This window comes from Pelagerythrobacter sp. Soil_C_18, from assembly GCF_057657235.1.
Genome location: NZ_JBDGIU010000005.1, coordinates 1 through 54,018 on the forward strand (window position 1 = coordinate 1; position 54,018 = coordinate 54,018).

A 54,018-nucleotide genomic window follows, 5' to 3' on the forward strand; every position below is an offset into this window, starting at 1 on the left:
CGCGGTGCTCTGGGCAGGGCTCAAGTCGATCGGCGACGCACGCCGCCTGCTGCTCCATTGCGAGGGGCGCGCGGGAGCCCTGAACCGTGTCGCAGGTGTCAACAGCATGCCGTCGGCGGCGGCGGAGGCGGAAGAGGTGCGGCTCGTCCCGCGCCGGGGTGCGCCCGCCGCTGCCGTCGCAGGCCGCGCACGGCTTGCCGATTGGGGCGGGACCCGGTGGGGCAGGGGGGGATTGCAGCCGGGAGAGGCGGCGCGCGGCCTTCCCTCTCCCCCTCCCCCGGGCTCGCGCGCCGTCTCGCGTCCGTCAGGACAGCACGTCGACCGGAACGCCGGTACGTCGCGCGGCAGGGGCCTCGCCTCAGGCGGGGTCCCTGCTTGCAGCGGCGGCGATGGAGAGGGCGGCAGGCGCCGGGGCGATTATTCTTCGAACAGCTCGAGCTCGACCCGGCCGTGCCCGGCGCGAACCAGGCCGATCTCCTCCGCCGCGGCGCGGGAGAGGTCGATCGCGCGCTTGCCGGAGAACGGGCCGCGGTCGTTGATCCGCACCACGACCGACTTGCCGGTGCGCGGATTGGTCACGCGGACCTTGCTGCCGAAGGGCAGGGTGCGGTGCGCGGCGGTCAGGCCGTGCATGTCGAACCGTTCGCCGCTCGCCGTCGGCCGGCCGTGGAACCGGCGGCCGTAGTACGACGCGACGCCGCTGCCGAGCGCGCGCATCGCCGGTTCCTCCGGCGCGGCCGGCGGATCGAGCGCGATCGTCTCGACCGCGCTCACCGTCGGCGCGATGCGGATCATCGCCGCGGTCGGCACGGCGTACTGCGCGGTGAGGGGGGTGGTGTCCTTGCCGGTGCTGGCGCCGGTATCGGCGAGCGCCGGACCGCCGGCAGGGGCGGTCAGCATCAACGCCGCGCCAAGCCCGGCCAGTGCTCGCATCCGCTTGCGGCGGAGGTGGGCTTTGGTCCCGTCCATAGCGGTGGGGCTATACCCGCTGCGATCCGGTCCCGGCACCACCCCGCGGGCCGCTCGCCCCGAAAGTCATTCGATTCGTCCCGCTTCGGGGAACGCGGGGCCACCTTTTGGACCACGCGGCACGGTGCGGTCGCCCCGCCGCACTCGCCTCGCCGGACCCCTCCGGAGCCGATTCGGAGGCCTGTTTTCGATCGCGGAGCGGAAGGAGAAGGAGGAAAAGGGAGGGAAAATCAGGCCCGCAAATGCAAATGGGGCCGGCATCGCTGCCGACCCCACTCTCACCGATGCGTGGTCTTCCGTCCTGGCAGAGCCATTTGCGGAAGCGCTTGGCGCCGGTGTTTCAGCGGCTGTCCGGCGAACCGGACCTCTCGCTTCTGTCACCGGCGCTCGCGCCGGCATCCGGTTCCGTCGGGCGGCGAGTGCGGGTCCGAAGACCTTTCCTCAACCGCTCGGCAGTTCCGCGACTGGTCGAACCATGTTGGCCGGCAGTCTCGAACGGTTCTGCGCAGGCTCGCACCTTCGCAGCTCCTCGACCTCCGACCGGATCGTCCGGCCTCGCGACGGCGTTGCTTTCGCGTCCTTCTCAAGCGGTGCACTTGCATCCGGCCGAAACCTTCTGCAGGTGTCCCTCGAAGACCGCGCGGACAGTTTCCGTCACGTCGAATGGTCTGGAAAGTTTCACGTTTTCAGGTCGCTAGACCGTCAAACTCGAAGCTTTCCGCGCCCTTTCGATGTCTTGAGACTGCGCCTGGAAAACGAGTCGGGCAAGTTTGCAAGCCCGCAGTTATCCACTTTCCGCAGATTTCGCTGTGGACACGAGTGGATAAGTCAACCGCTTGTCGCAAAGTCAGCCGGGCAAAGTCAGCCGGCAGCCTTGTCCCGCTGCGCCAGCAGCCGCAGCCGCAGCGCGTTGAGCCGGATGAAACCCTGTGCATCCTTCTGGTCGTAGGCCCCGGCATCGTCCTCGAACGTAACGTGCGCCTCGGAGTAGAGCGAGTTGGGCGACTTGCGCCCGACCACGCTCGCCAGCCCCTTGTAGAGCTTCAGCCGCACGGTGCCGCTGACCTTCTCCTGGCTCAGATCGATCGCCGCCTGCAGCATCTCGCGCTCGGGGCTGAACCAGAAGCCGTTGTAGATGAGCTCGGCATACTTCGGCATCAGCTCGTCCTTGAGATGCGCTGCGCCGCGGTCGAGCGTGATCTGCTCGATGCCGCGGTGGGCCCGGGCGTAGATCTCGCCGCCGGGGGTCTCGTACATCCCGCGGCTCTTCATCCCGACGAAGCGGTTCTCGACCAGATCGAGCCGGCCGATGCCGTGCTTGCGGCCGAGATCGTTGAGCGCGGCGAGCAGCGTCGCCGGGCTCATCGCCTCGCCATTCAGCGCGACGCCGTCGCCCTTCTCGAAGTCGATCGTGATGTACTCGGGCGTATCGGGCGCCTGCTCCGGATGATCGGTGCGCGAGTAGACGTAGTCGGGCGTCTCCTCCCACGGATCTTCAAGTACCTTGCCTTCGGACGAGGTGTGGAGGAGGTTCGCGTCGGTCGAGAACGGGCTCTCGCCGCGCTTGTCCTTCGGCACCGCGATCTGGTGCGCTTCGGCCCAGGCGATCAGCGCGGTGCGCGAGTTGAGGTCCCACTCGCGCCACGGGGCGATGACCTTGATGTCGGGATCGAGCGCGTAGGCCGAGAGCTCGAAGCGGACCTGGTCGTTGCCCTTGCCGGTCGCGCCGTGGGCGATCGCATCGGCGTTGGTTTCGCGGGCGATCTCGATCAGCCGCTTGGAGATCAGCGGCCGCGCGATCGAGGTGCCGAGCAGGTAGTCTCCCTCGTAACGGGCATTGGCCCGCATCATTGGGAACACGAAGTCGCGCACGAATTCCTCGCGCACGTCCTCAATGAAGATGTGCTTGTCGGGAATGCCCATCGCCCGGGCCTTCGCGCGCGCCGGCTCGATCTCCTCGCCCTGGCCGAGATCGGCGGTGAAGGTAACGACCTCCAGCCCGCGCTCGACCTCCAGCCACTTGGCGATGACGCTGGTATCGAGACCGCCCGAATAGGCGAGAACGACACGCTTGATATCCGACATTCGATGCACTCCGTAATTCCGGCGGGCCGGTATCAGTCAGGGCCCGGCGCGGCAACGAGGAAGCAGTTGTGCCGTCCCAACCGCGGATTGTTCCGGGACGCTGCGAAACTGCCCCTTTTCTCGGCCCGCAAAGTGCGCTTCACTGCCGTGGGGACACAAAGGGGGGACATTTTCCATGCGGATTCATCTGCTGGCCATCGCCGCGCTCGCGTCTGCAGCGCCGGCGGGAGCCGAAGTGCTCGAGATCACTTGGGGCCGCGCGGCGCCCGCGGGCGAGGTGGCTGTGCTGCACGGCCTTGCGGTCGCCGAATTCGGCGGCACCGACGGCGCGCCGCTAGCCGCCGAGATCGAACGGCGGCTCGCCGAGGCGCACGACGCGAGCGGGCAGTCCTATTACGAACTCTTCGCGCTCGATGCCAGCGGCGCCGCTGGCAATGTCGAAGCCGTCGTCGATGGTAATGCCGGCGCGAACATCGAGGAGCGCCGCTCCCAGCAGCGGCGGCGCTACTGCAAGGAGTCGGACAAGCCGAGGACCGATTGCGACAACAAGGACAAGGAAGAACGCCAAGTCACCTGCCGCACGCGAGCCGTTTCGCTGGTCAGCGATCTGCGCATCGCGCGTGAGGCTGATGGGCGGGTGATCTACCGCCGTTCCGTGCCGAGGCGCGAGGAAGCCACCTGGTGCCCGGGCGATGCTGCTCCAGGGAGCAGCGAGGAGGCCGTTCGCCGCCTGATCGGTTCCGCCGCGGCCGAGTACATGAATGACCTGGAACCTCGCTGGCAGCGCGGTGATATTCGCGTGCTCGAAAGCCGCAAGGGGCTGAGCGGCGAACAGGGTGAGCGCCTCAAGGCCGCACTTCGCACCACCAAGTCGAGCGGCGAGGAGGCCTGTCGCATTTTCGACGAACTGGCGGCGGAAGCGCCGACGCAGCGCTCGCTCATGTTCAACACGGCGCTCTGTGCCGAAATGCGCGGCGATTACGATGCGGCGCTGGTGGGCTTCCGCAGGATGGGCAACGACGCGCAAGGCGCCGGAGCCGCGGAGCGCGTACGCGCCACCATCGACGCGATCGCCGTAGAGGAGGAGCGGGGCTAGCCTTCGGCCCGCAGGGCGCTCTCGGCTACGCCCATGTAGTCGCGCGTGAGAGGCACGGCGTAGCGGTTGCGGGTGAACTGAATCTGGTAGTTGCACATGCCGCCGCTCTCGAACGCGGCGGTCGCGCCCGCGAGATAGAAGGTCCACATCCGGTAGAACCGCGGGTCGAACATCGCCTCGATCTCGGCGCGGTTCGCTTCGCAGTTGGCGTACCAGGCGCGCAGGGTCCTGGCGTAGTGCAGGCGGAGCATCTCGATGTCGGCGGCGATCAGCCGGACTTTCTCGCTCGCCACGACCGTTTCGCTGAGCGCCGGGATGTAGCCGCCGGGGAAGATGTACTTGCGGGTGAAGGCGTCGGTCATGCCGGGGCCGCCCATCCGGCCGATGGTGTGGAGCAGCATGACCCCGTCGCCCGCCAGCAGCCCGGCGCAGGCGCGGAAGAACGTCTCGAACTGCGGTCGCCCGACGTGTTCGAACATGCCGACGGAGACGATCCGGTCGAACCGGTCGCCGCGTGCCGCGAGGTCGCGATAGTCAATCAGCTCGAACTCGACCCGGTTGGCCACGCCTACTTCCTCGGCGCGCTGGCGGGCGAGGGAGATCTGCTCCTCGCTCAGGGTGATCCCCTTGACCCGCAGGTCGAAATGGCGCGCGAGGTAGATCGCCATGCCGCCCCAGCCGCAGCCGATGTCGAGCACGCTCTGGCCGTCCTCGAGCAGGAGCTTGGCGGCGATGTGGGCGAGCTTGGCTTCCTGCGCTTCGGCCAGAGTCATGTCCTCGCGGGGCCAGTAGGCGCAGCTATATTGCATGTGCTCGGCGCCGAGCATCATCTGGTAGAGCTTGTTCCCGATGTCGTAGTGGTGCGCGACGTTGCGTTTCGCCGAGCGGGCCTGGTTGATCGACTCCGCGGTGAACCCGAGGCGGTTCCTCAGGCGGCGTATGGGACTCGGCGGCTGAAGGCGCGCACCCGCTTCCCAGGGGGCGTTCATGCGGATCAGCTCGATGAGCTGCATCACGTCGCCCGTCTCGATCACGAGCCGCCCGTCCATGAACGTCTCGGCCGCGCCCAGGCTGGGATCGAGCAGGATGTCGCGCGCGACCCGGTCGTCCGACAGGCGAACCGCGACGTTGGGATATCCCTGGGCGGGCTCGCCGAATTCGGCGCGCCGGCCGTCGGCGTGTACGACGGTCAGCCGGCCGGAGCCGATCGTGCGTCCCATGACCTTGTCGAAGAGCGAAGCTGCATTCATCGTCATGACCAATACCGTTGGACCGGATTACAAAGTGCGCGCTACTCCGCCGCCTCCCGCAGGGCCGGATCGAAGCGCCAGTTCGGCACCTCGCCCCGCTCGCGCAGACGTGCGCTTTCCTCATACATGTAGTCCCGCGTCATCGGGATAGCCGCGCGGTCCTTCACGTACTGGATCTGCCAATTGACCAGGGTGCCGTTGCGGAAGCTCTGCTCGGCGCCGGCAAGGTAGAACAGCCACATGCGGTAGAACTGCTCGTCGTACATCGCGGTGATTTCCTCGCGGTGCATCACGGTGCGGTTGTACCATTCCTCGAGCGTGTGGCTGTAGTGGAAGCGCATCGCCTCCACGTCCATCACCTGCCAGCCGGCCTTCTCGCTCTCGATCACGAGTTCGGAAAGGGCGGGGATGTAGCCGCCGGGGAAGATATATTTGCGCGTCCAGGCGTCGGTGTAGCCGGGCGGGCCTGCGCGGCCGCAGCAGTGGCTGAACATGACCCCGTCGGGCTTGAGCAACTCGTGCGTATGGCGGAAGAACTGCGGGTAGTGGATCGTGCCGACATGCTCGAGCAGGCCGACGCTGGTGATGCGGTCGAACTGGCCCTCGACGTCGCGGTAGTCCATCAGCGCGAACTTGACCTTGTCGGCAACGCCTTCGGCCTCGGCACGCTCCTGGCAGAAGGCGATCTGGTCGGGCGCGAGCGCCACGCCGAGCACTTCCACCCCGTACATCTTGTGCAGATAGAGCGCGAGACCGCCCCAGCCGCAGCCGATGTCGAGCACGCGCATGCCCTCGCACTTGCCCTGCTGCAGGTGGAGCTTGGCGGCGATGTGCGCCTTCTTGTCCATCTGCGCCTTCTCGAGGCTGTTCGAAGGGTCGCGGTAGTACGCCATGGTGTACTGCCGGTCCTCGTCGAGGAAGCGCTCGTAGAGTTCGCGCGTGAGGTTGTAGGTGTGCTCGGCGTTCCTGCGCGCCTTGCCCTTGCGGTTGATCCCGTCGAGCGTCGCCAGCGCCTTCTGCGCGGCGCGGCGGAGGGTGCCCTGCGACTGGATCGCCTTATCGCCGGCCGACTTGGTGTTCTCCGTAACGAACAGGACCATGTCGCGGATGTCGTGCGGCGGCTCGACCACCAGCCAGCCCCACATGAAGGCCTCGCCTGCGCCGAGCTGCGGGTAGCGGGCGATGTGCGCCGCGGCTTTTGGGTGGGTCAGGGTGATGCGGATAGCGCCCTTCGCATCGATGGCCGGGCCGGGGCCGTACTCGTAGATCTTGCCGTCGTGGTCGGTGACGATCAGCCTGCCGCGCTTGATCGCCGATTTCAGGAACTTGTCGAGCAGCCACATGCCTAGAGCATCTCCCATTGCGTCTGGATCGAGCTTCGCCCGAGCGCTTGCATGGTGTCAACCAATCCCATCGAGACAGCGGGAGGCGACCTCGGCCGACCAGACGCTTCTTCGCCTAGGGCCGCACGCCTTCGCGGGCGAGGTAGATCACGTCGCGCGGCTGGGCGAGGAGATGCTGGCCGCTGTCGACGTAGAGCGTTTCGCCGCTGGCGAGCCAGCCTTCGGCAAGCCAGAGGCAGGCATCGGCGATCTCGTCCGCGCCGGTCTTGCGCCGCAGCAGATTGAGCCGATGCGAGACTTCGGTCTCGGCCTCGCTCTGGTCGTGGCTTGCGAGGATTGCGCCAGGGGCGACGGCGTAGACGCGGTCCGCGGGCTGCGCCGCTCCCATGGCGAGCATCCGCACGGCGCCTGCCGCCGCGTGCTTGCTCATCGTGTAGCTGAAGAAGTCGGGGTTGGGATTGGCGAGCTTCTGGTCGGTGACCTGGATCACCCGCCGCCCGCCCCGCGCCGCGGCCTGGGCGAGGAAGGTCTGCGCCATGCGCGCGGGCGTCACCGCGTTGACCTGCAAGGCGGCGTCGCAGGTCGCAGGGTCGAGCGCGCGCACGTCGTCGAGCCGGAAGGTCGAGGCGGAGTTCACCAGCACGCGCCAGTCCGGCAGCCGCGCCGCGAGCTGCTCGACCATCGCCACCGCTGCATCGCCGTCGGCCAGATCGCACTGGATCGTTTCGGCGGAGGGAAGGATGGCGGCGAGCGCCTCCGCCTCGCCGGCCGAGCGGCCGTAATGGATCACGACGTGCCAGCCCGCTTCGCCGAAGCGGCGTGCGATCGCCGCACCGATGCGTCTGGCGCCCCCGGTGACGAGGATTGCGGGGCGGTCTTGCGTGCCTTCGTTCATTGCGGCCACTCAAGCACAGGCCCGCCGCTGCGCAAAGGAAAAGGCGCGCCGTCCGGTGGACGACGCGCCTTCCTGCTGGGCCCTGCTCGCGTTCAGGCCCGGCTGGATATCAGCGGCACTTGAGGCTGCCGCGGTCGATCTCGCGACCGACCACTGCACCGAGCGCGCCGCCCAGGATCGCACCGAGGGTGCGGTCGCCGTCACCGGCGATCTCGTGGCCGGCAAGCGCACCGACGCCGGCACCGATCACCAGACCGGTCGTGCCGTTGTCGCGCTTGCAGTAGTAGCGGCCGTCCCGCCCGCGCCACATGTTCGAGCCGCGCGTGATGCGGCGCGGCTCGCGATAGCGGCCGTCGCGGTCATAGCGTCCCCGTCTGTCGCGATCGCGCCAGCGGCGGTCGCGGTCGTAGGACGCCGAAACGTCGGCATGGGCGGCGACCGTCGCGTGCGTCGGCGCCGCAAGCTCGACCGCCATGGACGGGGCGGCGGTCGCCGAAAGGGCCGCTGCGGCAGCGGCGAAAAGCGTCTTCTTCATCATTGTTCTATCTCCTTTCGGATGCGGGATTGGGCGTGCGACGGCGGTCTTGTTCGTCGACCCACAACACCGGATGAACAAATGTCATCTTCTGCAATGTTGCGGCGAAACGTGCGGTGGGAGGGGACGAGCCGCCGTTCAGGCGCGCCCGTCCCGATCCCGATTTGCGCCTAGCGGCACTTCAGGCTGCCGCGGTCGATCTCGCGACCGATGATCGCGCCGACGGCGCCGCCGAGAACGGCGCCGAGCGTGCGATCGCCGCGGCCGGCGATCTCGTGGCCGGCGAGCGCACCGACGCCCGCGCCGATCACCAGACCGGTCGTGCCGTTGTCGCGGCGGCAGTAGTAACGGCCGTCGTCACCCCGCCACATGTACGAATTGCGGGTGATGCGGCGCGGCTCGTAGTAGCGTTCATCGTAGCCCCGCGAGTCCTTGTAGCGCTTGCCGTGCGCCGGAGCCCACGGCGGCGGATCGGCCATCGCGGGGGTGGCGGTCACCGCCATGGAGGCGGCAGCGATAGCGAACAGCGTCTTCTTCATCTTTCGACTCCCTAACTGGGCTTGCAGAGCCATTACGGCTCAACTTGTTCATCGATCCCCAACCCCAGATGAACGAGTTTGCGCCCGAGGGAGCCGTCCGACAGAACGGTGCAAGTCTGCGGCGGGCCGTTGCCGCGAGCCTCAGAGCTGCGCGATCCGCTCCCGGGCGTCGGCGATCGCCTGGTCGCGAACTTCGGGTCCGAAGCCCGTCTTTTCCGCGCGGATGAACTCCAGGTCGGGGAGGCCGATGAAGGCGAAGAAGTCGCGCAGCAGCGTTTCCTGATGCTCGGCTGCGCCGCCCATCTCGTACGCACCGCCGCGCGAGGATGCGACGATCACACGCCGCCCGCCGGCCAGCCCCTGCGGCGCGCCGTCCTTGTACGTGAATGTCACGCCGGGAACGCCGAGCCGGTCGAGCCACGCCTTGAGCTGGCTGGGAATGGTGAAGTTGTACATGGGCGCACCGACGATCACGATGTCGGACGCGAGAAACTCCTCGAGCACCGCGCGCTCTGCAGGGAAGGCGGCAGCCATCGCCTCGTCATGGCTGTCCTGCGGCAGGCGGATCGCGCCGGTCGCGGCCGAATCGATATGCGGCAGCGGATCGCTGACCAGGTCGCGCTCGATCAACGTGGCCTCCGGGTGTTTCGTTGTCAGATGATCGGTGATCGCTTGCGTGAGAACGCGGCTGACCGAGTTCGTCCCGGTGGTGGCACTGTCGATACGGAGAATCTGCATGGGCTTTGCTTTCCTTGGTTACGGATGATAACTAGGGGCCATATGGAAACTGTCACCACATCCGCGCAAGAAGGCACATTGCTGTCCGATAGGCACATCGATGTGACCGAGGCCGAACATTCGCCGATCCGCTGCCAGGCGGTGAACGACATTCTCGCGCGCGTCGGCGACAAGTGGTCGATGCAGGTGGTCATGAGCCTGTCGGCCGGCCCGATGCGCTTTAACCAGTTGCGGCGCGCGATCGACGGCATCTCGCAGCGGATGCTGACGCGCACGCTCCGCGCGCTCGAGCGCGACGGACTGGTGGACCGCGAGGTGACGCCCAGCGTGCCGCCCCGCGTCGACTACTCGCTCACCGCACTGGGCCGTTCGCTGCGCGAACCGGTGGCCACGCTCGGGGTCTGGGCGATGGAGAACCGGTCGCATATCGATTCGGCGCGGGCGCGGTTCGACGCGCTCGAGGGCGACTAGTCCGGAGCGCGAAAAACCGGCGTTAGCCGCTCACGCCAGTGCGGCAGCCTCGCGGTCGCGTTCTGCACGACTTTTCTTCTGCGCCGCGGTTCGGAGCTGGCCGCAGGCCGCGTCGATGTCCCGCCCGCGCGGGGTGCGGACCGGCGCGCTGATGCCGTGTTCGAACACGATCTCAGAGAAACGCCTAACCCGCTCGGGCGTCGAGCACTCGTAAGGCGCACCGGGCCAGGGGTTGAACGGGATCAGGTTGACCTTCGCCGGCAGTTTGTACTGCTTGAGCAGCCGGACGAGCTCGCGCGCATGCTCGTCGGTGTCGTTCTTGTCCTTGAGCATCACGTATTCGAACGTGATCCGCCGCGCGTTCGACGCGCCGGGATAGGCGGCGCAGGCCGCGAGCAGTTCCTCGATGCCGTACTTCTTGTTGAGCGGCACGATCTCGTCGCGGATCTCCTTGGTCACCGCGTGGAGCGAGACGGCGAGGTTGACCCCGATCTCCTCGCCGCAGCGCGCCATCATCGGCACGACGCCGCTGGTCGAGAGGGTGATCCGCCGCTTCGACAGCGCGAGCCCGTCGCCGTCCATCACGAGGCGAAGCGCATCGCGCACGTGGTCGAAGTTGTAGAGCGGCTCGCCCATGCCCATCATCACGATGTTCGTCAGCAGCCGGCCGTCCGCGGTGTATTCGGCCTCGTCCGCATCCTCGCCAACGTCCATCCGGCCGCGCGGCCACTCGCCCAGCGCGTCGCGTGCGAGCATGACCTGGCCGACGATCTCGCCCGGCGTCAGATTGCGCACGAGCTTCATCGTGCCGGTATGGCAGAAACGACAGTTGAGCGTGCAGCCGACCTGGCTCGAGACACACAGCGTGCCGCGATCCGCGTCGGGTATGAAGACCATCTCGAACTCGTGACCGTCGGCGGTCCGCAGCAGCCACTTGCGGGTGCCGTCGCTGGAGTGCTGTGCCTCGACCACCTCGGGCCGCCCGACGACGAAGCGCTCCGCGAGCCAGGGACGCATGGTCTTCGCGATGTCGGTCATCGCTTCGAAATCCGTCGCGCCGCGGTGATAGATCCAGTGATACACCTGCTTCGCGCGCAGCTTGGCCTGCTTGGGATCGAGCCCGGCGCCGGCGAACAGTTCCGCGATCTGCGTTCTGGGCACGCCGATCAGATCGGCGCGGCCGTCGGCGCGCGGCGTGATGTCACGCGCGACGGGTACCGGATCGACGGGTCCGGGAATGGGCATGAGTGCGGTATCGGCCATGGAGGGGCGCATATAGGGAGGCGCGCGTCTCAAGGCAAAGCCTGTCGCTGGTTAGGGGGGCACGGCCTGCCAAAAATGGCGGCACTCCGAGGGTGGCGGGGGCCTTTCGGCGCTTTATCGACGAAATTCCTCGGCTCGTCGCTGAATATGTGGCTGAGAAACCACACAAATGTTGTTGTGACAGGTTCATGAAACCGGTTCGTGGTGGCCGCCGTTGAGGTGGTCCAGGCGGGCGGCTGAAAAGCCAAGCGCCGGACAACCACGGAGTAGTTATGAAAAAGACGATAGCACTCATCGCCACCGGGTCCCTCGTGGCCCTAGCCACACCCGCGATGGCGCAATCGACAGAGGATTCGCCGTTCCATGGCCCGCGTGCCGGTGTGCTGGTCGGATATGACCAGACCGGTGCCGGGAGCAGCGTGGACGACGACGCCAACGAGGACAACAACGACCAGTCGATCGAAGGCGTCGGCTATGGTGTGGAAGTCGGCTACGACCTCGACACCGGCGGCGCAGTGGTCGGCATCGAGGGCGAGTACATGGACTCGACCGCCGATACCGAATTCGAAGACGGTGACTTCGAAGGCTTCGGCCTCGGCAGCCTCAAGGCGAACCGCGACCTCTATGTCGGCCTGCGTGCCGGCGTGAAGGCCACGCCCAACACGCTGGTCTATGCCAAGGGCGGCTATACGAACGCCAAGTTCGACGTTCTTTCGAACGACGGCACGACCGAGTTCTCGAACGATATCGACACCGACGGCTACCGCATCGGCGGGGGCGTGGAATACGCCATGAGCAACGGCGTGTATCTGAAGGGCGAGTATCGTTACTCGAACTATTCGGAAGCCGAGATCGACATGGAAGACACGCTGCCCGACAGCGAACGCTTCGACGTCGACCTCGACCGTCACCAGGTCATGGCGTCGGTCGGCTACCGCTTCTGAGCCTCGGTACAGCGCCAATGAAGAAGGGAAGGGCGGGGCTTCGGCTCCGCCCTTTTCATATCAGCCGCGGCGGATCCACCCGGTGACCGAATAGCGCGGCGCAGGCGCGAACGGCGCGACGATGGACACGCTGTGCGACTGGGGAACCCGAAAGAGGTTGAGGACATTGAAGCCCGGAACCATGGCTCCGGTTACCTCGCCCGTGGCATCGTGGAACTGCAACAGTCCTCCCCATTCAGGCTGCCATTCGGGGCTCAGGTTGAGAACGTAGGCGGCGACCCTGTTCTTGCCTTCGACATCGTCGTCGTGACGCGTCAGGAAATGCCCCGGCAGATAGCGCGTGGCCTGACCGTCGACCAACGCGACGTCGGGGTCGCCCGTCAGTTCTCGCCACATCTCGATCGCGGGGGCGCTGTTCATTGCCTCGAGCAAGCGATCGACGGGAAATCCGCGCTCCGAGCGTTCCGATGATTGCTCCGAGACGCGCACGGTCTCGTAGACGTACTGAAAGCCCTTCCGGGCACCTTGATGGATCGCCTGTTCGAGTTGCGCCGCCTGCTCGGGCGTGAGCACCTCGATCGATTCCGGGCCGAGATCCCAGGTTCGTTCGCCCTGATTGAAGGTCCTCCACCAAGGGGCGGCCTGCAGGAAAGCGTGCAGCGCCTCCGCCGCCTCGCGCGGGAGGAAGTCCGGTATTCGGATGCGGCCATCCCGCGTGAAGGCCTGCGCCGCGTCAGCGATCTGGTCGGGCGAGGAGGCGGGATGAAAATCGGTCATGAGGTCACTCGCGCACAGCCGACGGTGGCGGCGTCGATCGCGGTGGCGGCGCCGGTCAGGTCGTATCGATCGGAAAAGCGCCGACCGCGCGAATCGCGTGCGTTGACGGTCATCCGCCCGGCCGCGCGCATCGCGGCCACGATCGCCGCGTCCATCGCCTTGTCGCGGGCCCAGGCGTCGCCGCCGCCGCCGGTCAGCTCGAAACGCCTGTCGCCAACCGTGAGCGTGATCGCCGCGTCCTCCGCGAGCTTGCGCGAGAGGCGCAAATGGACTTGTCCGCGCACGTTCCTGCGCGGCCAGGTGCCGACGCTGGCGAAGGCGCGGTAGTCGCCCTCCCGGTCGCTCTCGAAGGGCTGGGCGATGGCATAGCAGCGCGGCACGCCCGGGTCGCGGAAGGCGCCCCAGTTCGAGAATACGCCAAGGCTGTCGCGCGCGGAGAGCGGTGCGGCGAGGGCGAGGGCGACAATGCCTGCGAAGTAGAATGGCCGCCCGTGCGAACGCACGGGTCCAGTTAACGCGCGAAGAAGGCGCGGCAAGAGTGTCACGAGGAATTCCGCCCATGCGGGGTATCGCGCTCCACGCGTTCCATTTACGCCCCCGCCCTGGCGACCGCGGCTGGGTAGGTGATCGAGACGACCTCCCATTCCTTCTCTCCGCCGGGCAGGCGCACCGTGCGCAGATCGCCCACTGCTGCCCCGCGAAGGGCGCGCGCGAGAGGACTGGACCAACCGATGCGGCCCGAACTCGCGTCCTGCTCGTCATCGCCGACGAAGGTGACGATCTTCCGCGCATCGTCCTCATCCGCGAGCGTCACCGTCGCGCCGAAGAAGGCGCGGCTGCGGTCTGGCTGATCCGCCGGATCGACTACCCGCGCGGCTTTCATGCGCCGGGCGAGGTGCGCCAGTTCACGGTCGATCTCGCGCATACGCTTGCGCCCGTAGAGATAGTCGCCGTTCTCGCTCCGGTCGCCGTTGCCGGCTGCCCAGCTCACGATCTCGACGATCTCCGGCCGTTCGGTGCCGAGCAGGTGATCGTACCGCGCCTTGAGCGCGGCGAGGCCTGCCGGCGTGATCGGGTTGGTCGGGGCGCTGCTCACCGGACGCCCTTAACAAGATTCCTCGCCCCGGCAAAAGCCGGGATCACGGAAGTGAGGCTTGGCGCGTTTTCAGCCGGGCGTGGACTTGCCGAGGAACTGGCTGATCCCCTTGGGCTGCCCGTAGCGGATCCGGTCGGGGTACATCGTCTCGTAGACGACCGCGTTCTCGAGCACGCGCTGAACGTAGTTCTTGGTCTCGAAGTACGGGATCTCCTCGATCCAGCGCAACCAGTCGACTGCTCCGGTGCGCGGATCGCCGTTCTGGCGCAGCCACTTGTTCACATTGCCGGGCCCCGCATTGTAGGCCGCGACGGCGAGCGGATAGCTGCCGCCGTAGTTGTCCATCATGCGTGCGAAGTAGGCGTTGCCCAGCCGCACGTTGTAGTGCGGATCGCTCGTGAGATTGCCGTAGTTGTAGCTCATGCCGAGCTTGCCGGCCTGCTCGCGCGCGGTCCCCGGCATCAGCTGCATCAGCCCGCGGGCACCGGCGTGGCTGACGCGGTCCTGGTCGAACTCGCTTTCCTGTCGCGCGATGGCGTGGACGATGGTGAAGTCGGTGCCTGTCGGCTGGGACACCGTGGGGAACCCGACCCTCTCGAACCCGGTGATATTCTTCTCCGGCGCAGCGCGGCCGATCACCACGGCGAGTTCGGGCAGGCGCAGTTCCTGCGCGAGTTCCGCCACGAGGTGCATCTCGGCGGCATCGTCCGCGGATTCGGCCAGCGCGGTGAAGAAATAGCGCTCGGTGCGCCAGTCGCTCGACCCCCGCGCGAGCTCGCGCACCGCGAGTGCCAAGGGATTCGAACGGAACGCAGCGCGCTGCTCGGCCGTCGGTTGCGGCGGTGTGGCTGCACCGAAAGTCGGCTTGGGGCGCCCGAGGCGTTCCAGTGCGAGCAGGCCATAGTAATACTCGGGGTATTGCGCGGCCATTTCCCAATAACGCCGCGCTTCCCCGGCATTCCCGGCGCGGTCCGACGCGAGCCCCGCCCAGTAGAAGCCCTTGGAGCGCGTCTGCGGCGTTCGTGCGGCCGCGCCATAGCGGTAGAACAATGGTGCGGCGGTGTTGCCCTCGCCGAGGCTCCACAGAGCCTTGGTGCCGCCGAGCCACATGAGCGAGGTGTAGTCGTCGCGTAGGCGGTAGCTCATGCCGGAGATGTCGGCGCCCGGCGCGAAGAGATCGTCGACCTTGGATGCGATCTGCACCGCCGGCCGCGCGCCCGCGCCCTTCGCGATGCGCAGCGCCTCGGTCACGTAGTCCTCCGCATCGAACGGCAGCGCGGCAAAGGCCGGACGGTTGGCGAGCAGATCGATCGCCTGCGGAAGCTGGCCGCTGGAGCGGTAGTAGCGTGCGAGCGTGTAGACGTAGCCCGGATCCGTCCGAGCGTTGCTTGGGATCGGCAGCCCGGCCGTGGCCGGGTTCTGACTCTGGAGAAGCGACAGCCGGGCCATCGCCATCGGGCGGTAGCCGGTCGAAATATTGTTCATGTGGCGCGCCGCCGCGTCGGCCTTGCCCTGCCACAGCAGCGCCGCCATGCGCGCGTCATGATCCTCGACGGTAAAGCGCGACCCGAACAGACCTAACATATAGGCCTCGGCCGGCGTGCTGATGTCCCCGCCGCGCCAGGCCGCGCGTGCGACTTCGAATGCCTCGGGCCGCTGCAGCCCCGCCAGGGCGAGGGCGTAACGCGCGCGCGCCGGATTGCTGAGCGGCGGGTTGCGATCGAAATAGGCGACGAGCTGCTCGGGCGTCGGCGCGTCGCGTTCCAGCGCGCCTTCCGCCCTGCCGCGGATCACGTCCATCCGCGGGAATTCGGGGAAGGCGAGGGCGAAGCCGGCGTAAGCCGCGAATCCCATGTGGTCGTTGGAAGTCAGGAACTTCCATCGTTCGACCGCCTGCCCGATCTGCGAGGGCACGGTTGCCGCCAGCGAATGGCGCGCGCTCTCCACCGCATCTTGCTGGGCAACCAGCGGGACCGATGCAGTGAGGACAGTGGTGGCGAGGAGGGCGAGACCGTACAAGGGAATTCGTGTCATGCTGGACATCGTGGCCCCCGGCTCCTTATCAGGCGCTGAATGAAGAGTTCCATCGCGCAGGATACTGCCTCGCGCCTTGGGCAGGAACAAGGATAGTGGCAATGTTTTCCGGCTCGATTCCGGCTCTGGTGACTCCTTTTCGCGACGGAACGTTCGACGAGGCGGCTTTCCGCCGCCTGGTCGACTGGCAGATCGAGAACGGCAGCAAGGCGCTGGTCCCCTGCGGCACGACCGGTGAGGCGTCGACACTTTCGAACGCGGAGCATCACCGGGTGATCGAAATCTGCATCGAGCAGGCCGCCGGGCGGGTGCCCGTGATCGCCGGATGCGGCAGCAACGACACGCGCAACGCGCTGTTGCACATGAACTTCTCGAGGAAGGCCGGCGCCGCGGCGGGCCTCTGCGTCGCGCCTTACTACAACCGGCCCGGACAGGCCGGCATCATCGCGCACTTCAGCTATCTCGCCGAGCATTCGGACCTGCCGATCGTGCTTTACAACGTGCCGGGCCGCACGGTGACCGATATCGAGCCGGAGACGGTGTGCGAGCTCGCGCAGCGCTATCCGGACCGCATCGTCGGCATCAAGGATGCAAGCGGTGATCTCAGCCGCGTGACCGATCACCGGATGGGGATCGGCAAGGACTTCTGCCAGCTATCGGGCGACGACGAGCTTGCGCTACCCGCCAACGCCGCGGGTTCGGTCGGCTGCATTTCGGTGACGGCCAACGTCGCCCCCGCGCTCTGCGCCGAGTTCCAGCAGGCTTGCGCCGAAAACGACCTCGTCCGCGCGCGTGAGCTCAACGATCTGCTCTACCCACTGCACTACGCGATGTTCGAGGATGCGAGTCCCGCGCCGGTCAAGTATGCGCTCAGCCGCGTGCACGACTGGATCCTGCCCGGCGTGCGCCTGCCACTGGTTGAATGCTCCGAGCACGCGAAGAAAGCCGTCGATGCGGCGCTCGAGCACGCGCGGCTGGTCTAGCTCCCCTCGCCGCAATAGATCAGGCCGGTCTCCGGCAAGGTCGCGGCACCTTCGACGAGCATGGCCTTGGCCGATTCGGCGAAGCGCAAGGTGATGTTGTCGTCTTCTTCCGCGCCGTCGATCGCACACATCGCATCGATCGTGTAGCCGCCGGTCGACTTCTCGATCCTGGTGAAGTCGCAGGCAATGTCGTCGGGCGCGGTTAGCCCGTCGCGTGTCAGTGTCCAAGCTTCGCTGCGGCATTGCTCGGCGCTCTCCGCCCAGCGGCCGACATAGCGGAACGTGGCGTCGGATGGGGGCAGGGTGGTGCCCGGTGCGCTAGCCGATCCTTCGCCGGCATTCTCGCCGGTTTCCTCCACCAGTTCGGCAACGGCTTGCGTGCCGGGGGAGGGAGAAGCCTCACCCTCCGGCGACGGAGAGCAGGCTGCCAGAACTGCGGCCCCGCCCACGATCATGCCGCGCCAATCAGGCATGCGCATTCATTTCCTCGAGCGCCTTGCGGCAATCGTCGGCGCACTCGCGGCACATCGTCGCGCAGCGGCGGCAATGGGGATTATCGTGCTTCTCGCATTCCGCTGCGCAGACCTCGCAGACCTCGATGCAAGTCTGGAGGATCGACTTGATCACCGCGACGTCGCCCGAGGTCCGCCGGGTCGCCACGCGATAAGTCGCCTCGCAGATGTCCGAGCAATCGCTGCACAAGCGGATGCAGCGGCGCATGTCGGCGTCTTCGGCGCTGCAGGCGTCGGCACAGGAATTGCAGATCGCCGCGCAGTACATCGCGTGCTTGACCGCCTCGGCCAATGGCTCGTTGAAATCCGCACCCACTTGCGGGTGCTCCGAAATCATTTCCTTGATCGACATGGGATACCTCCTTCGCTGGCTTAGCGAACGAAGGCGGGGGATAGTTCCGCGCGGGCCTTTCCCACAGGCGCCGTTCCGTCTATGTTCCCGTGATGGATATGACTGCAACGATCGTCGCCCTGCTGGCACTCCTCGTCGGCGCCGGACTGGGCTGGTTCTTCGGCTCCCGCCCCGCGGCTGACTGGAAAGCGCGTTATGGCGAGCGTGACGCCGACGCGAAGGAGCTTGCGGGGAAGCTCTCGCGCATGGCGCCTGAACTGGCGGCGATGAGCGAACGTGCGGCGCGGGCCGACGACCTCGCCGCGAGGCTTGATGCCGCGCGTGAGGAACTGGCGGGCCTCAAGGCCGAGCGCGCCGCGTTCGAGGAACAGAAGCGGCTGCTCGAGGAATCGCGCGCAAACCTGCTTAAGGAATTCGAGAACACCGGCGCCAAGGTCTTGGGCGCCGCGCAGGAGCGGTTTCTCGAGCGAGCGGCGGAACGGCTCGGTCATTCGGAGAAAGCCTCGGAGGAGAAGATCAAGGCGCTCCTCCAACCAGTGGGCGATCGGCTCAGGAAGTACGAGGAACAGGTCGCCACGCTGGAAGAGAAGCGGACCGACGCCTTTGCGCGGCTTCACCAGCAGATCACCGAAATGCAGCGCGGGCAGGAGGAAGTGCGGCGCGAGGCGCAGCGGCTCGGCAACTCGCTTACCAATGCGCCCAAGGCGCGTGGCCGCTGGGGCGAGCGGGCGCTGCAGAACGTGCTCGAACAATGCGGCCTCAGCCAGCATACCGACTTCATCCTCGAACATTCGATGGAGACGGACGAAGGCCGCTTGCGGCCGGACGCCATCGTCAGGGTGCCGGGGCAGAAGAAGCTGGTGATCGACGCCAAGGTCTCGCTCAACGCCTACCAGGCCGCGTTCGAGGCCGACGACGACGACGAGCGCCGGCGCCACCTCGATCTCCATGCCCGATCGATGCGGGGACACGTGCAGACGCTTGGGGCTAAGAGCTACCAGAGCCAGTTCGACGAGGCGCCCGACTATGTGGTGATGTTCGTGCCCGGCGAGCACTTCGTCGCCGCCGCGCTCGAACACGATCCGGAGCTGTGGGATTTTGCTTTCGAGAAGCGCGTGCTGCTGGCGACGCCGACCAATCTCGTGGCGATCGCGCGTACCGTGGCGCAGGTCTGGCGGCAGGACACGATCGCGCGCGAGGCGATCGAGATCGGCAAGGCGGGTGCCGAACTCTACGACCGCCTTGCCATCGCGGCCGAGCACATGAAGCGCGTTGGCGGCGGGCTTGAAACCGCGGTCAACAACTACAACAAGTTCGTCGGCAGCTTCGAGCGTAACGTGCTTTCCTCGGGCCGCCGCCTGAAGGACAAGGGGATCGAGATCGGCAAGCGCGAAATCGACGAAGTGCCGCTTGTCGAAAGTGCGCCGCGCTATACCGCGGAAGATTCGAACGCTACGGAAGAGCCTGCGCTGCCAGTGGGTAGCGATAGCGAATAACCGAAGAGGACCTGCCGATGCGCCCGACGATCTGCCTTGCCCTGACGCTCTCGCTCGCGCTTGCCGCGTGCGGAGAAGGCAAGGCGCCGTCGGAGAAGCTGAAGGACGCGGCCAAGGGGCTGGTCGAGGAAGCGGCAGGCAAGATGCCGCCCAAGCTCGCCGAAGGTCCCTATGCTCCGCGCGATGAATGCACCGGGCTTCCGGGCGCCGACGCCTTCCGCCAGCAGCTTGCGCAGGCGGTGAAGGCGCGCGACGCCGAGGCGCTAATCGCGCTCGCGGCGCCCGACGTGAAGCTCGACTTCGGCGGAGGCGCAGGGTCGGCGCAATTGCAGGCCCGTCTGGGCGAAGACAATCCGACGTTGTGGGATGAACTCGATGTGCTGCTGACCCTCGGCTGCGCAGCCGAGGGGCAGGCGGGTATCACGTTGCCGTGGTACTTCGCGCAGAAGATCGATGCCGTCGATCCGATGGCCGGCATGATCGTTATGGGCGAGAACGTGCCGCTGCGCGTAGCCGCCGATGCTAACGGCGAGACGGTGAAGGAGATCTCCTGGGACGTCGTCGAGCTGATCGATGGCTTGCATCCCGAGGCGCCGTTCCAGCATGTTGCGACCACCAAGGGCCAGCGGGGCTACATCGCGACTGACAAACTTCGTAGCCTCATCGATTACCGTCTGCTCGCGTCGAGCCGCGACGGCAAATGGAGCATCACGAGCCTGGTGGCGGGGGACTGAGCCGCGCCAGTTCGGCGCTATGGCCGCTCGATCGCAGGATCAGCCGGTTGTCGTCGCGCCACTCGAGCGTGGGCGCCGCGACCAGCAGCGCGGCGATCGCCTGTTCCTGCTCCCACACGTCGCCCTGACAGAACATCCTGGTGCCGGCGAGCGGCCCCGCAATCAGCCGCCCTTCCTCGATCCGCCACTTGCCGGCCATCGTGTTGCAGCCGACGCTGGCAGAAATGTTCTCCTCGCCGAACGAGAGCCGGGCGCCATCGGGGCGGACCGGTTCGTACTCGTCGATCTTGACGAAACCCCACTCGCTTTCGGAGAGCCGTTCGGGTGCGGCCGGCCGGGCCACGCAGCCCGCGCAGAGCAAGGCGACGGAAAGGGCAAGGGCGATTCTCATCATCGGCCCTCGGCGTAAGGCCGCCTGGCTGAGTGGCCGGTGAATGAATATCAATCGAGAGCGGCCAAGACCTCGTAAGCGAGCACCGCGCCCGCGACGGCGGCGTTGAGGCTGTCGGCCCGGCCGCGCATCGGCATCGTCACGCGCAAGTCGCATGCTGCCTCGTACTCCTCCGGCAGGCCGCGCGATTCGTTGCCGATCAGGATGAAGCACGGCCGCGTATAAGGCGCACCGCGATAGGGCACGGCATCGCGCAGGCTTGCGGCGACGAGCTGTCCGTCCCCACCGCGCAGCCACGGCAGAAACTCCTCCCACCGCGCCTGTGCAATCCGCTGGGTGAACACCGCGCCCATGCTCGCGCGTACGGCTTCGACACTGAACGGGTCCGCGCAGTCGTCGATCAGGATCAGGCCGCCCGCACCGACGGCGTCGCCGGTGCGCAGCATCGTGCCGAGATTGCCCGGATCGCGCAGCGCCTGCGCCACCAGCCAGATCGGTGCGGTCGTGCGATTGAGTGAGGAGAGTGAGGTGTCGAGCTCGGCAAACACGCCGGCGATCGCCTGAGGGTTTGCCTTGCCGGTGATCTTCGCGAGAATATCGGGCGAGGTCTCGATGATCGTGCCGCCGGCGTCGGCCACTGCGCTTTCGAGCGCATCGGTCAGCTGATGCGGATCGCGCCCCTCCGCCATCACCAGCAGCTCGGGCAGGATTCCGGATACGCGCGCATCGGTCAGCAGGCGCAGCCCTTCGGCAAGGAACCGCCGCTCGCACCGCCGGTGCTTCTTGTCGCGCAGGGACCGCAGGAACTTGACGGTCGGATTGGAAAATCCGGTAATCCGCTGCCGGGGAATGGCCGCCATCAATCCTCGCCGAAACCGTCGCGCACGAGTACGTAGAGCTCGTTGAGCACGCTGTCGGCGCCGGGGCCTTCGACGACGATCTCGACTGTGTCGCCCTTGGCTGCGCCCAGCATCATCAGGCCCAGGATCGAACCGCCCGCCGCCTCGTAGCCGTCCTTCGCCACGCGCACGTCGACCCCTGCGGGAAGGTCGCTGACGATATTGACGAACTTGGCGCTCGCCCGGGCATGAAGCCCACGGGAATTGACGATGTTAACTTCGCGCCGCGGCATCAGCACGCTTTCGCGTGCTGGCCGAGTAGCTCGGAAGCGACGGTAATGTAGGTCCGCCCCGCATCGCGCGCTGCGCGCACCGCCTCCGCCACGCCGTGCGACTTGCGCACGCCGGCGAGGCGGATCAGCATCGGCAGGTTGATCCCGGCCACGACCTCGACCTTTCCCGCCTCGAGCAGCGAGATCGCGAGGTTCGACGGCGTGCCGCCGAACAGGTCGGTCAGCACCGCCACCCCGCTGCCGTCGTCGACATCCTTGATTGCCTGAGCGATTTCCTTGCGCCGCTGCTCCATGTCGTCGTTGGGGCCGATGCAGATGGTAGCGATCGCCTCCTGCGGGCCGACGACATGCTCCATCGCACGAACGAACTCTTCGGCCAGGCGGCCGTGGGTGACCAGGATGACGCCGATCATGCGAAGGGACTTTGTCCGGCTTGTCGGGGGTGGGGCATGCGAATCATGGCCAAAGGGCGTTGTCTCATTGCGGGCCTTCGATCTCGTCGGCCGCGCGCGATCCCAGATTGCGATGGATGATCGTGGGCGAAAATCCCGCGTCGCGCAAGGCCTGTGCGAACCTCTCGGCGGTGTAGACCGACCGGTGCCGCCCGCCCGTGCAGCCAAAGGCGATGTTGACGTAGCTCTTTCCCTGCGCCGCGTAGCGGGGGAGGAGCTTGAGCACGAGTTCGCGGATCTGCTCCAGAACCGGGCCGTAGCTTTCGTCGCGCTCGATATGCTCGCCCACGGCGGCGTCCAGTCCGGTCTGTTCGCGCAGGCCCGGCACCCAATGCGGGTTGTCGAGGAAGCGCATGTCGAAGACGAGATCGGCAAGCGGCGGCGTGCCGCGGGCGAACCCGAAACTGGAGACGATCACCGCCATTTCGCGCGGGGCGCTGCCCGCAAAATGCGCGCGGATCGCCTGCTGCAGATCGTTGCTCGAGAAGTCCGAAGTGTCGATCACCGCATCTGCCCAGCGGCGCAGAGGCTCGAGCAACTCGCGTTCCGCCTGTATGCCGATGCGTACCGGGCGGCCATCGGCCATCGGGTGCCGGCGGCGCGTCTCGTTGTAGCGGCGTTCGAGCTCGCTGCTGTTGCAGTCCAGGAAAAGGGTGGTGACGACGAGGTCGCGGCGGGCGGCGAGTTCCTTCACCTTGGCCATGATCTCGTTCGGCACGAAGCCGCGCGTCCGCGAATCGAAGCCGATGGCGAGCGGCGGGCGCGGCCCATCGTGAGCGCTGCCGCCGATCAGGCGCCCGAGCAGGCGGATCGGAAAGTTGTCGATCGCTTCCCATCCGAGATCTTCGAGAACGCGCAGCGCGGTCGTCTTCCCCGCGCCGGAAAGTCCGGTGACGAGCAGGATGTGCTGGCGGTCGTCTGGCGAATCGTCGGCCATGGAGACGATGTGGCCCGTTGCGTGGACGAAAGAAAGGGGTCAGCCCGGCGGCATCCCCGAAGCCAGTCCGTAGGCGCGCAGGGCCAGTTCGGCGCGCACGGCAGCCGGCGCAATGCGGGGGTCGAACGCAAGCAACGGGATAGGCACGCCCGCGATCTCTGCGACCTCTGCGGTATCGATGAAGCGCGGCGCATTCGGATCGAGCACGAGCCTCAAGGCGACTGGCGCTTCCGTCGCCGGAAAGGTCAGCAGCCCCAGGTTGCGCGCCTCCAGCAGACCGCGGATATTCGGTGGAGGCAACGCCCAAAGGGTCTCTCCCCGCCGCTCCAGCCTGACGCCGTCGTCGCCCACGAGGACGGCGCCCCGGTCGATCAGTTCGAGCGCCAACCCGCTCTTGCCGGCGCCCGGCGGCCCCTCGATCAGCACGCCGCGGCCGCCGATCGCGACACAGGTCGCCTGCCGGAGCAGATCCGTGCTCAACGCCGCGACCGGGCTGCTGCGGGCAGGCTGAGCACGAGACATGCGCCGGAGCGTCCGTCGGGCCGGCCGCGCGCTTCCAGCGTGCCGTCGTGTGCTTCGACGATCGTGCGGGCGATCGCGAGGCCTAGGCCGCTGTGGTCCCCGAACGCTTCCGCATCCGGGCGGACGGAGTGGAACCGCTGAAACACCTTCTCGCGCGAATCCTCGGGTATGCCGGGCCCTTCGTCGCAGACGGAGAGCGTAACCCGGTCGTCATCGCTGCGGGTCACGGTTACCTCGATGACGCCGCCCGGCGGTGAGAAGGATACCGCGTTGTCGAGCAGGTTCTCGATCACCCGTTCGAGCCGCAGGGGGACGCCCATCACCTGCGCGTCGCCCATCGAACGGCTCAGCTCGACCCGGTGCTCGTCGTTCTCCGCGCGATCTTCCCGCGCCGCGATGATCGCGGCGGCCAGGTTGCCGAGATCGAGCCGCTCGAAGATCGCGCGCGAGATCTCCGCATCGACCCGGCTGGCGTCGGAAATTTCGGTCACGAGCCGATCGATGCGTCGGATGTCGTGGGCCGCGATACCGGTCAACTGCCGGCGCAGATCCTCGTCCTCGACCTTGCCGAGCGATTCGATCGCGCTGCGCAGGCTGGCGAGCGGGTTCTTGATCTCGTGCGCGACGTCGGCCGCGAAGTGCTCGACCGCATCGATCCGCTGGCGCAGGGCATTGGTCATGTCGGAAACGGCACGGGCGAGGGCGCCGATCTCGTCGCGGCGATCGGGCAGGCGCGGCACCTCGACCTCGCGCTCGCGCCCGAGCCGCACCCGCACTGCCGCGCGCGCGAGCGACTGCAGCGGGCGAACGATCGTGCGAGCGAGATAGAGCGACAGGAAGATGGAGCCGAGCAGCGCGAAGAACACCGCCATACCCAGAGTCGAGCGCGCCTCGCGCACCTTCTCGGTGATGTCGACGGCGTTGCGCGTGGTCAGCAGCGTCGCGCCATTGAGCCCTACCGGCACTGCGGCGTTGATCACCGGGGTTCCGTCGGGCGCGTCGCGGAGCTGGATCTGCGACAGGCCTTCCTCGCGCGCTCGCGCCAACTCTGGCCAGGCGTCAGCGATCGTTTGCTCGGGCTCGATGTAATCGGGGATCGGATCGGCGCCGACGATCGTGTCCACCCATCGGTCGAGCACACGGGCGAATTCGATCGAGAACGAATCGTCTCCCACGTCGTCGAACTCGAAGGCAGGCTCGTCGAGAGCGAAGCTGTCGGCCCACAGCCGCCCTTCGGCATCGAACATGCGCAGCCGCATCTTCTGTTCCTTGCCGATCTGGATCAGCAGCGCTTCCTGCCGCTTGCGCGATGCGCCGGCGAGCGCCTCGGCGGTGATCTGCGCCTCGATCCGGGCAAGCTTGTAGCGCTCGGAGAGGAGCTGCTTGCGGTAGGTATCGAGATAGAAGATGCCGCCGCCGAGCAGCGCGAGCGGCAGCAGATTGACCGCGAGGATGCGTGTGGTGAGGGACAGCCGCCGCGACCAGCTCAGCCGGTCCAACCGCGCGTCGATCTTGTCGCGGAATCCGCTCTCAGCCATCGCTGAAGCTATAACCTGCCCCGTAGAGCGTCTCGATGGCCGTGAACTCCGGATCGGTCGCGCGGAACTTGCGCCGCATGCGCTTGATATGGCTGTCAACCGTCCGGTCGTCGACGAACACGTCGTCCGGGTAGGCCGCATCCATCAGCGAATTGCGCGACTTGATTACGCCGGGCCGTGCGGCGAGTGCTTCGAGCAGGAGGAACTCGGTCACGGTCAGCGAAACGGGCTTCCCGTCCCAGGTCACATGATGCCGCGCCGGGTCCATCGTCAGGCGCCCGCGCACAAGCGGTTCGCCCGGCTCCTCCGCATCGTCCGAGTTGCGTTCGATGCCTTCGCCGAGCACTTCGGTGCGGCGGAGGATGGCACGGATACGTGCGAGCAGGAGGCGCAAGCTGAAAGGCTTGGCGATATAGTCGTCCGCGCCCAGCTCCAGGCCGGCCTCCTCGTCCTGCTCATCGTCCTTGCTGGTCAGGAAGATCACCGGCAGCGTAGAGTGGCGGCGCAGGCGGTGGAGAAGCTCCATCCCGTCCATCCGCGGCATCTTGATGTCGAATACCGCGAGATCCGGCGGGCTTTCGAGCAGGGCTTTGAGCGCAGTCTCGCCATCCGAATAGAGCCGTGTGGCGTAGCCCTCGGCCTGCAGCGCGATCGAAACCGTCGTCAGGATGTTGCGATCGTCGTCGACCAGCGCGATGATCTTCTCGCCGTCCGATCGAGACCGCTCCGCCTCAGCCATTTCGCCTCCGTCATCAGGGCCGTGATACGATCTGACGGTTAGACGCTTCCGCGCGGCGAGACAACGCGCGCGGGCAGGTCGGCGTTTGACGGAGCCGCAGCGCGCGATTATGCGCGGGGGACATTCCGTGCATTCGTATGCGAACGACTCGCCGTTGGCGCCTGCAGGGCAGCCTCCGGTGCGATCAGGAGATTAAAGTGAGCACCCCCCTGTCACACCCGCTTTCCAATCAGGGTATCGAAACTCGCGCCACCATTCACGCGAATCTGTCTTCGAGCGAGCTGACGGAGCACGCGCTGGCGAACGGCGAAGGTCGGCGCGCCAAGCACGGGCCGCTAGTGGTCGAGACCGGCAAGCACACAGGCCGCAGCGCGAAGGACAAGTTCATCGTCCGCGACGCCGAGACCGAGAACACCGTGTGGTGGGACAACAACGCCTCGATAACGCCCGAGCACTTTGCGGCCCTGAAGGCGGATTTCCTCGCCGCAGTGGCGGAGAAAGACACGCTCTACGTCGCCGACCTGTTCGGCGGCTCGCAGCCCGAATACCGCGTCAACGTGCGCGTCGTGAACGAACTCGCCTGGCACAACCAGTTCATCCGCACGCTGCTGGTTCGCCCGACCGTGGCCGAGCTTGGCGGCTTCGTCCCCGAGTACACGATCATCGACCTGCCGACCTTCCGCGCCGACCCCGAACGCCACGGCACGCGCAGCGAGACGGTGATCGCGGTCAACCTGTCGGAGAAGCTGATCCTGATCGGCGGCACGAAATACGCCGGCGAGATGAAGAAGAGCGTGTTCGGCATTCTCAACTACCTCCTGCCGCCGCAGGGCGTGATGCCGATGCACTGCAGCGCCAACATCGGTCCCGACGGCAAGAGCGCGGTGTTCTTCGGCCTGTCGGGCACCGGCAAGACCACGCTGTCGGCCGACGCGAGCCGCACGCTGATCGGTGACGACGAGCATGGCTGGTCGGACACGGCGGTCTTCAACTTCGAAGGCGGCTGCTACGCCAAGATGATCCGTCTCAACCCGGAGGCCGAGCCTGAAATTTACGCGACCACGCGGATGGAAGGCACCGTGCTCGAAAACGTGGTGCTGGACGAGAACGGCGAGATCGACCTCGACGACAACAGTCTCGCGGAGAATACCCGCGGCGCCTATCCGCTGAGCTCGATTCCGAACACCAGCGAAGAGAACATGGGCCCCCCGCCGAGCAACGTGATCATGCTCACGGCAGACGCCTTCGGCGTGCTGCCCCCGATCGCGCGCCTGACCCCCGATCAGGCGATGTACCATTTCCTCTCGGGCTACACCGCGAAAGTGGCCGGCACCGAGATCGGCGTGACCGAGCCGGAAGCGACTTTCTCCACCTGCTTCGGGGCACCGTTCATGCCCCGCCATCCGAGCGTGTACGGCAATCTGCTCAAGAAGCGGATCGCGGAGGGCGGGGTGCAGTGCTGGCTGGTCAACACCGGCTGGACCGGCGGCAAGTACGGCACAGGTCACCGCATGCCGATCAAGGCGACCCGCGCGCTGCTCAATGCCGCGCTCGACGGTAGCCTCAACGATGCAGAGTTCCGCAAGGACCCGAACTTCGGGTTCGAAGTGCCGGTCAGCGTGCCCGGTGTCGACAGCGGAATTCTCGACCCACGTTCGACCTGGACGGACCAGGATGAATACGACCGGACCGCGCAGAAGCTCGTGCAGCTTTTTATCGACAACTTCTCGCCTTTCGCCGATCATGTGGATCAAGGCGTCCGCGACGCCGCACCGAACGCGCCGGTAGCGGCCTGACCCACCCCCTCTCTTCGGAGAGGAAACCGCGCACCAGTTGGAGAGGAGAGCCCCCGCCCGGGAAACCGGAGCGGGGGCCTTTCGTTTCAGCCGTGCGTGCGTACAATCGAGCGCGGACGGATCAATCACCAGGAGGACGACCAATGGCCCTTTTCGATCAGCTGCTCGGCGCGGCGCACAACCATCCCACAGTGAAGAACATGGCAGAAAAGCTCGGCATCGACCCCGCTCAGGCCGAACAGGCGATCGCCGCGCTGGGGCAAGCGCATCACGAGGGTGGTGACACCGTCGGCATTGCCGCGCAGAAGACGGGCCTCGACGCTGGCGTCCTCCAGCAGATCGTGGAGCAGATCGGCGGGGAGGGCTCGCTTGCGCGCTTCACCCAGATCCTCGATCAGGATCACGACGGCAATCCGTTCGACGACATTGCCGGCTTCGCGGGCAATCTGTTCGGAAAGCGCTGACACCTTCTCGCCGGGATCGAGGCGGAGTCGCCTCGATCCGGGCAACTGCGCAGAAGCCGGTTCAGTCGGTCAGCTTGATCAGCGCTGTCGGGGCGACCTGCGTGCGCTCGGTAACCTTCCACTCGAGCACGCTGCCCTCGGGCGTTTCGGAAGGGCCTTCATCCGTATTGTTGGCGAGGATTTCGCCATCGGTCACGACACGGAACGTCCCGTTCAGCTCGGGGGCGGGCAAGGTGTCCTCCTCTGCCGAACCGTCACTGGCGACAGCGCCAGCCATTCCTGCCATCATCTCTCGGAAAGGGCTGCCACTGCTCTGCGGCGCGAAACCGGGCGCATCGATCCGCACCGTGCCGTTGTCGCGCTTTGCGGCGAGCACGAAGAAGTTGAACGTCGGCAGGCGTTCGATCGTCGGGAAGACGAAATCATGGCCCAGGTTGCCGGCGATGCGGAAGCTCACCTGGAACAGCCCGTCTCCCTTGTATTCGACGCTCTCCCAACCCGCCTGCCGCTGCAACCGTTCTGCGAATTCCTGCGCAGCTTCGGGATCGGCCGGATCGATGCCGCCGAGCATCGCGCGCGTCATCTCGGCTTCTCTCTCCCGCTCGCGCTTGCGCTCTTCCGCCCGCTGCTCCCAATTGCTCTTCTGCTCGGCGAGTTCGTCCTCGGTGCACGCGCGCTCCTCGAACGTATCGTCGTCATAGCAGGCTTGCTCTACGAACTCGTCTGCCGCGTCCTCGGCCGCGTTGCCGAGGTCGGCGAGTTTGCTCAGGGCGAGGAGGTAGATCTCGCCGTCGTAGCTGTAGGAGAAGGTGCCGCCCTTCCGCAGCTCGAGCTGAGAGGTGAACGTGCCTGGCGCAAGCAGACAGCCGGTCAGCAGCAGCGCCGCAGCGCAGGCGAACCCGGCCGCCGCCGCGCGCCGGATCGTGGTCGCAATAGTCATCCTTTCCCCCGTCTATTCGCCCGTTAGCGTGTAGCCACCGCGTATAGCGCGATTGCAGCCGCGTTCGAAACGTTCAGGCTCTCCATCGCACTGCTTATCGGCAGCCGCGCGAGCGCATCGCAATGCGCGGCGATATTGGCGCGCATGCCTTCGCCTTCGGCGCCGAGAACGAGCGCGATGGGCGCTGCCGACAGTGCCCCGGCCAGACTCACCTCCGCCTCGCCGGCCAGGCCGATCCGCCAGTACCCCGCCTCCGCGGCACTCTCCAGCGCGCGCGCCAGATTCACCACGCGGACCCAGGGCACGATCTCGAGAGCACCCGACGCGGACTTGGCGACGACGCCCGATTCGGGCGGCGCATGGCGGTCCTGGGTCACGATCGCACAGGCGTCGAATGCCGCGGCAGAGCGGAGGATCGCGCCGACGTTATGCGGATCGGTCACCTGATCGAGCACTACGAGCGGACGGGCCGGGTTTCCGGAAAGCACCTCGTCGAGATGCATGTCTTCGAGTGGCGCGCATTCCAGCACCAGCCCCTGGTGCGGTGCATCGCGCGCGACGAGCCGCGCAAGATCGGGGCTGTCGGCGAACTCGACGGGGAAATCGGCCGGCAGTTCGCCATCGAGAGAATCGATACCCTCCCGCGTCGCCCACAGCTTGCGATGGACGCGCGCGGGATTCTTGAGCGCTGCCTCGACCGCATGCCGGCCCCACAGGCGCACCTGGCCGGTGCTCGCGCGTCCGCTGCCGCGCCCGCCCTGCATACGCCCGGCGCGCCCGCGCAGCGCTCGCTTGCGATCACCTTTGGCCAATCGAAACTCCCTATCTTCACTCGATCTTTCGCTCGCTCCGGCCCATGCCAGCGGCCCCATTGACAGGCAAGCGCCGCTTCGCCAAAGGGGCGCCTCTCGGCAGACGGCACCCCTTTCGAGGGACGCCATTTCCCGCACGCCAGGCATGTGGACAGGTGGCCGAGTGGTTAAAGGCAGCAGACTGTAAATCTGCCCGCGCAAGCGTACGCTGGTTCGAATCCAGCCCTGTCCACCACGCCTCCCAGTCATCGCCGCTGGCACAAAAAGACCCCGCCGAAGCGGGGTCAGGTTCACGACTTATACCCTTTGCCCTATGCCTAAACGCTAACGGGTAAATCCTGCAGGCGGCTGTTGGAGCCTTCCGTCGCGTTCATTGCCCGCAGTATGCCCGGCGCGGCTTTCTCCAATGCCTTCATCAGCCCGGGGGGCGGTTCGGAAGAACGTTGAGGCTCGCCTTTGGACTGTGCCGCCGCCGAGGAGACGGCGGCCAAGCCGGCTGCCGCTCCCAAGAGACCCATGAGCATGGTTGGCTTTCGCATCTTGTCACTCCATTCTGACGCCCCCGACCCGTAGAATGGCCCGTCATGCTGCCGGTGCCTTCCGAAAGCGACGGGTCGTGGGACTTACCGGGCTGCCTGACCGCGCAGATCGCTCGCCGGGACGTGACGTTCCAGAGGTGCGGCAGATGCCGCTGCTCGATCCCATGGGCTCCGCCGCCGCGTCGGCGCTTGCCGGCCCACTCAGGCCGCTTTAATTGAGCGCAATGCAGCCTACACATCGTCCCGTGATTTCCGCGACCGGTCTGTTCACGCCGGAAGAGAGCATTTCCAACGAGGAACTGGTCGCCAGCTTCAACACCTACGTCGAACGGTTCAATGCGCGAAATGCGGACGCAATCGCGGCAGGCGAGGTTGAGCCACTGGAGCCGAGCTCAGTCGAGTTCATCGAGAAGGCCAGCGGGATCAAGGCGCGCCATGTAATGGCGAAGGCGCCGGTGCTCGACCCCGAGATCATGGCGCCGCAGTGGGAGGAGAGGACGAACGAGGAACTCTCGATCCTTGCCGAGATCGGGGTGAAAGCGGCCCGCGAGGCGCTCGCGCGGGCAGGGCGCGATGCCGCTGACGTCGATGCGGTGCTCTGCGCCGCGTCGAACATGCAGCGCCCCTATCCGGCGATGGCGATCGAGATCCAGCAGGCGCTCGGCATCGAAGGCTTCGGCTTCGACATGAATGTCGCCTGCTCCTCGGCGACGTTCGGCATCCAGACCGCGGCCGACTACATCCGTGCGGGTAACGCCCGCTCGGTTCTGGTCATCAGCCCGGAGATTACCAGCGGTCACCTCAACTGGCGCGACCGCGACAGCCACTTCATCTTCGGCGACGTCGCTACGGCGGTTCTGGTGGAGGACGCTGCCATGGCGCCGGCGCAGCACTGGGACATCCTCGGCACACGGCTCAAGACGGTGTTCTCCAACAACATCCGCAACAACTTCGGATTCCTCAATCGCGCGCATCCGGAAACCGCCGACCGGCCAGACAAGCTTTTCGTCCAGCAGGGGCGAAAGGTGTTCAAGGAAGTCGTGCCGATGGTCTCGCAGATGATCCTGGACGAGGCCGAGCGGCTCGAGATCGATCCGCAAGGATTGCGCCGGCTCTGGCTACACCAGGCCAACACCGGGATGAACCGCCTGATCGCGCACCGGGTGCTTGGACACGAGGCGAACGAGGACGAAAGCCCGACGGTACTCGACACCTACGGCAACACGTCGAGTGCCGGCTCGGTCATCGCGTTTCATCTTCACAGCGAGGATCTCGCGCCCGGCGACAGGGGGTTGATCTGCAGTTTCGGCGCTGGTTACTCGGCCGGAACTGTCTTCGTTCGCAGGATCGGCTGAATCCGCCCGGCGTAGGCCGCGGTTCTGGCGTCCCACCAGTCGAAGATGGGGGCCGAGGCGCGCCACAGGAGCGCCACGAGCACGACCGAGACCAGTCCGTCGACGGCATAGTGGTAGGCAAGGTGGACCGAGCCGATCCAGATCGCGACGAAGAAGGCGAGGAGCCAGCGACCGGCCACGGCCGACACGTGGCGTGTCGCGAGCCAGAACAGGAATGCGATCGCCACGTGCATCGAAGGCATGGCGGTAATCCCGCTGCCGAGCCCGTCGGCGTTGGCCAAATGCCACCCGAGCAGCATCTCCTGCACCGACAGCGTCATCACGGGTATCTGCGCATCGGCCGCGCGCAGGTAGGCCATCTGCGCGTCGAACGCGGGATCGCCAAACAGCGGCCCGACGAAGCAGGGTCCGACCGAGGCGAGCAGGGTCGCGACACCGCCGCCGATCACCGACCATGCCAGCACATAGGTAAGAAAGAAGCGGCGCCGGATCGCCGGATCGATTGCCGCGAACGCGAAATAGAGGCAGCCGAGGTAGAGGAGCAGAAGCCAAGTGTGGTAGAGGAATGCGAGCGCGGCGGTGACCAGCGGATAGCCGACCAGCGGCTGCAGTACCTGCCAAGCGTCGTGGCCGAAGAAGATCGCGCGATCCCAGGCGATGAACCGAGCATCCCACGCGTAATCGTTGAACAGCGGAATTGCGGCCTTCATCTTCGAGAAGAACGGCATCAGCAGCACACAGAGCGCGAGCAGGGGCGTGCCGGCGAGCCACCGCTGCGCGGCTGTGGGTCCCGCGTAGCGCCGGTGCAGCGCTGCGATTGGCGCGGTCGGGCGGCGGCGCGCGAGGTACAGGGTAGCGTCGACCGAAAGCCAGGCGATGATCGCGACCAGATAGAGCCGCGCGTTGGCCAGGGCGGGTTCGGCATCCAGGCTTATGCCCTTGCTCGACAGCAGCACGGCGCACAGCGCGAACAGCGCCAGCGCCGCCCCGTAAACCGGAATCTCGCCGATCCAGCGGCGGGTGCTTTCATCACGCATGCTCATCGAGCGGCGGCGATAGCGTGAGATGGTAAGCATCGTCCTAACGTGCAGTTAGCGGCGTCGTGCCGCTTGTTTGGATGGGCGCGAGCCTCTAGATGGCGGGGATGGCTGGTGAATTGGTCGACAACAAGGGACGTGGCGATGTCGGCTGGCAATGGCCGGCTATTCATCCCGAAGGGCGCAAGTTCGGACTGATCGCGGTGGGCATCAGCCTGATCGCGGCGTTTCTGGCGTGGGAGACGATCGCCTGGCCGATGGCGTTCCTCTCGCTTGGTGTCTTCGCCTTCTTCCGCGATCCCGAACGCGTGGTCCCGCAGGACGAACGGGCGATCATCTCGCCCGCCGATGGGCTCGTCTCGCTGATCGCGCAGATGGAGCCGCCGGCGGAGCTGACGATGGACGACGGTAGTGGAGCGCCGGCGCTTCCCAACCAGCCCGTCACCCGCATCTCGATTTTCATGAGCGTGTTCGACGTACACATCAACCGCGCCCCGATCGGCGGCACGGTGCGGCGGCTGGTCTACATTCCCGGCAAGTTCGTCAACGCAGACCTCGACAAGGCGAGCGAGGAGAACGAGCGCCAGCATATCCTGATCGAGCGGCAGGACGGCGTGGCGATCGGCTTTACGCAGATCGCGGGGCTGATCGCGCGGCGGATCGTGCCGTTCGTCAAACCGGGCGACACGCTGGCGGCGGGCGCGCGCGTTGGTCTGATCCGCTTCGGCAGCCGGGTCGACGTCTATCTCCCCGCCGGAACCGATTCGAAAGTCCTCGTGGGGCAGAAGGTCATCGCGGGCGAGACGATCCTCGCGGAGATCGGCGAACAGAAGCTGATCGAGGGCATCGCCCAGTGAGCGAGGACTATCCGCGCGTCGGCCCCAAGGCAGCGGAAGACGAGATACCCATGGCTGCAGGCGGCGTGCGAGGCCTTTCGCTGCGCGCCGTATTGCCTAACGCGATCACCGCCGCCGCGCTCTGCTCGGGTCTGACCGGAATCCGCTTCGCGATCTCGGAGAACTGGCCGTTCGCGATCGTCGCGGTGATCCTCGCTGGATTGCTCGATGGCATCGACGGGCGAATCGCCCGCCTGCTCAAGGCGCAGTCGCGGTTCGGCGCGGAGCTGGATAGCCTGGCCGATTCGCTTTCGTTCGGCGTGGCGCCTGCGCTCATCTTCTATCTCTGGACCTTGCAGGATCTGCCGCGGCTGGGCTGGTTCGCAGCGCTTGCCTTTGCGATCTGCTGCGCGCTGCGCCTCGCGCGATTCAATGCGCAGATCGACGTGGACGAGCAGCCGCACAAGTCGGCCGGCTTCCTTACCGGCGTCCCCGCGCCGGTGGGGGCGGGGCTGGCGTTCCTACCGTTCTATCTGTGGATGGCGACCGGGTGGGAGGGCTTCCGTGAGCCGGTGGCCTGCGCGATCTGGATGGTGGCGATCGCCTTCCTGATGATCTCCAACATCGCAACGCTGAGCTGGACCTCGATTCGCCCGCGGCGCAATGTCAGGCTGGAACTGATTGCCGGGGTCGGGATACTCTTCGCCGCCTTGTTGCTCGAGCCCTGGTGGACGCTCGTCGCCATCTGTGTCGGCTATCTCGCGATGATGCCCTATGCGCTGGTGCGCTATTCCCGGGTCAGGCGGCCGCGGGCAGGGGCCTCTGCGCCCGCGCCGGCCGCAGCGGACGACCACCTGCTCGACTGATCGGGCGAGGGCGCCAGGCGGGGAGCGGCTCGTTCTCCGACATATTCACGATCACGACACGGACCGGATAGACCGGCTGCTCGGCCTGCGCCATTTCCCAGCGGAGGCGCATGAACGCTTCCCGGCCGCGAACGAAGCTGTCCGCCAGCACCACGGCAGTGCCTGCGGCGGCAGTCAGAAACAGTGCAAACAGAGTGACGCCGAGCATGATCGTAGTCCTTGCGAATGCGATCCACGAGCTGTTGACAGCCTGTGGGTTCGCTGTGGATAACCGGGGTGTCGCACGACTCGTTATCGAGCGACAGCCATGATGTTCCCTGTTTGTTCCGGCATGTCAAGCGCTATTGCGCTCGGGCCCACAATTCCTGCGGCGAATCGGGTGGATTCTTCCTCCAATCCCAGCTAAGGGCGCGCCCGCTGGGCGATTTTCCGGACTCTGTCGGTCTGGTTTCAGCCACGCAAATCCACATGGAGAGCGCCACATACCGGTGCCTGCCCGCGGGATCTCCGCACGGGTTCCAGCTCTCCAGAGGCTCAACCGGAAAGGAAATACCTATGGCGACTTCTACCGTCACCATGCAGCAATTGATCGAGGCCGGCGCCCACTTCGGCCACCAGACTCACCGCTGGAACCCGCGCATGAAGCCGTACATCTTCGGCGCGCGCAACGGTGTCCACATCATCGATTTGTCGCAGACCGTGCCGCTGTTCTCGCGCGCACTTGACTTCATCGAACAGACGGTCCGCGCAGGCGGCAAGGTGCTGTTCGTCGGCACCAAGCGCCAGGCGCAGGAACCGATCGCCGAGGCCGCGCGCGCTGCGGGCCAGCACTTCGTCAACCACCGCTGGCTGGGCGGCATGCTCACCAACTGGAAGACGATCTCAGGCTCGATCAAGCGCCTCAAGACGCTGGAAGAGCAGCTTTCGGGCGACACCTCGGGCCTCACCAAGAAGGAAGTCCTCCAGCTCACCCGCGAGCGCGACAAGCTCGAGCTTTCGCTCGGCGGCATTCGCGATATGGGCGGCATTCCCGATGTCATGTTCGTAATCGACGCGAACAAGGAAGACCTGGCGATCAAGGAAGCCAACGTGCTCGGCATTCCGGTCGTCGCCGTGCTCGACACCAATGTCGATCCGAACGGCATCGCCTTCCCGGTGCCGGGCAACGACGATGCCAGCCGCGCGGTGCGCCTCTACTGCGACGCCGTGCGCGACGCGGCGCTCGCCGGCCGCGGCGGCAAGGTGGCCGATTCGGGTGACGACGTGGGCGCGATGGACGTGCCGCCAGCGGAGGCCGCGGCTTCCGAAGCGGCTGCCTGAGCTTCCACACGGCCGTCATAAACACGACCTAGTGCGCCGGGCCTGACAACGGGCCCGGCGCCCAGAGATTATCAAAGGAAACGACAATGGCTGCATTCACTGCCGCTGACGTGAAGGCCCTGCGCGAGAAGACCGGCGCGGGCATGATGGACGCCAAGAAGGCGCTCGAGGAAACCGGCGGCGACATCGAGGCCGCGGTCGACGCGCTGCGTGCCAAGGGCCTCGCCACCGCGCAGAAGAAGTCGAGCCGCACGGCGGCCGAAGGTCTCGTCGGCGTTGCCGTCGAAGGCACCCGCGGCGTCGCGGTCGAGGTCAACTCGGAGACCGACTTCGTTGCCAAGAACGACAAGTTCCAGGACTTCGTGCGCAAGACCACCGAAGTCGCGCTGGGCGTCGAGGGTGACGATATCGAGGCGCTGAAGGCGACCGCCTATCCCGATGGCGGCACCGTGGCCGAGAAGCTGACCGACAACGTCGCGACGATCGGCGAGAACCAGCAGCTCCGCCGGATGAAGACCGTCTCGGTCGGTAGCGGCGTGGTCGTGCCTTACGTCCACAACGCCGCCGCGCCGAACCTCGGCAAGATCGGCGTGCTCGTCGCGCTTGAGAGCGAGGCCGACGCCGGCACGCTCGAAGCGCTTGGCAAGCAGCTTGCCATGCACATTGCCGCGGCGTTCCCCCAGGCGCTCGACGCCGATGGCCTCGACGCCGACGTGATCGAGCGCGAGCGCAAGATCGCTGCGGAGAAGGCGTCCGAAAGCGGCAAGCCGGCCGAAGTGCAGGCGAAAATGGTCGAGGGCGCGGTGAAGAAGTTCGCCAAAGAGAACGCGCTGCTCAGCCAGCTCTTCGTGATGGACAACAAGACCCCCATCGCCGACGTCGTCGCCAAGGCGGGCAAGGATGCGGGCAGCGAGATCGTGCTCAAGGACTATGTTCGCTTCCAGCTCGGTGAAGGCATCGAGAAGGAAGAGAGCGACTTCGCAGCCGAGGTTGCCGCCGCCGTCGCCGGCTGACCGGCTCACAAGCGAGCGAAATTCACGGCCGCCGGACTTCGGTTCGGCGGCCGTTTTCGTGCCGCCCGCAGGCGCGATGTGGGGTGTCGATGCGAGCTAGCGAGCGGTTCGCGTGTAGGAAAGTCGGAGCGTCAGCGGCCCGCCGGCAAGACCTCGATCAGCCACATCTCGGGTCTGGAGAAGAGCCGGAACGGGAGCACGCTGGTGCCGAGGCCTGCTGTGGTGACAAGTAGGTTGCCGTCCTCACGCACCACCCCGCAGGCGTAGCGGTCGCCGTAGGCCGACATCGTCGCCGGAGAGCCGCCCCAGGGATAGCGGATCTGCCCGCAATGGGTGTGCCCGGCGAGCATGAGCCCAAAGCCGGTCGGCAGGTCGGGGAAGGGATCGGGACTGTGGCTGAGCAGCACTCGGCCGCCACCGAGCCGGTCGATCGCTGCCAGCGCCCCGGGCAGGTTCGCGTGGCCGGTATAGTCGTCATCGATCCCGCCGATCGCGAGCGGGCCTGCGCGAACCGCGGCGTTGGCGAGTACGGTGAACCCAGCTTGCTCCAACTCGCGGCGGACAGCCGCGACTCCGAACCAGTGATCGTGATTGCCGGGCACCGCGATCTTGCCGAGCGGCGCCTCCAGCGCGGCCAGCGGGGCGATCGCCTCCGCCGCCGAATAGAGCCGGGTCGCGGTACGCTTCTCGCTGACGAAATCGCCGGCGATCAGCACTAAGTCGGGCCGGAGCCGGTTCGCCTGCTCGACGATCCGCGCAAGTCGCTCCGGCGGCATGTCGGGGCCCGCGACGTGAATGTCGGAGAGCAGCAGCAGACGCACCGGCGGCGTGCCCGCGGGGAAACCCTCGAGCCGGGCGGTGAGACGCAGGACTTCGGGCTCGGCTACCGTGTCCCTCCAGGCCTTGGCAGCCAGCGCCGCCGCTGCGGCCAACAGCACGATGAGCGCCCAGCGCAGCGCGCGCCACCGCGATCCTCTTCCCATCACCGGCTTTCCCTTTGCGCACGGGGGGCGAGGCGGCTAAGGACGCCGGCAACCCGCAAGTGAATCCGGAAACCCCATCACCCATGCTATCCCCGAAATACAAGCGCATACTGCTCAAGCTTTCGGGCGAGGTGCTGATGGGGGATCAGCAGTTCGGCATCGATCCCGCCTTCGTCTCTGAACTTGCACAGGAAGTGAAGGCAGCCAAGGACACCGGGCTGGAACTGTGCCTGGTGATCGGCGGCGGCAACATCTTTCGCGGCATGGCCGGCGCGGCGCAGGGAATGGACCGCGCCCAGGCCGACTATATGGGCATGCTCGCGACCGTGATGAACGCGCTGGCGATGCAGAGTGCGCTCGAACAGCTCGGAGTCCCGACCCGCGTGCAGTCAGCGATCGAGATGGACAAAGTGTGCGAACCGGTGATCCGCCGCCGGGCCGAGCGGCACCTAGAAAAGGGCAGGGTGGTGATCTTCGCCGCAGGCGTCGGCGCGCCCTACTTCACCACCGACAGCGGCGCTGCGCTGCGCGCCGCCGAAATGCGCTGCGATGCCCTGTTCAAGGGCACCAGCGTGGATGGGATCTATGACGCGGATCCGAAGACGAATGCTTCTGCAAAACGTTTTGATACAGTCAGTTATGACAAGGTTCTAGCGAACAATCTTAAAGTGATGGACGCTTCAGCCGTGGCGCTGTGCCGCGACAACCGGATACCCATCGTGGTCTTCTCGATCCGCGAAAAGGGCAATCTGGCGCGGGTGCTCGCCGGCGACGGTGTCCGTACGGTAGTGAAAGAGGAAGCCTGACAATGGCGAAGTACGACAAGAACGATATCGAGCGCAGGATGCAGGGCGCGGTGGAAAGCCTGAAGAGCGATCTTTCGGGCTTGCGCACAGGGCGCGCGAACACCAGCCTGCTCGATCCGGTGCAGGTCGAAGTCTACGGCGCGATGATGCCGTTGAATCAGGTGGCGACCGTCAACGCGCCCGAGCCGCGCATGCTGGCCGTGCAGGTGTGGGACAAGGCGAACGTGACCGCGGTGGAGAAGGGGATCGCGCACGCGAACCTCGGCCTCAATCCGATGACCGACGGCCAGACGATCCGTCTGCCGATGCCCGACCTGACCGAGGAGCGCCGCCGCGAGCTGGCCAAGATCGCCGGTAAGTATGCGGAGAACGCCAAGATCGCGATCCGCAACGTGCGCCGCGACGGCATGGAAGCGCTCAAGGAAGACGAGAAGAAGAAGGAAATCTCCGAAGACGACCGCAAGCGTGGCGAGGATGAAGTGCAGAAGCTGACCGACAAATACGTCGCCGACGCCGATGCCGCCGCCGCGCAGAAGGAGAAGGAAATCCTGACCCAGTGAGTGGGATCGGACGGCCTATCCCCTTCTCTTCAGAGGAAGGGCAGTGAGACTTGGCGAACCGAAGGTGAGCCTAGCCGGAGCGGAGCGGAGCGAATGCCGCACCCGCCGGTTCGCGCCATGCCATCACACCGTGGCTCCCTCCTCTGAAGAGGAAGGGGAACATGGCTGACACTTCCGCACAGGCCCGCCATGTCGCGATCATCATGGACGGTAACGGCCGCTGGGCGAAGCGCCGGCACCTGCCGCGCGCGCTGGGGCATCAGCGCGGGGTGGAGGCGGTGCGCACGCTCGTGCGCGGCCTCGCTGAAACCGGCATCGAATGCCTGACGCTCTACGCCTTCAGTTCCGAGAACTGGAAACGCCCGGGAGAAGAGGTCGACGATCTGATGAATCTGATGCGCAAGTTCGTGAAATCGGACCTGCCGGAATTCATCGCCAACGACGTCAAGCTCAAGATTATCGGAGATTGGCAAGGGCTTGCGCCCGATATCGTCGAGATGCTCGAAGATGCGCTGGCGAAGACCAGTGGTGGCACACGCACGCTGGCTGTCGCGCTCAATTACGGCTCGCAGCAGGAGATAGCGCGCGCCGCGGCGAAGGCGGCGGGCGGGGGCGAGATCACACCCGAGACGATCGCGGCGCATCTCGACACTGCCGATCTGCCGCCGCTCGATCTGCTGATCCGCACGAGCGGGGAGGTGCGGCTGTCGAACTTTCTACTGTGGCAGGCCGCCTATGCCGAGATGATCTTCGTCGATACGCTATGGCCCGACTTCACGCCCGAGCACCTGCAGGAGGCGCTGGACGAGTTCACGCGGAGGGAGCGCCGTTATGGCGGCCGGTGACGCTTTTCGTTCTCTGAGAGTTGCCTCCGACGAACGAGGAGAGCGATGATCGGTGAGAGCGAACCCGTGCCGCTGAGGACCCGCAGCGCCGACCTGCCGGTGCGTCTGGCATCGGCAGTGGTCATGCTGGCCGTCGCAGGCGCTGCGTTCTGGCAGGGCGGGCGGGTGTTCGACCTGTTCGTCGGCATCGTCGCGCTGGCCTGCTTCGCGGAGTTCGTGGTGCTGGTCACCCGCGCGACGGCCAACGTGCCCTACCGGCTCGCCGCGCTCATCGCCGGTGCGCTCTACATCGGCATGGCTGCCGGTATCCTGACGGGGGCGGCGGACTTTCTGATCGTGCTTGTGCTCGGCGTCACGATCTTCACCGACACCGGCGCCTACTTCACCGGGCGCTCTATCGGCGGACCGAAGATCGCACCGCGCGTGAGCCCGTCGAAAACCTGGGCCGGGCTACTGGGCGGAATGGCCGCCTCGGCCCTGTGGGTCGTGCTGTGGGTAGTCGCGATCGATTCGAGCGTTTCGTGGCTAGGCCCGCGCTTCGAGCTCGGCCTGGATCTCGATGCGCGGAACCTCGGCGGCGCCGCGCTGCTTGGCGCGGGGCTCGCGGTTCTGGCGCAGGCTGGCGACTTCTTCGAAAGCTGGCTCAAGCGCCGCGCGGGCGTGAAGGACAGCTCCCATCTGATCCCGGGCCACGGCGGCGTGTTCGACCGGGTCGACGGGCTGCTGCCCGTGGCAATCGCGGTCGGCATGCTCGCGGCGAGCATCGCCAATTGACTCGGTCGATCTCCATTCTCGGCGCGACCGGCTCGGTCGGCGCATCGACACTCGATCTGGTGCGCCGCAATCGCGGCGACTGGCGGGTGGTCGCGCTGACCGCCAATTGCAGCGCGCGCGAGTTGGCGGCGCTCGCGCGCGAGTTCGGCGCAGAGATTGCAGTGGTGGGCGACGAGGCGTGCCTCGGCGATCTGCGCGAGGCGCTCTCGGGGTCGGGCATCGAGGCTGCGGGCGGATCGACGGCGCTGTGCGAGGCCGCCTCGCGGCCGGTCGACCTTACGGTTGCGGCGATCGTCGGCTGCGCCGGTCTCCGCCCGACGATGACGGCAATCCGCCGCGGCGGCGCGATCGCGCTGGCGAACAAGGAAGCGCTCGTCTCGGCAGGCGACGTCATGACCGCCGCTGTCGCCGAGCATGGGGCCATGCTGCTGCCTGTCGATTCGGAGCACAATGCGATCTTCCAGTGCCTCCAGGGCGGCAGGATCGAGGACGTGCGCACGATCACACTCACCGCCAGCGGCGGTCCACTGCGCACTTGGACGGCGGAGCAGCTCGCCGCCGCGACTCCCGCGCAGGCGGTGGCGCATCCCAACTGGAGCATGGGCGCCAAGATTAGCGTCGATTCGGCGACGATGATGAACAAGGGGCTGGAATTCATCGAGGCGTATCATCTGTTCCCGGTCGGGCTCGAGGCGTTGCGCATCGTGGTCCATCCGCAGAGCGTGGTGCATTCGATGGTCGAGTACCGCGACGGTTCGACCCTGGCGCAGCTTGGCCCCTCGGACATGCGCGTGCCGATCGCTTCGTGCCTGGCATACCCGGACCGGATGGACACGCCGTGTGAACCGCTGGACCTTGCTGCGCTCGGTTCGCTGACCTTCGAGGCGCTGGACGAGGTGCGCTTCCCGGCGACCCGGCTGGCGCGCGAGGCGGCGCATGCCGGCGGCGCGGCACCGGCCGTGCTCAACGCGGCGAACGAGATCGCAGTCGCCGCGTTCCTCGCCGGTCAGATGCCGTTCACGCGGATCGCGTTAGTGGTCGAGCAAACTCTCGAACGTTATACCCCCATGGCACCTTCGAGCCTGGACGACGTTCTCGGTGTCGATGCCGAGGCGCGCAGGCGGGCTCGCGAGCTGCTGGAGACCATGCCAATTGGCTGATTCGCCTTCATTCTGGATGTACATCGTCGGCTTCCTGCTGGTGCTGGGGCCGCTGATCACGATCCACGAGTTCGGTCACTATCTCGTCGGGCGCCTGTTCGGCGTTCAGGCGGAGGCGTTCTCGGTCGGCTTCGGCAGGGAACTCGCCGGCTGGACCGACCGCCGCGGCACGCGCTGGAAGCTCTCCGTCCTGCCGCTGGGCGGCTACGTCCAGTTCAAGGGGGACATGAACCCGGCGAGCATTCCCGATCCGGAGAAGATCGCCGCGATCCCCGAGGGCGAGCAGGCGGGATCGTTCCATTTCAAGCCGCTGTGGCAGCGCGCGCTGATCGTTTTCGCGGGGCCGGCGACGAACATTCTGGTCGCGCTGGCGATCTTCGCGGCGTTCTTCATGGTCGTGGGCAAGCCGGTGCCGGTCGAGACGGACCGGCAGCTCACGGTTGCCGAATTCTCCGAAGGCTCGGCGGCGGAAGAGGCGGGCTTCGAGGTTGGCGACCGCATCGTCTCGATCGATGGCGAGCGGATGAACGACTTCCGCGACATTCAGGACGCGGTGATGCTCTACCCGGGGCGCACATTCGAGATCGTGGTCGACCGCGAGGGGCAACTCCTGCCGATTACGGTCACAGCGGACAGCCACGAGGTGACCGATGGGTTCGGCAATACTTCCAAGATCGGGCTGCTGGGAATTCGGCCGGCACAGGCGGAGTTCGAGTTCGAGCGGCAGGGCCCGATCGCAGCCACCGCCATGTCCGTCGATCACAGCATCGGCATTGCGCACATGATGGTGACCGGGGTGAAGCAGATCGTCTCCGGCGACCGCTCGGTGCGTGAGCTCGGCGGGCCGATCAAGATCGCCAAGTATTCCGGCGAGCAGTTCAGTCTCGGTCCGCTTGCCTTCATCAACTTCATCGCGTTGATCTCGCTTAATTTGGCATTCATCAACCTCTTGCCAATTCCGGCGCTGGACGGCGGCCATCTGGCTTTCTACGCGGCAGAGGCTGTCCGCCGGAAGCCGATCGGCCCCCGCGGACAGGAATTGGCGTTCCGCACCGGCGTTGCAGTGGTGCTGGCGCTAATGGTGTTCGTCACGATCAACGATCTGGTTTCGCTGCCGATATTCGGGAGCTGACCGGTCCAGGGGGCGGAAAAGCGCGGGGGAATGGTTCCTTCCTTTGCTTGATTGGGGGCACGGCATCGGGCAAGGGCGGCATTCGCCGTCGCTCCGATGCTTTTGGGCAGCGGCCCAGTGGTGCATTTGGTAAGGATTGGACGGGATCGCCGTGTCGATGATTGAACGCGAGAAAGCCGCCGGCGCATTCGGCAAGACCGGCACCGGCTTCGCGCTGGCCCTGCTCTGCGGCACCATGCTGGCCGGCGTTCCTGCGCCGCTGCTGGCACAGGAGGAAGAAGCGCCTGCACCGGCTGCCACACAGCCGGCCGCCGCCGCCGATGCCGCGCAGCCCACGCCCGTCGCGGCGCCGCAGGGGCAGACGATCCGCTCGATCACCGTGATCGGTGCACAGCGGCTCGAGCCCGCGACGATCCTGTCGTACATCCAGATGCGCGCCGGGGACACCTATACCCAGGCGCTTGCCGACCAGGCGCTGAAGGATCTCTACGCGACCGAGCTGTTCTCCGAAGCCAGCGTCCGCAACGACGGCGGCAACGTGGTGATCGAGGTCACCGAGAACCCGGTGATCAACCGTATCATCCTAGAGGGCAACAAGCGGATCAAGAACGACAAGATCCTCCCCGAGATCCGCCTTGCGCCGCGCCAGATCTTCACCCGCTCCAAAGTGCGCGCCGATACCGCGCGGATCATCGAGCTCTACAAGCGCCAGGGCCGCTTTGCCGCCTCGGTCGAACCGAAGACGGTCGAGCTCAGCCAGAACCGCGTCGACGTCGTGTTTGAGATCAGCGAAGGGCCCAAGTCGAAGGTCCGCCAGATCAACATCCTCGGCAACGAGGAGTTCGATGACGGCCAGCTCAAGGGCGAGATGGTCACCAAGGAAGCGCGCTTGCTTCGCTTCTTCAGCTCGAACACCAGCTACGATCCCGATCGCCTGGCGTTCGACCAGCAGAAGCTGCGCCAGTTCTACCTGACCGAGGGCTATGCCGACTTCCGTGTCGTCTCCGCCGTCGCCGAGCTGACGCCGGACAAGGAAGACTTCATCATCACCTACGTCCTCGAAGAGGGCGAGCGCTACAAGTTCGGGGACGTCTCGGTCGACAGTCAGATCCGCGACTTCGACAGCGAGCGGATGACACAGAACCTGCCGATGAAGACCGGCGACTGGTACAACGCGAAGCTGGTCGAGGACACGCTCGAGCAGCTTAACGAGCTCGCCGGCACTTTCGGCTATGCCTTCGCGGACGCGCAACCTCAGTACGTCCGCAACGAGGAAGACCTCACGATGAACGTGACGTTCGTCCTGCGCGAGGCGCCGCGCGTCTATGTCGAGCGGATCGACGTGAACGGCAATACGCTGACGCAGGACAAGGTCGTCCGCCGCGAGTTCCGCGTGGCTGAGGGCGACGCGTTCAACTCGCTCCAGGTCAAGCGTTCGAGCAACCGAATCAACTCGCTTGGTTATTTCCAGGAAAACTTCGAGATCGAGCAGAAGGAGGGCAGCGCCCCCGATCGCATTATCCTTGAAGCCAATGTCCAGGAGCAGCCGACCGGCGAGCTGCAGCTTTCGGCCGGCTTCTCGTCGATCGAGAACTTCATCCTCGCCGGCTCGATCCGTCAGCGCAACTTCCGTGGCCGCGGGCAAACGGTCGGCGCGTCGGTCAACTGGTCGCGCTATTCGCGGTCGGCCGCGCTGAGCTTCTCCGAGCCTTACGTGTTCGATCGCAACATCTCGATGGGTGCGGACATCTACCGCAAGGATTACAACAGCTTCAACTTCCTCAACAACGACCGCAACCGCACGTTCGAACAGTCGACGACCGGTTTCGCGGTTCGTGCCGGCGTACCGCTGACCGAGTACATGTCGGCGATCGCCAGCTACACGCTTAACTACGACGACGTTTCGCTCGACGAGTTCACCTACTTCAGCGACATTGATGGCGACGGGACAACCGAGTGCGACCCCATCCTCGCGGGCCGCTATTTGTGCGAGGCACTGGGCAAGCGCACGAGCTCCATCCTCGGCCTGACCATCGCTTACGACGCGCTCGATAACCGGTACCGGCCGACCCGTGGGCACAATTTGTCGCTTAGCACCGAATACGCCGGGCTCGGGGGATCCGTGAAGTACCTGCGCTTCAGGGCCAAGGGCGCGAAGTACTGGAATGTGTTCGGCGGGTTCATCTTCTCGCTTTCGGGCGAAGGCGGCTTCATCAAGGGGCTCGAGGATCGTGGTCCGGGCGTCGACGACGTGCGCCTGACCGACCGCTTCTTCCTCGGCGAGCCGCAGTTCCGCGGCTTCGACATCCGCGGCGTTGGCCCGCGCGTGCTGCGCCAGCCGATCCGTGCCGGCGAGGACGGCAATCCGGTGGTGATCACCGACCGTGACGAAGTCGGGGACGACGCGCTGGGCGGCAACGCTTACTACTTGGGCCGTGCCGAACTTGAGATCCCGCTCGGCTCCGGTGCGCGCGAGCTAGGCCTCCGTCCTTCGATCTTCATGGACATCGGTGCGCTGTTCAACGTCACGCGGCCGGTACTGCAAAGCGCGCCGTTCCCCGATGGGATCCAGCGGCAGTACCGCGATGCGGACGGCAATCCGCTCTACATCGATCCTACTGACTCGGATCAGACGACCACCGATCCGACCGATGCGGCGGGCAACCCCAACGATCCTTACACTTACACGGTTGCAAGTCCATTCCAGGAAGTCTTCCTGGGCGATACCGCCAGCCCACGTATTTCGGTCGGCATCGGCGTCAACTGGAACTCGCCCTTCGGGCCGTTCCGCATCGACTTCGCCCACGTGCTCAAGAAAGAGCCGGGCGACGACACGAAGACCTTCACTTTCAACGTAGGAACCCAATTCTGATGAAGAACCTTCTCAAGCCGGTCTTCGCAGCCGGTCTCATGTTAACGGCGGCTTCGGCCCCGATGATTCTCGCTACGCCGGCCGTGGCGCAGGACGCTCGCGGCGTCGGCGTCGTCAGCCTTCCGGCCGTGATCGCCAACTCCAACGCCTACCAGACGGCCGAGCAGCAGCGCCAGACCACCTACAAGGCGCAGATCGATCAGGCCGAGGCGCGCCGGCAGCAGCTCGAAACGCAGCTCACGCCGATGGTGCAGAAATTCAATACCGACCGTCAGGCCGCGAGCCCGGACCAGCAGGCGCTGCAGCAGCAGGCCACGCAGATCCAGCAGATCGAGCAGTCGGGCCAGCGCGAGCTGCAGCAGATGCTGGCGCCGGTTGCACTGAGCCGCGCCTATACGCAGGAACAGATCGAGGATCGTCTGGACGAGGCGGTGCAGGCCGCGGCGCAGAAGAAGAACGTCTCTCTCATCCTGGACGCGACGTCGGGTCAGGTGATCTACGCAGGCGCGCAGCACAATCTCACGCAGGACGTGCTGAACGAGCTCAACACGCTGCTGCCCAGCGTGCAGATCACACCGCCGCAGGGCTGGATGCCGCGCGAGATTCGCGAGCAGCAGGCAGCCCAAGGCGCCCAGCCGGCACAGCAGCAGCCGACCGGCCGTTGATCCGAAAGACGAAAAAGGCAGGGCGATGAGCGAGGAATCGGGCGCGCAGCCGTACGACATCCGTAAGGTGCTCAAGGCCCTGCCGCACCGCTATCCGCTCCTGTTGGTCGATCGCGTCAAGTTGATCGAACTCGGCGAGCGGATACACGCAGTGAAGGCGGTGAGCTTCAACGAGGACTTCTTCCAAGGGCATTTTCCCGGTGCGCCGATCATGCCCGGGGTGCTGCAGGTGGAAGCGCTGGCGCAGGCCGCCGCGATCCTCGGCATTGAGACGCTCGAGCTCGCGGGAACGGGCAAGCTGGTCTATTTCATGGGGATCGAGAACGCCAAGTTCCGCGCACCCGTGACGCCTGGCTGCCTGCTCGATCTCGAAGTCGAGTTCCTCCAGAAGCGCAGCCGGGTCTACAAGTTCAAGGGCAGGGCCAGTGTGGAGGGCAAGACCACCACCGACGCTGAGTTCACGGCGATGGTCGCCGATCCGCCGAGCGACTGATCCCCCTTCCACAGACGGGACGGGAACGGCTTGCCAAATCGCTCGCAGCGCCTTAAGGGCGCCGCTTTCCCGACATTGCCGGCCGGTCGGAACCGGTCACATGCAGAAGGACACGACGCCATGAAGGCCGACACGCATCCTGATTACCACACGATCACCGTCAAAATGACCGATGGGACCGAGTTCCAGACGCGCTCCACCTGGGGTAGCGAGGGCGACACGCTGACGCTGGACATCGATCCAACCAGCCACCCGGCCTGGACCGGCGGCAAGCAGCAGATTCAGGAAGGCGGCCGTGTCGCGGCCTTCAACAAGCGTTTCGGCGGGCTCTCCCTCAAGAAGGGCTGATGCCGAGGTCTCCTGCCTCAGGCGCTCGCGAGCACGGACATGACGAAATTTAGGGGGGCGGTCCTTGTGGGCCGCCCTTCTTGCATTTTAGCCTCATGTCCCTGACGAGCGGCTGGGCCAAACCTGAAGACGCAGCATGAGGATTCGCGCCCACGCTCCGAGGCGCATAGCGGCGCCGCCGTGACGTCTCGGCAACCGCGAAAGAATCTTGCGCTTGTGGGGTGCCAGCGTAGTTTTTGCTTTGCAAACGAGCATCCGTATGCAACAGGCGCGCGCCCGCACCGTTCGCGGCTTGACCGCGCGGCGAACGGGCGTATCAGCCCGCTTTGTACGGCAGGTCCGATATCGGGCTGGGGCATATGGCGATCGTAGCTCAGTTGGTTAGAGCGCCGGTTTGTGGTACCGGAGGTCGCGGGTTCAAACCCCGTCGATCGCCCCATTTTCCCCAATCTTCGCCGTCGGTTGGCAGTGGGACTTCTTCCTAAAATGACGGCATTCTGGACCGAACCGGACTACGACGATCACGAGCTTGTTCAGCTGGTGTGCGACCGCGCATCGGGGCTGACTGCGATCATCGCGCTCCACTCCACCCATCTCGGCCCCGGCGCCGGCGGCACGCGCTTCTGGCACTATGTCGATCCGAAGGACGCCATGCGCGACGCGCTGCGGCTGAGCCGCGGGATGAGCTACAAGAACGCCATGGCCGGTCTGCCGATGGGCGGCGGCAAGGCGGTGATCCTCGCCGGCAAGGACCGCGCCAAGACGCCCGAGATGCTCGAGGCTTTCGGCGCCGCGGTCGATGCGTTGGGCGGCGCCTACGTTACCGCGGAAGACGTCGGCATCGGCGAGGCGGATATGGTCGCGGTCTCGCGCCGCACGCAATACGTCACCGGTCTGCCGGTTGAGGGAGAGGGCGCCGCAGGTGGTGACCCCGGGCCCTTCACCGCGATGGGCATCTACCACGGCATCAAGGCGGCGGTGCGGCACAAGCTGGGCAAGGATTCGGTGAGCGGCGTCTACGTAGCGGTACAGGGCGCGGGAAGCGTCGGCGGGGGTGTGGCGCGCTTGCTGGCGAAGGATGGCGCGAAGCTGATCCTATCGGACATCGACATGGACCGAGCCGCGGCGCTCGCCGACGAACTCGGTGCGGACACGGCCGCGCCTGAGGCGATCATGAGCGTCTCGTGCGACGTCTTCAGCCCTAATGCACTGGGCGCCATTCTAGACGACGAGGGCATTGCGCGCCTCGACGCCTCGATCGTGGCCGGCGCGGCGAACAACCAACTCGCCCGTGCGCATCATGGCCAAATGCTCGCCGAGCGGGGCATCCTTTACGCTCCCGACTACGTGATCAACGCCGGTGGGATTATCAGTGTGACACTCGAATATCTCGCGCGGCGTAACAGCGCGCCGTGTGACATCAACGAGGTGCGCAAGCGCATTGCGCAGATCCCCGGTCGGCTGGAGGAGATCTGGCAGGAGAGCGATGCGAGCGGCGTTTCACCTGACGCCGTCGCCGACCGCATGGCGCAGAAGCTGATCGGGCGCTGAGGTCACGCGCTATCCCGGCGAAAGCTGGGACGACGGGCGTTTACTGCGATGGAATCCCTTGCCCCCGTTGGCGCGGGCTGCCATTGCGCGCGGCGTACGGATGTCATCATGCACGGCTTCGCCAATCCCAAGAGGTTCCTGTCGCTCGCGCGCTGGTTGACCCCGCTGCTGCTCGCGAGCGGGCTCGTGCTTGCGGGCGCGGCGCTGGCGTGGGGCGTGTTCGTGGTGCCGCCCGACCGGCTGATGGGCGAGACCGTGCGCATCCTCTTCCTCCACGTGCCCACCGCGTGGCTTGGCATGGGCGGCTGGACCGCCATTGCGATCGCCAGCGCGGCCTATCTTGTCTGGCGCCATCCGCTGGCGGATCTCGCCGCGCGCGCGGCGGCGGTGCCGGGAATGGTATTTACCGCGGTGTGCCTCGCCACCGGATCGATCTGGGGCCGGCCGACCTGGGGCACCTGGTGGGTGTGGGACGGGCGGCTGACTTCGATGCTGGTGCTGCTGTTCCTCTACTTCGGCTATATCGCGCTCGCGCAGGCCGTGGCGCGCGAGGGCGGGTCGAGCCGCATTCCGGCGATCTTCGGCCTGGTCGGTGCGATCAACATTCCGATCATCAACCGCTCGGTCGTGTGGTGGAATTCGCTCCATCAGCCGCCGAGCATCACCGCCGGCAAGAGCGCGATCGACGCCGAGTTCCTCGTGCCGTTGCTCATCGCCGTGCTCGGCTTTTCGCTGATCTTCGGCGGAGTCGTGCTCGCCCGGATGCGCGCACTGCTGGGCGACATCCAGGCAGAGGCGCGGCTGCGGCGCAAGGCGAGCGAGGCGGCCTGATGCGCGAATCGCTCGACCAGTGGGATTTCGTGATCGCGGCTTATGCGGTGGGCGTTTTCGCGACGCTGGCGCTGGTCGCCTGGGCCTGGTGGGACATGAAGCGCGCCGAGCGCCGCCGCGAGGAGGCGCGCCGCAAGTGAGCGCGCTCAAACCGAAGCACCAGCGGCTCGTGCTGGTCGTGATCGCGCTCGTCGCGCTGATCGGCGCCGGCCTGCTCGCCGCTTGGGCGCTGCGCAGCCAGGCGAGCTATTTCTACGTGCCCGAGCAGATGGTGGCCGAGCCGCCCGAGCAAGGCCACGCGGTGCGGCTCGGCGGCATGGTCGAGGAAGGCTCCGTCCGCACGCTGCCCGACGGCGTGACGGTCGCCTTCGTCGTCGGCGACGGCAAGGCGCGCGTGCCAGTGCGGTTCGCGGGCATCCTGCCGGACCTGTTCGTCGAGGGCTCGGGCGTGGTGGCCGAAGGGCGGCTCGGGCCCGACGGCACCTTCATCGCCGACAACCTGCTCGCCAAGCATGACGAGAACTACGTGCCGCGCGAGTTGCAGGAGATGACCGAGCACCAGAAGCGCGAAGTCGTCGCCGAGACCGAGGACGCGGCGTGATCGCCGAACTCGGTCTTGCCGCCCTGTGGCTGTCGGCGGCGCTCGCGGCCCTGCAACTCTATGCCGGGGCGATGGCGTTGCGGCCGGGTCGGGAGGGCGTTGCGGCGCTCGTGCGGCCAGCGGCGGTCGTCCAGGGGATCGCCTGCGCCTTCGCCTTCGTGATGCTGCTGTGGCTGTTCGCGATCACCGACCTGTCGGTGAAGCTCGTCGCCGCAAACTCGCATTCGGCCAAGCCGATGATCTTCAAACTCGCCGGGGCATGGGGCAACCACGAAGGCTCGATGCTGCTGTGGGTCGCCGTGATGGCGCTGTCGGGCGCGCTGATCGCGCTGGTGGAGCGGCGCCTGCCAGAGAAAACCATGCTCGCGACACTGGCCGCGCAGGCGTTCGTGGGGCTGGGCTTCTACGCCTTCCTGATCGCCAGCTCGAACCCGTTCGAGCGGCTGCCGCAGCCCGCGATCGAGGGACTGGGGCTCAACCCGCTGCTGCAGGACATCGGCCTCGCGTTCCATCCGCCGACGCTCTACTTCGGCTATGTCGGCCTCTCGGTCGCGTTCAGCTTTGCGGTCGGCGCCATGCTGACGCGGCAGGTAACACCCGAGTTTGCGCGCGTGATGCGGCCCTGGGTGCTTGGCGCCTGGGTATTCCTCACGCTGGGGATCACGGCCGGTTCCTACTGGGCCTATTACGAGCTCGGCTGGGGCGGCTGGTGGTTCTGGGATCCGGTCGAGAACGCCTCCTTGATGCCGTGGCTCGCTGCGACCGCGCTGCTCCATTCGGCGAGCGTGCTCGCCGCCCGCGACGCGCTGCGTGCCTGGACCATCATGCTCGGCGTTGTCGCCTTCTCGATGAGCATGGTCGGAACATTCCTCGTGCGCTCGGGCATTCTCACCAGCGTTCACGCCTTTGCAGTCGATCCCGAGCGCGGCAGCTTCATCCTCGTGCTGTTGACGCTCTACATCGGCGGAGCGCTCGCGCTGTTCGCCCTGCGTGCGGGCACGGTGACGGAAGGCCAGCGTTTCGCCGTCACCAGCCGCGAGGGCGCGCTGGTGTTCAACAACGTGATGCTGAGCGCGATCCTGGGCATCGTTCTCCTCGGTACGCTCTATCCGCTACTGACCGAGGCCTTCGACGTGCGCGTGTCAGTGGGGCCGCCCTACTTCAACCCGGTGGGGGCGATCTTCGTGATCCCGATGCTACTGGTGATGACGGTGGGCCCGCTGCTGCGTTGGCGGCGCGATTCGCTAGCACGCATCCAGCGGCCGATGATCCTGGTCGGCATGGTGATGCTGGGGATGCTCGTCGCTGCGTTCACGCTGGGTGAGATGGGCGTTCTGCCGCTGCTCGGCCTCGCGATTGCGGTGGGGCTTGCCATTGCAAGCTTCCTGCCGCTGCGCGGGCGCCGGCTCACACGCGTGCCGCTCGCCGTCTGGGGCATGGTGGTCGCCCACTTCGGGTTGGCGGTCGCGCTGTTCGGCATGGCGAGTGAGAGCGCCTTTTCCGAAGAGCGGTTGGCGGCGGTCGCCGTCGGAGGCACGGCGCAAGTGGGGCCGTGGGAGGTCACACTCTCCGAAGTCCTGCCCGCCGCCGGGCCGAACTGGACCGCGATCGAAGGTCATCTCCTTGCCAGCTACGCCGGCGGCGATCCGATCGAGCTCGACCCCCAATCACGCAGTTTTTGGGCGCCGCCGCAGGAAACGACCGAAAGCGCACTGGCGACTCGCTGGAACGGCCAGCTCTACGCCGTGGTCGGCAGCGAAGCCGGGGCCGGGCGGTGGCAGCTGCGCCTGTGGTGGAAACCATTCGTGACCTTCATCTGGTACGGCGGCATGCTCGTGGCGCTCGGCGGTGCGCTCGCGCTGATCGGGCGGGTGACCGACGATCTCCGTCGGCGCGCGGTCCGTGCGCGGATCGCGCGGCGTCACGAGGAGGCGGTCTGATGCGCTGGTGGTGGTGGATCCCCCTGCTGCTTTTCGCCGGCTTTCTCGGCGTGGCGGCATATCAGCTTACGCAGCCGAAGAACGACCTCGTGCCGAGCGCGATGGTCGGCAAGCCGCTGCCCGAATTCGATTTACGCGCCGCGGCCGAGGGAATGCCTGGCGCATCGACGGCGGATTTCCACGACGGCAAGCCGCGGCTGCTGAACATCTGGGCGAGCTGGTGCCTGCCGTGCATCGCCGAGGCGCCGCAGCTCGATCGGCTGAAGCAAGAGGGCGCCGAGATCGTCGGCATCGCCATCCGCGACCGGCCCGAAGACGTCGCGGCCTTTCTCGCGCGCCACGGCAATCCCTATACGCACATCGGGGCGGACGACCTTTCGCAGGTCCAGCTCGCGATCGGTTCCTCCGGCGTGCCCGAGACCTTCGTGATCGATGGCGAGGGCGTGATCCGCTACCAGCACATCGGCGACATCCGCGCCGAGCACGTGCCGATCCTGCTCGAGAAGCTGCGGGAGGCGGGGGAGTGAGTTTCAGTAGCCCCTTCACCTCAACCGGTCATCCCAGAGAAAGCTGGGATCGCGCTCACCTTCGGAGTTCGTGGAAAGCGGTCCTAGCTTTCGCTGGGATGACGATGTTTTTGTTTGGTTTCATGGCGCAGCCCCTCGCCGCGCAGCAATCGCTTCCGCCCGCGCCTTACGCCTACCGACAACTCGAGAACCCGGCGAAGGAAGCCGAGGCGCAGGCGCTGATGGAGACATTGCGCTGTCTCACGTGCCAGAGCCAGTCGATCGCGGACAGCGATGCGCCGATGGCCGGCGACATGCGCCACCAGGTCCGCACGCGGATCGCAGCAGGTGAGGAGCCGGAGGCGATCCGCGCCTGGCTGGTCGAGCGCTACGGCGACTATGTCAGCTACGCGCCAGTGGTCAGCAAAACTACCTGGCCACTCTTCGCGATCCCGCTCCTGCTGCTCGCCGGAGCGGGGGCGATTCTCTGGCGGCGCCTGCGGAGGGCGCGATGAGCTGGCTTCCGGTGATCGTGCTGGGGGGCGCGCTGTTCCTGATAGCGGCCTTCGCGCTGCGCCTGCCGCGCGCGGGCTGGGCGGCGTTTGGCGCGGCGCTGCTGTTCGGTCTTGCAGGCTATGCGTTTCAAGCCAGTCCCGGCTTACCTTCCGCACCCAAGGCCGCGGCTCCGGACGCCAGCGAGACGAGCTCCGCGATGATCGAGGCGCGGCGCGCGATGTTCGATCCCTCGATGCAAGCAAGCGACTTCGTCCTCGTGTCCGACGGTTTCGCGCGGCGCGGACAGTATGCCGATGCGGCGCAGATGCTGCGCGGAGTCGTGCGCGAGAATCCGCGGCACGCCGAGGCTTGGGTCGCGCTCGGCAACGCGCTGATCGAGCATGCCGATGGAAATCTCACCCCGGCGGCGGTCTATGCCTATGCCCGGGCGGAGCAGACTGCGCCGGGGCATCCGGCGGCGCCGTACTTCCACGGCCTCGCCCTGCTACGGGCGGGCCGGCCGCACGAAACGCGGACATTGTGGGCGCAGACGATTGCCGATGCGCCCGAGGGGGCCGAGTGGGTGGCGCCGATGCAAGAGCGGCTCGAGAGGCTCGATGCACTGATCGCCGCAGTGGAGGCGCAGTAGCCTCGG

59 protein-coding genes and 2 tRNA genes are annotated in these 54,018 nt (G+C 66.4%); 33 read left to right on the forward strand and 28 right to left on the reverse strand.

The window, feature by feature from the left end; translation table 11 throughout:
• Positions 1 to 417: 417 nt before the first annotated feature.
• Positions 418 to 933, reverse strand: a complete 516-nt coding sequence (locus tag AC3A5N_RS11515; protein WP_487737471.1) for a septal ring lytic transglycosylase RlpA family protein — start codon at positions 931 to 933, stop codon at positions 418 to 420.
• An 897-nt stretch (positions 934 to 1,830) separates the two neighbouring features.
• Positions 1,831 to 3,054, reverse strand: a complete 1,224-nt coding sequence (locus AC3A5N_RS11520) for an argininosuccinate synthase (protein WP_487737472.1) — start codon at positions 3,052 to 3,054, stop codon at positions 1,831 to 1,833.
• 175 nt (positions 3,055 to 3,229) lie between these two features.
• Between AC3A5N_RS11520 and AC3A5N_RS11525 the strand changes: the two genes are divergently transcribed.
• Positions 3,230 to 4,150, forward strand: coding sequence for a hypothetical protein (locus tag AC3A5N_RS11525; protein WP_487737473.1), 921 nt, complete (start codon positions 3,230 to 3,232; stop codon positions 4,148 to 4,150).
• Here the strand turns inward: AC3A5N_RS11525 and AC3A5N_RS11530 are convergent.
• The 6 genes from AC3A5N_RS11530 to AC3A5N_RS11555 form a co-directional block, all read right to left on the reverse strand.
• Positions 4,147 to 5,406, reverse strand: coding sequence for a class I SAM-dependent methyltransferase (locus AC3A5N_RS11530; RefSeq protein WP_487737474.1), 1,260 nt, complete (start codon positions 5,404 to 5,406; stop codon positions 4,147 to 4,149). The two genes, AC3A5N_RS11525 and AC3A5N_RS11530, sit on opposite strands and share 4 nt — an antisense overlap.
• Positions 5,407 to 5,441: 35 nt before the next feature.
• Positions 5,442 to 6,761 carry a class I SAM-dependent methyltransferase gene (locus AC3A5N_RS11535; protein ID WP_487737475.1) on the reverse strand — a complete coding sequence of 440 codons (1,320 nt, stop codon included), beginning with the start codon at positions 6,759 to 6,761 and terminating at the stop codon, positions 5,442 to 5,444.
• A 97-nt stretch (positions 6,762 to 6,858) separates the two neighbouring features.
• Positions 6,859 to 7,638 (reverse strand): SDR family oxidoreductase, encoded by a 780-nt coding sequence (locus tag AC3A5N_RS11540; protein ID WP_487737476.1) that lies wholly within the window; start codon positions 7,636 to 7,638, stop codon positions 6,859 to 6,861.
• 109 nt (positions 7,639 to 7,747) lie between these two features.
• Positions 7,748 to 8,173, reverse strand: coding sequence for a glycine zipper 2TM domain-containing protein (locus tag AC3A5N_RS11545; RefSeq protein ID WP_487737694.1), 426 nt, complete (start codon positions 8,171 to 8,173; stop codon positions 7,748 to 7,750).
• A gap of 170 nt (positions 8,174 to 8,343) precedes the next feature.
• Positions 8,344 to 8,712, reverse strand: a complete 369-nt coding sequence (locus AC3A5N_RS11550) for a glycine zipper 2TM domain-containing protein (protein WP_487737477.1) — start codon at positions 8,710 to 8,712, stop codon at positions 8,344 to 8,346.
• Positions 8,713 to 8,853: 141 nt separating this feature from the next.
• Positions 8,854 to 9,450 carry an FMN-dependent NADH-azoreductase gene (locus AC3A5N_RS11555; protein WP_487737478.1) on the reverse strand — a complete coding sequence of 199 codons (597 nt, stop codon included), beginning with the start codon at positions 9,448 to 9,450 and terminating at the stop codon, positions 8,854 to 8,856.
• A gap of 42 nt (positions 9,451 to 9,492) precedes the next feature.
• Here AC3A5N_RS11555 and AC3A5N_RS11560 point away from each other — a divergent pair, with 42 nt between their 5' ends.
• The gene (locus AC3A5N_RS11560; RefSeq protein WP_487737479.1) at positions 9,493 to 9,921 is read left to right on the forward strand and encodes a winged helix-turn-helix transcriptional regulator; all 429 of its coding nucleotides are present in this window, start codon (positions 9,493 to 9,495) and stop codon (positions 9,919 to 9,921) included.
• Between the two features lie 30 nt (positions 9,922 to 9,951).
• Here AC3A5N_RS11560 and rlmN read toward each other — a convergent pair whose 3' ends face one another.
• Complete coding sequence (rlmN, locus tag AC3A5N_RS11565) at positions 9,952 to 11,184, reverse strand: dual-specificity RNA methyltransferase RlmN (RefSeq protein WP_487737480.1); 1,233 nt, start codon at positions 11,182 to 11,184, stop codon at positions 9,952 to 9,954.
• 272 nt (positions 11,185 to 11,456) lie between these two features.
• Between rlmN and AC3A5N_RS11570 the strand changes: the two genes are divergently transcribed.
• Complete coding sequence (locus AC3A5N_RS11570) at positions 11,457 to 12,128, forward strand: outer membrane protein (RefSeq protein ID WP_487737481.1); 672 nt, start codon at positions 11,457 to 11,459, stop codon at positions 12,126 to 12,128.
• Positions 12,129 to 12,188: 60 nt separating this feature from the next.
• Here the strand turns inward: AC3A5N_RS11570 and AC3A5N_RS11575 are convergent, their stop codons facing one another.
• The 4 genes from AC3A5N_RS11575 to AC3A5N_RS11590 form a co-directional block, all read right to left on the reverse strand.
• Positions 12,189 to 12,905 (reverse strand): 2OG-Fe(II) oxygenase, encoded by a 717-nt coding sequence (locus AC3A5N_RS11575; protein ID WP_487737482.1) that lies wholly within the window; start codon positions 12,903 to 12,905, stop codon positions 12,189 to 12,191.
• A complete protein-coding gene (locus tag AC3A5N_RS11580) occupies positions 12,902 to 13,408 on the reverse strand; it encodes an invasion associated locus B family protein (protein ID WP_487737483.1) in 507 nt (168 codons plus the stop codon). Before AC3A5N_RS11580 ends, AC3A5N_RS11575 begins: the two co-directional genes overlap by 4 nt.
• Positions 13,409 to 13,494: 86 nt before the next feature.
• Positions 13,495 to 14,001 (reverse strand): transcription elongation factor GreB, encoded by a 507-nt coding sequence (greB, locus tag AC3A5N_RS11585; RefSeq protein WP_487737484.1) that lies wholly within the window; start codon positions 13,999 to 14,001, stop codon positions 13,495 to 13,497.
• Between the two features lie 69 nt (positions 14,002 to 14,070).
• The gene (locus AC3A5N_RS11590) at positions 14,071 to 16,044 is read right to left on the reverse strand and encodes a lytic transglycosylase domain-containing protein (protein ID WP_487737485.1); all 1,974 of its coding nucleotides are present in this window, start codon (positions 16,042 to 16,044) and stop codon (positions 14,071 to 14,073) included.
• A 92-nt stretch (positions 16,045 to 16,136) separates the two neighbouring features.
• Here AC3A5N_RS11590 and dapA point away from each other — a divergent pair, with 92 nt between their 5' ends.
• Positions 16,137 to 17,018: a 4-hydroxy-tetrahydrodipicolinate synthase gene (gene dapA, locus AC3A5N_RS11595; protein WP_487737695.1), complete on the forward strand. Its 882-nt coding sequence runs from the start codon at positions 16,137 to 16,139 to the stop codon at positions 17,016 to 17,018.
• Here the strand turns inward: dapA and AC3A5N_RS11600 are convergent.
• Positions 17,015 to 17,491 carry a hypothetical protein gene (locus AC3A5N_RS11600; protein ID WP_487737486.1) on the reverse strand — a complete coding sequence of 159 codons (477 nt, stop codon included), beginning with the start codon at positions 17,489 to 17,491 and terminating at the stop codon, positions 17,015 to 17,017. The genes dapA and AC3A5N_RS11600 overlap by 4 nt on opposite strands.
• Positions 17,484 to 17,882: a four-helix bundle copper-binding protein gene (locus AC3A5N_RS11605; protein WP_487737487.1), complete on the reverse strand. Its 399-nt coding sequence runs from the start codon at positions 17,880 to 17,882 to the stop codon at positions 17,484 to 17,486. Before AC3A5N_RS11605 ends, AC3A5N_RS11600 begins: the two co-directional genes overlap by 8 nt.
• 98 nt (positions 17,883 to 17,980) lie before the next feature.
• Here AC3A5N_RS11605 and AC3A5N_RS11610 point away from each other — a divergent pair, with 98 nt between their 5' ends.
• Complete coding sequence (locus AC3A5N_RS11610) at positions 17,981 to 19,378, forward strand: DNA recombination protein RmuC (RefSeq protein WP_487737696.1); 1,398 nt, start codon at positions 17,981 to 17,983, stop codon at positions 19,376 to 19,378.
• Positions 19,379 to 19,395: 17 nt separating this feature from the next.
• Positions 19,396 to 20,112, forward strand: coding sequence for a hypothetical protein (locus AC3A5N_RS11615; RefSeq protein ID WP_487737488.1), 717 nt, complete (start codon positions 19,396 to 19,398; stop codon positions 20,110 to 20,112).
• Here the strand turns inward: AC3A5N_RS11615 and AC3A5N_RS11620 are convergent.
• From AC3A5N_RS11620 to AC3A5N_RS11655, 8 genes are all read right to left on the reverse strand, one after another.
• Positions 20,087 to 20,455 carry an META domain-containing protein gene (locus AC3A5N_RS11620; protein WP_487737489.1) on the reverse strand — a complete coding sequence of 123 codons (369 nt, stop codon included), beginning with the start codon at positions 20,453 to 20,455 and terminating at the stop codon, positions 20,087 to 20,089. The genes AC3A5N_RS11615 and AC3A5N_RS11620 overlap by 26 nt on opposite strands.
• A gap of 98 nt (positions 20,456 to 20,553) precedes the next feature.
• Positions 20,554 to 21,363 carry a TrmH family RNA methyltransferase gene (locus tag AC3A5N_RS11625; protein ID WP_487737490.1) on the reverse strand — a complete coding sequence of 270 codons (810 nt, stop codon included), beginning with the start codon at positions 21,361 to 21,363 and terminating at the stop codon, positions 20,554 to 20,556.
• Entirely contained in the window at positions 21,363 to 21,635 is a 273-nt protein-coding gene (locus AC3A5N_RS11630; protein ID WP_487737491.1) for an HPr family phosphocarrier protein, read from the reverse strand. The genes AC3A5N_RS11625 and AC3A5N_RS11630 overlap by 1 nt, the downstream gene beginning before the upstream one ends.
• Positions 21,635 to 22,048, reverse strand: coding sequence for a PTS sugar transporter subunit IIA (locus AC3A5N_RS11635; protein ID WP_487737492.1), 414 nt, complete (start codon positions 22,046 to 22,048; stop codon positions 21,635 to 21,637). The genes AC3A5N_RS11630 and AC3A5N_RS11635 overlap by 1 nt, the downstream gene beginning before the upstream one ends.
• 64 nt (positions 22,049 to 22,112) lie before the next feature.
• The gene (rapZ, locus tag AC3A5N_RS11640; protein ID WP_487737493.1) at positions 22,113 to 23,024 is read right to left on the reverse strand and encodes an RNase adapter RapZ; all 912 of its coding nucleotides are present in this window, start codon (positions 23,022 to 23,024) and stop codon (positions 22,113 to 22,115) included.
• 39 nt (positions 23,025 to 23,063) lie between these two features.
• Positions 23,064 to 23,504 (reverse strand): HPr kinase/phosphorylase, encoded by a 441-nt coding sequence (locus tag AC3A5N_RS11645; protein WP_487737494.1) that lies wholly within the window; start codon positions 23,502 to 23,504, stop codon positions 23,064 to 23,066.
• Positions 23,501 to 25,084, reverse strand: a complete 1,584-nt coding sequence (locus AC3A5N_RS11650) for a sensor histidine kinase (RefSeq protein ID WP_487737495.1) — start codon at positions 25,082 to 25,084, stop codon at positions 23,501 to 23,503. The genes AC3A5N_RS11645 and AC3A5N_RS11650 overlap by 4 nt, the downstream gene beginning before the upstream one ends.
• Complete coding sequence (locus AC3A5N_RS11655; RefSeq protein ID WP_487737496.1) at positions 25,077 to 25,823, reverse strand: response regulator transcription factor; 747 nt, start codon at positions 25,821 to 25,823, stop codon at positions 25,077 to 25,079. Before AC3A5N_RS11655 ends, AC3A5N_RS11650 begins: the two co-directional genes overlap by 8 nt.
• Positions 25,824 to 26,020: 197 nt before the next feature.
• On the opposite strand from AC3A5N_RS11655, the gene AC3A5N_RS11660 reads away from it, so the two are divergent.
• Positions 26,021 to 27,619 (forward strand): phosphoenolpyruvate carboxykinase, encoded by a 1,599-nt coding sequence (locus AC3A5N_RS11660; protein WP_487737497.1) that lies wholly within the window; start codon positions 26,021 to 26,023, stop codon positions 27,617 to 27,619.
• 143 nt (positions 27,620 to 27,762) lie between these two features.
• Positions 27,763 to 28,083 (forward strand): hypothetical protein, encoded by a 321-nt coding sequence (locus tag AC3A5N_RS11665; RefSeq protein ID WP_487737498.1) that lies wholly within the window; start codon positions 27,763 to 27,765, stop codon positions 28,081 to 28,083.
• A gap of 61 nt (positions 28,084 to 28,144) precedes the next feature.
• Here AC3A5N_RS11665 and AC3A5N_RS11670 read toward each other — a convergent pair whose 3' ends face one another.
• Both AC3A5N_RS11670 and rlmB read right to left on the reverse strand, forming a co-directional pair.
• On the reverse strand, positions 28,145 to 29,023 hold the full coding sequence (locus AC3A5N_RS11670; RefSeq protein WP_487737499.1) for a hypothetical protein: 879 nt from the start codon (positions 29,021 to 29,023) through the stop codon (positions 28,145 to 28,147).
• 23 nt (positions 29,024 to 29,046) lie between these two features.
• Positions 29,047 to 29,835, reverse strand: coding sequence for a 23S rRNA (guanosine(2251)-2'-O)-methyltransferase RlmB (rlmB, locus tag AC3A5N_RS11675; protein WP_487737500.1), 789 nt, complete (start codon positions 29,833 to 29,835; stop codon positions 29,047 to 29,049).
• Positions 29,836 to 29,984: 149 nt separating this feature from the next.
• On the opposite strand from rlmB, the gene AC3A5N_RS11680 reads away from it, so the two are divergent.
• Positions 29,985 to 30,070 (forward strand) — tRNA-Tyr (locus AC3A5N_RS11680).
• A gap of 528 nt (positions 30,071 to 30,598) precedes the next feature.
• Positions 30,599 to 31,729 (forward strand): beta-ketoacyl-ACP synthase III, encoded by a 1,131-nt coding sequence (locus AC3A5N_RS11685; RefSeq protein ID WP_487737501.1) that lies wholly within the window; start codon positions 30,599 to 30,601, stop codon positions 31,727 to 31,729.
• Here AC3A5N_RS11685 and AC3A5N_RS11690 read toward each other — a convergent pair.
• A complete protein-coding gene (locus AC3A5N_RS11690) occupies positions 31,690 to 32,766 on the reverse strand; it encodes a phosphatase PAP2 family protein (protein ID WP_487737502.1) in 1,077 nt (358 codons plus the stop codon). The two genes, AC3A5N_RS11685 and AC3A5N_RS11690, sit on opposite strands and share 40 nt — an antisense overlap.
• 107 nt (positions 32,767 to 32,873) lie before the next feature.
• Between AC3A5N_RS11690 and AC3A5N_RS11695 the strand changes: the two genes are divergently transcribed.
• Both AC3A5N_RS11695 and pssA read left to right on the forward strand, forming a co-directional pair.
• Entirely contained in the window at positions 32,874 to 33,623 is a 750-nt protein-coding gene (locus tag AC3A5N_RS11695; RefSeq protein WP_487737503.1) for a phosphatidylserine decarboxylase, read from the forward strand.
• A 50-nt stretch (positions 33,624 to 33,673) separates the two neighbouring features.
• Positions 33,674 to 34,468 (forward strand): CDP-diacylglycerol--serine O-phosphatidyltransferase, encoded by a 795-nt coding sequence (gene pssA, locus AC3A5N_RS11700; protein ID WP_487737697.1) that lies wholly within the window; start codon positions 33,674 to 33,676, stop codon positions 34,466 to 34,468.
• Here the strand turns inward: pssA and AC3A5N_RS11705 are convergent.
• The gene (locus tag AC3A5N_RS11705) at positions 34,401 to 34,676 is read right to left on the reverse strand and encodes a hypothetical protein (RefSeq protein WP_487737504.1); all 276 of its coding nucleotides are present in this window, start codon (positions 34,674 to 34,676) and stop codon (positions 34,401 to 34,403) included. The genes pssA and AC3A5N_RS11705 overlap by 68 nt on opposite strands.
• A 347-nt stretch (positions 34,677 to 35,023) precedes the next feature.
• On the opposite strand from AC3A5N_RS11705, the gene rpsB reads away from it, so the two are divergent.
• Together rpsB and tsf are read left to right on the forward strand one after the other, a co-directional pair.
• The gene (gene rpsB, locus AC3A5N_RS11710) at positions 35,024 to 35,788 is read left to right on the forward strand and encodes a 30S ribosomal protein S2 (RefSeq protein WP_487737505.1); all 765 of its coding nucleotides are present in this window, start codon (positions 35,024 to 35,026) and stop codon (positions 35,786 to 35,788) included.
• Positions 35,789 to 35,874: 86 nt separating this feature from the next.
• Positions 35,875 to 36,801, forward strand: coding sequence for a translation elongation factor Ts (gene tsf / locus AC3A5N_RS11715; protein WP_487737506.1), 927 nt, complete (start codon positions 35,875 to 35,877; stop codon positions 36,799 to 36,801).
• A 131-nt stretch (positions 36,802 to 36,932) separates the two neighbouring features.
• On the opposite strand, the gene AC3A5N_RS11720 is transcribed toward tsf, so the two are convergent.
• Positions 36,933 to 37,784, reverse strand: coding sequence for a metallophosphoesterase (locus tag AC3A5N_RS11720; RefSeq protein ID WP_487737507.1), 852 nt, complete (start codon positions 37,782 to 37,784; stop codon positions 36,933 to 36,935).
• 83 nt (positions 37,785 to 37,867) lie between these two features.
• Between AC3A5N_RS11720 and pyrH the strand changes: the two genes are divergently transcribed.
• From pyrH to AC3A5N_RS11815, 19 genes are all read left to right on the forward strand, one after another.
• On the forward strand, positions 37,868 to 38,590 hold the full coding sequence (pyrH, locus tag AC3A5N_RS11725) for a UMP kinase (protein WP_487737698.1): 723 nt from the start codon (positions 37,868 to 37,870) through the stop codon (positions 38,588 to 38,590).
• A 2-nt stretch (positions 38,591 to 38,592) separates the two neighbouring features.
• Positions 38,593 to 39,150 (forward strand): ribosome recycling factor, encoded by a 558-nt coding sequence (frr, locus tag AC3A5N_RS11730; protein WP_487737508.1) that lies wholly within the window; start codon positions 38,593 to 38,595, stop codon positions 39,148 to 39,150.
• A gap of 161 nt (positions 39,151 to 39,311) precedes the next feature.
• Complete coding sequence (gene uppS / locus AC3A5N_RS11735) at positions 39,312 to 39,995, forward strand: polyprenyl diphosphate synthase (protein ID WP_487737509.1); 684 nt, start codon at positions 39,312 to 39,314, stop codon at positions 39,993 to 39,995.
• Positions 39,996 to 40,040: 45 nt separating this feature from the next.
• The gene (locus AC3A5N_RS11740; RefSeq protein ID WP_487737510.1) at positions 40,041 to 40,769 is read left to right on the forward strand and encodes a phosphatidate cytidylyltransferase; all 729 of its coding nucleotides are present in this window, start codon (positions 40,041 to 40,043) and stop codon (positions 40,767 to 40,769) included.
• On the forward strand, positions 40,766 to 41,929 hold the full coding sequence (locus AC3A5N_RS11745) for a 1-deoxy-D-xylulose-5-phosphate reductoisomerase (RefSeq protein ID WP_487737511.1): 1,164 nt from the start codon (positions 40,766 to 40,768) through the stop codon (positions 41,927 to 41,929). The genes AC3A5N_RS11740 and AC3A5N_RS11745 overlap by 4 nt, the downstream gene beginning before the upstream one ends.
• A complete protein-coding gene (rseP, locus tag AC3A5N_RS11750; protein ID WP_487737512.1) occupies positions 41,922 to 43,061 on the forward strand; it encodes an RIP metalloprotease RseP in 1,140 nt (379 codons plus the stop codon). Before AC3A5N_RS11745 ends, rseP begins: the two co-directional genes overlap by 8 nt.
• 157 nt (positions 43,062 to 43,218) lie before the next feature.
• Positions 43,219 to 45,933 carry an outer membrane protein assembly factor BamA gene (bamA, locus tag AC3A5N_RS11755; RefSeq protein ID WP_487737699.1) on the forward strand — a complete coding sequence of 905 codons (2,715 nt, stop codon included), beginning with the start codon at positions 43,219 to 43,221 and terminating at the stop codon, positions 45,931 to 45,933.
• Positions 45,933 to 46,598: an OmpH/Skp family outer membrane protein gene (locus tag AC3A5N_RS11760; protein ID WP_487737513.1), complete on the forward strand. Its 666-nt coding sequence runs from the start codon at positions 45,933 to 45,935 to the stop codon at positions 46,596 to 46,598. Before bamA ends, AC3A5N_RS11760 begins: the two co-directional genes overlap by 1 nt.
• 25 nt (positions 46,599 to 46,623) lie before the next feature.
• The gene (gene fabZ / locus AC3A5N_RS11765) at positions 46,624 to 47,091 is read left to right on the forward strand and encodes a 3-hydroxyacyl-ACP dehydratase FabZ (protein WP_487737514.1); all 468 of its coding nucleotides are present in this window, start codon (positions 46,624 to 46,626) and stop codon (positions 47,089 to 47,091) included.
• Positions 47,092 to 47,211: 120 nt separating this feature from the next.
• Complete coding sequence (rpmE, locus tag AC3A5N_RS11770) at positions 47,212 to 47,439, forward strand: 50S ribosomal protein L31 (RefSeq protein ID WP_119512551.1); 228 nt, start codon at positions 47,212 to 47,214, stop codon at positions 47,437 to 47,439.
• A 362-nt stretch (positions 47,440 to 47,801) separates the two neighbouring features.
• Positions 47,802 to 47,878 (forward strand) — tRNA-His (locus AC3A5N_RS11775).
• 47 nt (positions 47,879 to 47,925) lie between these two features.
• Complete coding sequence (locus AC3A5N_RS11780; protein ID WP_487737515.1) at positions 47,926 to 48,990, forward strand: Leu/Phe/Val dehydrogenase; 1,065 nt, start codon at positions 47,926 to 47,928, stop codon at positions 48,988 to 48,990.
• A 108-nt stretch (positions 48,991 to 49,098) separates the two neighbouring features.
• Complete coding sequence (gene ccmC, locus AC3A5N_RS11785; RefSeq protein WP_487737516.1) at positions 49,099 to 49,821, forward strand: heme ABC transporter permease CcmC; 723 nt, start codon at positions 49,099 to 49,101, stop codon at positions 49,819 to 49,821.
• Positions 49,821 to 49,961, forward strand: coding sequence for a hypothetical protein (locus tag AC3A5N_RS11790; RefSeq protein ID WP_487737517.1), 141 nt, complete (start codon positions 49,821 to 49,823; stop codon positions 49,959 to 49,961). Before ccmC ends, AC3A5N_RS11790 begins: the two co-directional genes overlap by 1 nt.
• On the forward strand, positions 49,958 to 50,422 hold the full coding sequence (ccmE, locus tag AC3A5N_RS11795; RefSeq protein WP_487737518.1) for a cytochrome c maturation protein CcmE: 465 nt from the start codon (positions 49,958 to 49,960) through the stop codon (positions 50,420 to 50,422). Before AC3A5N_RS11790 ends, ccmE begins: the two co-directional genes overlap by 4 nt.
• Positions 50,419 to 52,362, forward strand: coding sequence for a heme lyase CcmF/NrfE family subunit (locus AC3A5N_RS11800; protein WP_487737519.1), 1,944 nt, complete (start codon positions 50,419 to 50,421; stop codon positions 52,360 to 52,362). The genes ccmE and AC3A5N_RS11800 overlap by 4 nt, the downstream gene beginning before the upstream one ends.
• Entirely contained in the window at positions 52,362 to 52,889 is a 528-nt protein-coding gene (locus AC3A5N_RS11805) for a DsbE family thiol:disulfide interchange protein (RefSeq protein ID WP_487737520.1), read from the forward strand. Before AC3A5N_RS11800 ends, AC3A5N_RS11805 begins: the two co-directional genes overlap by 1 nt.
• A gap of 122 nt (positions 52,890 to 53,011) precedes the next feature.
• A complete protein-coding gene (locus tag AC3A5N_RS11810; RefSeq protein ID WP_487737521.1) occupies positions 53,012 to 53,383 on the forward strand; it encodes a cytochrome c-type biogenesis protein in 372 nt (123 codons plus the stop codon).
• Positions 53,380 to 54,012 carry a tetratricopeptide repeat protein gene (locus AC3A5N_RS11815; RefSeq protein WP_487737522.1) on the forward strand — a complete coding sequence of 211 codons (633 nt, stop codon included), beginning with the start codon at positions 53,380 to 53,382 and terminating at the stop codon, positions 54,010 to 54,012. Before AC3A5N_RS11810 ends, AC3A5N_RS11815 begins: the two co-directional genes overlap by 4 nt.
• The last annotated feature ends 6 nt before the right edge of the window (positions 54,013 to 54,018 follow it).

Coding starts and splice junctions, on each gene's coding strand:
- dapA (WP_487737695.1), top strand. CDS start 16,137: ATGTTTTCCGGCTCGATTCCGGCTCTGGTGACTCCTTTTCGCGACGGA.
- AC3A5N_RS11535 (WP_487737475.1), bottom strand. CDS start 6,761: ATGGGAGATGCTCTAGGCATGTGGCTGCTCGACAAGTTCCTGAAATCG.
- AC3A5N_RS11530 (WP_487737474.1), bottom strand. CDS start 5,406: ATGACGATGAATGCAGCTTCGCTCTTCGACAAGGTCATGGGACGCACG.
- pssA (WP_487737697.1), top strand. CDS start 33,674: ATGGCTGCAGGCGGCGTGCGAGGCCTTTCGCTGCGCGCCGTATTGCCT.
- tsf (WP_487737506.1), top strand. CDS start 35,875: ATGGCTGCATTCACTGCCGCTGACGTGAAGGCCCTGCGCGAGAAGACC.
- frr (WP_487737508.1), top strand. CDS start 38,593: ATGGCGAAGTACGACAAGAACGATATCGAGCGCAGGATGCAGGGCGCG.
- AC3A5N_RS11665 (WP_487737498.1), top strand. CDS start 27,763: ATGGCCCTTTTCGATCAGCTGCTCGGCGCGGCGCACAACCATCCCACA.
- AC3A5N_RS11610 (WP_487737696.1), top strand. CDS start 17,981: ATGACTGCAACGATCGTCGCCCTGCTGGCACTCCTCGTCGGCGCCGGA.
- pyrH (WP_487737698.1), top strand. CDS start 37,868: ATGCTATCCCCGAAATACAAGCGCATACTGCTCAAGCTTTCGGGCGAG.
- rpmE (WP_119512551.1), top strand. CDS start 47,212: ATGAAGGCCGACACGCATCCTGATTACCACACGATCACCGTCAAAATG.
- AC3A5N_RS11560 (WP_487737479.1), top strand. CDS start 9,493: ATGGAAACTGTCACCACATCCGCGCAAGAAGGCACATTGCTGTCCGAT.
- AC3A5N_RS11550 (WP_487737477.1), bottom strand. CDS start 8,712: ATGAAGAAGACGCTGTTCGCTATCGCTGCCGCCTCCATGGCGGTGACC.
- ccmC (WP_487737516.1), top strand. CDS start 49,099: ATGCACGGCTTCGCCAATCCCAAGAGGTTCCTGTCGCTCGCGCGCTGG.
- AC3A5N_RS11650 (WP_487737495.1), bottom strand. CDS start 25,084: ATGGCTGAGAGCGGATTCCGCGACAAGATCGACGCGCGGTTGGACCGG.
- fabZ (WP_487737514.1), top strand. CDS start 46,624: ATGAGCGAGGAATCGGGCGCGCAGCCGTACGACATCCGTAAGGTGCTC.
- AC3A5N_RS11760 (WP_487737513.1), top strand. CDS start 45,933: ATGAAGAACCTTCTCAAGCCGGTCTTCGCAGCCGGTCTCATGTTAACG.
- bamA (WP_487737699.1), top strand. CDS start 43,219: ATGATTGAACGCGAGAAAGCCGCCGGCGCATTCGGCAAGACCGGCACC.
- rpsB (WP_487737505.1), top strand. CDS start 35,024: ATGGCGACTTCTACCGTCACCATGCAGCAATTGATCGAGGCCGGCGCC.
- AC3A5N_RS11590 (WP_487737485.1), bottom strand. CDS start 16,044: ATGTCCAGCATGACACGAATTCCCTTGTACGGTCTCGCCCTCCTCGCC.
- AC3A5N_RS11805 (WP_487737520.1), top strand. CDS start 52,362: ATGCGCTGGTGGTGGTGGATCCCCCTGCTGCTTTTCGCCGGCTTTCTC.
- uppS (WP_487737509.1), top strand. CDS start 39,312: ATGGCTGACACTTCCGCACAGGCCCGCCATGTCGCGATCATCATGGAC.
- AC3A5N_RS11685 (WP_487737501.1), top strand. CDS start 30,599: ATGCAGCCTACACATCGTCCCGTGATTTCCGCGACCGGTCTGTTCACG.
- AC3A5N_RS11555 (WP_487737478.1), bottom strand. CDS start 9,450: ATGCAGATTCTCCGTATCGACAGTGCCACCACCGGGACGAACTCGGTC.
- AC3A5N_RS11625 (WP_487737490.1), bottom strand. CDS start 21,363: ATGGCGGCCATTCCCCGGCAGCGGATTACCGGATTTTCCAATCCGACC.
- AC3A5N_RS11690 (WP_487737502.1), bottom strand. CDS start 32,766: ATGCGTGATGAAAGCACCCGCCGCTGGATCGGCGAGATTCCGGTTTAC.
- AC3A5N_RS11635 (WP_487737492.1), bottom strand. CDS start 22,048: ATGATCGGCGTCATCCTGGTCACCCACGGCCGCCTGGCCGAAGAGTTC.
- AC3A5N_RS11720 (WP_487737507.1), bottom strand. CDS start 37,784: ATGGGAAGAGGATCGCGGTGGCGCGCGCTGCGCTGGGCGCTCATCGTG.
- AC3A5N_RS11540 (WP_487737476.1), bottom strand. CDS start 7,638: ATGAACGAAGGCACGCAAGACCGCCCCGCAATCCTCGTCACCGGGGGC.
- AC3A5N_RS11515 (WP_487737471.1), bottom strand. CDS start 933: ATGCGAGCACTGGCCGGGCTTGGCGCGGCGTTGATGCTGACCGCCCCT.
- AC3A5N_RS11695 (WP_487737503.1), top strand. CDS start 32,874: ATGGCTGGTGAATTGGTCGACAACAAGGGACGTGGCGATGTCGGCTGG.
- AC3A5N_RS11810 (WP_487737521.1), top strand. CDS start 53,012: ATGGCGCAGCCCCTCGCCGCGCAGCAATCGCTTCCGCCCGCGCCTTAC.
- AC3A5N_RS11545 (WP_487737694.1), bottom strand. CDS start 8,173: ATGAAGAAGACGCTTTTCGCCGCTGCCGCAGCGGCCCTTTCGGCGACC.
- AC3A5N_RS11780 (WP_487737515.1), top strand. CDS start 47,926: ATGACGGCATTCTGGACCGAACCGGACTACGACGATCACGAGCTTGTT.
- AC3A5N_RS11670 (WP_487737499.1), bottom strand. CDS start 29,023: ATGACTATTGCGACCACGATCCGGCGCGCGGCGGCGGCCGGGTTCGCC.
- rapZ (WP_487737493.1), bottom strand. CDS start 23,024: ATGGCCGACGATTCGCCAGACGACCGCCAGCACATCCTGCTCGTCACC.
- AC3A5N_RS11655 (WP_487737496.1), bottom strand. CDS start 25,823: ATGGCTGAGGCGGAGCGGTCTCGATCGGACGGCGAGAAGATCATCGCG.
- AC3A5N_RS11705 (WP_487737504.1), bottom strand. CDS start 34,676: ATGCTCGGCGTCACTCTGTTTGCACTGTTTCTGACTGCCGCCGCAGGC.
- AC3A5N_RS11525 (WP_487737473.1), top strand. CDS start 3,230: ATGCGGATTCATCTGCTGGCCATCGCCGCGCTCGCGTCTGCAGCGCCG.
- AC3A5N_RS11575 (WP_487737482.1), bottom strand. CDS start 12,905: ATGACCGATTTTCATCCCGCCTCCTCGCCCGACCAGATCGCTGACGCG.
- AC3A5N_RS11630 (WP_487737491.1), bottom strand. CDS start 21,635: ATGCCGCGGCGCGAAGTTAACATCGTCAATTCCCGTGGGCTTCATGCC.
- AC3A5N_RS11570 (WP_487737481.1), top strand. CDS start 11,457: ATGAAAAAGACGATAGCACTCATCGCCACCGGGTCCCTCGTGGCCCTA.
- AC3A5N_RS11520 (WP_487737472.1), bottom strand. CDS start 3,054: ATGTCGGATATCAAGCGTGTCGTTCTCGCCTATTCGGGCGGTCTCGAT.
- AC3A5N_RS11740 (WP_487737510.1), top strand. CDS start 40,041: ATGATCGGTGAGAGCGAACCCGTGCCGCTGAGGACCCGCAGCGCCGAC.
- AC3A5N_RS11815 (WP_487737522.1), top strand. CDS start 53,380: ATGAGCTGGCTTCCGGTGATCGTGCTGGGGGGCGCGCTGTTCCTGATA.
- rlmN (WP_487737480.1), bottom strand. CDS start 11,184: ATGGCCGATACCGCACTCATGCCCATTCCCGGACCCGTCGATCCGGTA.
- AC3A5N_RS11790 (WP_487737517.1), top strand. CDS start 49,821: ATGCGCGAATCGCTCGACCAGTGGGATTTCGTGATCGCGGCTTATGCG.
- AC3A5N_RS11600 (WP_487737486.1), bottom strand. CDS start 17,491: ATGCCTGATTGGCGCGGCATGATCGTGGGCGGGGCCGCAGTTCTGGCA.
- AC3A5N_RS11615 (WP_487737488.1), top strand. CDS start 19,396: ATGCGCCCGACGATCTGCCTTGCCCTGACGCTCTCGCTCGCGCTTGCC.
- AC3A5N_RS11605 (WP_487737487.1), bottom strand. CDS start 17,882: ATGTCGATCAAGGAAATGATTTCGGAGCACCCGCAAGTGGGTGCGGAT.